The 57,350-nt window shown below is 66.8% G+C and carries 55 protein-coding genes and 3 tRNA genes (2 of these 58 cut by a window edge); 15 read left to right on the forward strand and 43 right to left on the reverse strand.

Features of this window, described 5'->3' with window-relative positions:
- The 6 genes from fusA to AU188_RS19790 form a co-directional block, all read right to left on the reverse strand.
- Positions 1 to 643, reverse strand: the 5' end (the start) of a protein-coding gene (gene fusA / locus AU188_RS19765) for an elongation factor G (protein WP_082686709.1). Its footprint begins 1,463 nt before the window's first position; only the first 643 of its 2,106 coding nucleotides appear in the window; it begins with the start codon at positions 641 to 643; its stop codon lies beyond the left edge, outside the window.
- A 99-nt stretch (positions 644 to 742) separates the two neighbouring features.
- Positions 743 to 1,213 (reverse strand): 30S ribosomal protein S7, encoded by a 471-nt coding sequence (rpsG, locus tag AU188_RS19770; protein WP_059165182.1) that lies wholly within the window; start codon positions 1,211 to 1,213, stop codon positions 743 to 745.
- Positions 1,213 to 1,587, reverse strand: coding sequence for a 30S ribosomal protein S12 (gene rpsL, locus AU188_RS19775; RefSeq protein ID WP_014209181.1), 375 nt, complete (start codon positions 1,585 to 1,587; stop codon positions 1,213 to 1,215). The genes rpsG and rpsL overlap by 1 nt, the downstream gene beginning before the upstream one ends.
- Positions 1,588 to 1,918: 331 nt before the next feature.
- Complete coding sequence (locus tag AU188_RS19780) at positions 1,919 to 2,506, reverse strand: TetR/AcrR family transcriptional regulator (RefSeq protein WP_059101329.1); 588 nt, start codon at positions 2,504 to 2,506, stop codon at positions 1,919 to 1,921.
- Between the two features lie 78 nt (positions 2,507 to 2,584).
- Positions 2,585 to 3,106 carry a DUF3558 domain-containing protein gene (locus AU188_RS19785; RefSeq protein WP_059165183.1) on the reverse strand — a complete coding sequence of 174 codons (522 nt, stop codon included), beginning with the start codon at positions 3,104 to 3,106 and terminating at the stop codon, positions 2,585 to 2,587.
- A gap of 2 nt (positions 3,107 to 3,108) precedes the next feature.
- A complete protein-coding gene (locus AU188_RS19790) occupies positions 3,109 to 3,642 on the reverse strand; it encodes a DUF3558 domain-containing protein (protein ID WP_059165184.1) in 534 nt (177 codons plus the stop codon).
- An 87-nt stretch (positions 3,643 to 3,729) separates the two neighbouring features.
- On the opposite strand from AU188_RS19790, the gene AU188_RS19795 reads away from it, so the two are divergent.
- Together AU188_RS19795 and AU188_RS19800 are read left to right on the forward strand one after the other, a co-directional pair.
- The gene (locus tag AU188_RS19795; protein ID WP_059165185.1) at positions 3,730 to 4,164 is read left to right on the forward strand and encodes a DUF3060 domain-containing protein; all 435 of its coding nucleotides are present in this window, start codon (positions 3,730 to 3,732) and stop codon (positions 4,162 to 4,164) included.
- A 2-nt stretch (positions 4,165 to 4,166) separates the two neighbouring features.
- A complete protein-coding gene (locus AU188_RS19800; RefSeq protein WP_059165186.1) occupies positions 4,167 to 4,589 on the forward strand; it encodes a DUF3060 domain-containing protein in 423 nt (140 codons plus the stop codon).
- A gap of 3 nt (positions 4,590 to 4,592) precedes the next feature.
- Here AU188_RS19800 and AU188_RS19805 read toward each other — a convergent pair whose 3' ends face one another.
- From AU188_RS19805 to AU188_RS19830, 6 genes are all read right to left on the reverse strand, one after another.
- Entirely contained in the window at positions 4,593 to 5,357 is a 765-nt protein-coding gene (locus AU188_RS19805) for a crotonase/enoyl-CoA hydratase family protein (protein WP_172799546.1), read from the reverse strand.
- The gene (locus AU188_RS19810) at positions 5,354 to 6,067 is read right to left on the reverse strand and encodes a PaaX family transcriptional regulator C-terminal domain-containing protein (RefSeq protein ID WP_286137570.1); all 714 of its coding nucleotides are present in this window, start codon (positions 6,065 to 6,067) and stop codon (positions 5,354 to 5,356) included. Before AU188_RS19810 ends, AU188_RS19805 begins: the two co-directional genes overlap by 4 nt.
- Positions 6,068 to 6,087: 20 nt before the next feature.
- Positions 6,088 to 7,026 carry a crotonase/enoyl-CoA hydratase family protein gene (locus AU188_RS19815; RefSeq protein ID WP_059165189.1) on the reverse strand — a complete coding sequence of 313 codons (939 nt, stop codon included), beginning with the start codon at positions 7,024 to 7,026 and terminating at the stop codon, positions 6,088 to 6,090.
- Positions 7,027 to 7,114: 88 nt separating this feature from the next.
- Complete coding sequence (locus AU188_RS19820) at positions 7,115 to 8,743, reverse strand: acyl-CoA dehydrogenase family protein (protein ID WP_059165190.1); 1,629 nt, start codon at positions 8,741 to 8,743, stop codon at positions 7,115 to 7,117.
- Positions 8,744 to 8,790: 47 nt separating this feature from the next.
- Positions 8,791 to 9,957, reverse strand: a complete 1,167-nt coding sequence (locus tag AU188_RS19825) for a phosphatase PAP2 family protein (RefSeq protein ID WP_082686710.1) — start codon at positions 9,955 to 9,957, stop codon at positions 8,791 to 8,793.
- Positions 9,958 to 10,105: 148 nt separating this feature from the next.
- Positions 10,106 to 10,858 (reverse strand): deoxyribonuclease IV, encoded by a 753-nt coding sequence (locus tag AU188_RS19830; protein WP_059165192.1) that lies wholly within the window; start codon positions 10,856 to 10,858, stop codon positions 10,106 to 10,108.
- A 65-nt stretch (positions 10,859 to 10,923) separates the two neighbouring features.
- On the opposite strand from AU188_RS19830, the gene AU188_RS19835 reads away from it, so the two are divergent.
- Complete coding sequence (locus AU188_RS19835) at positions 10,924 to 11,523, forward strand: maleylpyruvate isomerase family mycothiol-dependent enzyme (RefSeq protein ID WP_059165279.1); 600 nt, start codon at positions 10,924 to 10,926, stop codon at positions 11,521 to 11,523.
- Positions 11,524 to 11,574: 51 nt separating this feature from the next.
- Here the strand turns inward: AU188_RS19835 and AU188_RS19840 are convergent, their stop codons facing one another.
- The 10 genes from AU188_RS19840 to AU188_RS19885 form a co-directional block, all read right to left on the reverse strand.
- On the reverse strand, positions 11,575 to 11,982 hold the full coding sequence (locus AU188_RS19840) for a cupredoxin domain-containing protein (RefSeq protein WP_059165193.1): 408 nt from the start codon (positions 11,980 to 11,982) through the stop codon (positions 11,575 to 11,577).
- An 85-nt stretch (positions 11,983 to 12,067) separates the two neighbouring features.
- Positions 12,068 to 12,712, reverse strand: coding sequence for a dihydrofolate reductase family protein (locus AU188_RS19845; protein ID WP_059165194.1), 645 nt, complete (start codon positions 12,710 to 12,712; stop codon positions 12,068 to 12,070).
- A 162-nt stretch (positions 12,713 to 12,874) separates the two neighbouring features.
- Positions 12,875 to 16,819 (reverse strand): DNA-directed RNA polymerase subunit beta', encoded by a 3,945-nt coding sequence (locus tag AU188_RS19850; RefSeq protein WP_059165195.1) that lies wholly within the window; start codon positions 16,817 to 16,819, stop codon positions 12,875 to 12,877.
- Positions 16,820 to 16,853: 34 nt separating this feature from the next.
- A complete protein-coding gene (gene rpoB, locus AU188_RS19855; protein WP_059165280.1) occupies positions 16,854 to 20,339 on the reverse strand; it encodes a DNA-directed RNA polymerase subunit beta in 3,486 nt (1,161 codons plus the stop codon).
- Between the two features lie 418 nt (positions 20,340 to 20,757).
- Positions 20,758 to 22,629, reverse strand: a complete 1,872-nt coding sequence (locus AU188_RS19860; protein WP_059165196.1) for an alpha/beta hydrolase family protein — start codon at positions 22,627 to 22,629, stop codon at positions 20,758 to 20,760.
- A gap of 81 nt (positions 22,630 to 22,710) precedes the next feature.
- A complete protein-coding gene (locus AU188_RS19865) occupies positions 22,711 to 24,900 on the reverse strand; it encodes a molybdopterin-containing oxidoreductase family protein (protein WP_059165197.1) in 2,190 nt (729 codons plus the stop codon).
- Positions 24,901 to 24,909: 9 nt separating this feature from the next.
- Complete coding sequence (locus tag AU188_RS19870; protein ID WP_059165198.1) at positions 24,910 to 25,995, reverse strand: ABC transporter ATP-binding protein; 1,086 nt, start codon at positions 25,993 to 25,995, stop codon at positions 24,910 to 24,912.
- Positions 25,996 to 26,202: 207 nt separating this feature from the next.
- A complete protein-coding gene (rplL, locus tag AU188_RS19875) occupies positions 26,203 to 26,598 on the reverse strand; it encodes a 50S ribosomal protein L7/L12 (RefSeq protein ID WP_059101314.1) in 396 nt (131 codons plus the stop codon).
- A 95-nt stretch (positions 26,599 to 26,693) separates the two neighbouring features.
- Positions 26,694 to 27,224 carry a 50S ribosomal protein L10 gene (rplJ, locus tag AU188_RS19880; RefSeq protein ID WP_059165281.1) on the reverse strand — a complete coding sequence of 177 codons (531 nt, stop codon included), beginning with the start codon at positions 27,222 to 27,224 and terminating at the stop codon, positions 26,694 to 26,696.
- A gap of 266 nt (positions 27,225 to 27,490) precedes the next feature.
- The gene (locus tag AU188_RS19885) at positions 27,491 to 27,919 is read right to left on the reverse strand and encodes an anthrone oxygenase family protein (RefSeq protein WP_059165199.1); all 429 of its coding nucleotides are present in this window, start codon (positions 27,917 to 27,919) and stop codon (positions 27,491 to 27,493) included.
- 68 nt (positions 27,920 to 27,987) lie between these two features.
- Between AU188_RS19885 and AU188_RS19890 the strand changes: the two genes are divergently transcribed.
- Positions 27,988 to 28,314, forward strand: coding sequence for a winged helix-turn-helix transcriptional regulator (locus AU188_RS19890; RefSeq protein ID WP_059165200.1), 327 nt, complete (start codon positions 27,988 to 27,990; stop codon positions 28,312 to 28,314).
- Between the two features lie 8 nt (positions 28,315 to 28,322).
- Here the strand turns inward: AU188_RS19890 and AU188_RS19895 are convergent, their stop codons facing one another.
- The 4 genes from AU188_RS19895 to AU188_RS19910 all read right to left on the reverse strand — a co-directional run bounded on the left by AU188_RS19895 (position 28,323) and on the right by AU188_RS19910 (position 34,838).
- A complete protein-coding gene (locus tag AU188_RS19895; protein ID WP_059165201.1) occupies positions 28,323 to 29,234 on the reverse strand; it encodes an ROK family protein in 912 nt (303 codons plus the stop codon).
- Positions 29,234 to 29,803 (reverse strand): DUF7158 domain-containing protein, encoded by a 570-nt coding sequence (locus AU188_RS19900; RefSeq protein ID WP_059165202.1) that lies wholly within the window; start codon positions 29,801 to 29,803, stop codon positions 29,234 to 29,236. The genes AU188_RS19895 and AU188_RS19900 overlap by 1 nt, the downstream gene beginning before the upstream one ends.
- A complete protein-coding gene (locus tag AU188_RS19905; RefSeq protein WP_059165203.1) occupies positions 29,800 to 33,963 on the reverse strand; it encodes a glycoside hydrolase family 38 N-terminal domain-containing protein in 4,164 nt (1,387 codons plus the stop codon). Before AU188_RS19905 ends, AU188_RS19900 begins: the two co-directional genes overlap by 4 nt.
- 107 nt (positions 33,964 to 34,070) lie before the next feature.
- Positions 34,071 to 34,838, reverse strand: coding sequence for an endonuclease/exonuclease/phosphatase family protein (locus tag AU188_RS19910; RefSeq protein ID WP_059165282.1), 768 nt, complete (start codon positions 34,836 to 34,838; stop codon positions 34,071 to 34,073).
- A gap of 60 nt (positions 34,839 to 34,898) precedes the next feature.
- On the opposite strand from AU188_RS19910, the gene AU188_RS19915 reads away from it, so the two are divergent.
- Positions 34,899 to 35,450, forward strand: a complete 552-nt coding sequence (locus tag AU188_RS19915) for a nucleotidyltransferase family protein (RefSeq protein WP_156426752.1) — start codon at positions 34,899 to 34,901, stop codon at positions 35,448 to 35,450.
- Here AU188_RS19915 and AU188_RS19920 read toward each other — a convergent pair.
- Entirely contained in the window at positions 35,440 to 36,396 is a 957-nt protein-coding gene (locus tag AU188_RS19920) for a helix-turn-helix transcriptional regulator (protein WP_059165205.1), read from the reverse strand. The genes AU188_RS19915 and AU188_RS19920 overlap by 11 nt on opposite strands.
- A gap of 61 nt (positions 36,397 to 36,457) precedes the next feature.
- On the opposite strand from AU188_RS19920, the gene AU188_RS19925 reads away from it, so the two are divergent.
- Positions 36,458 to 36,985, forward strand: coding sequence for a DinB family protein (locus AU188_RS19925; RefSeq protein ID WP_059165206.1), 528 nt, complete (start codon positions 36,458 to 36,460; stop codon positions 36,983 to 36,985).
- Positions 36,986 to 36,987: 2 nt separating this feature from the next.
- Positions 36,988 to 37,578, forward strand: coding sequence for a DinB family protein (locus AU188_RS19930; RefSeq protein ID WP_059165207.1), 591 nt, complete (start codon positions 36,988 to 36,990; stop codon positions 37,576 to 37,578).
- 84 nt (positions 37,579 to 37,662) lie between these two features.
- On the opposite strand, the gene AU188_RS19935 is transcribed toward AU188_RS19930, so the two are convergent.
- Positions 37,663 to 38,259 (reverse strand): TetR/AcrR family transcriptional regulator, encoded by a 597-nt coding sequence (locus AU188_RS19935; protein WP_059165283.1) that lies wholly within the window; start codon positions 38,257 to 38,259, stop codon positions 37,663 to 37,665.
- Positions 38,260 to 38,362: 103 nt separating this feature from the next.
- Between AU188_RS19935 and AU188_RS19940 the strand changes: the two genes are divergently transcribed.
- From AU188_RS19940 to AU188_RS19970, 7 genes are all read left to right on the forward strand, one after another.
- Positions 38,363 to 39,358, forward strand: a complete 996-nt coding sequence (locus AU188_RS19940) for an oxygenase MpaB family protein (protein ID WP_059165284.1) — start codon at positions 38,363 to 38,365, stop codon at positions 39,356 to 39,358.
- A gap of 78 nt (positions 39,359 to 39,436) precedes the next feature.
- On the forward strand, positions 39,437 to 40,804 hold the full coding sequence (locus AU188_RS19945) for an ABC1 kinase family protein (RefSeq protein WP_059165208.1): 1,368 nt from the start codon (positions 39,437 to 39,439) through the stop codon (positions 40,802 to 40,804).
- Complete coding sequence (locus AU188_RS19950; protein ID WP_059165209.1) at positions 40,805 to 41,707, forward strand: alpha/beta fold hydrolase; 903 nt, start codon at positions 40,805 to 40,807, stop codon at positions 41,705 to 41,707.
- Between the two features lie 125 nt (positions 41,708 to 41,832).
- A complete protein-coding gene (locus tag AU188_RS19955) occupies positions 41,833 to 42,702 on the forward strand; it encodes a cyclopropane mycolic acid synthase family methyltransferase (protein WP_059165210.1) in 870 nt (289 codons plus the stop codon).
- Positions 42,703 to 42,829: 127 nt separating this feature from the next.
- The gene (locus tag AU188_RS19960; protein ID WP_059165211.1) at positions 42,830 to 43,741 is read left to right on the forward strand and encodes a cyclopropane mycolic acid synthase family methyltransferase; all 912 of its coding nucleotides are present in this window, start codon (positions 42,830 to 42,832) and stop codon (positions 43,739 to 43,741) included.
- A gap of 47 nt (positions 43,742 to 43,788) precedes the next feature.
- Positions 43,789 to 44,082, forward strand: a complete 294-nt coding sequence (locus AU188_RS19965; protein ID WP_059165212.1) for a hypothetical protein — start codon at positions 43,789 to 43,791, stop codon at positions 44,080 to 44,082.
- A gap of 138 nt (positions 44,083 to 44,220) precedes the next feature.
- Positions 44,221 to 46,971: a helix-turn-helix transcriptional regulator gene (locus AU188_RS19970; protein WP_059165213.1), complete on the forward strand. Its 2,751-nt coding sequence runs from the start codon at positions 44,221 to 44,223 to the stop codon at positions 46,969 to 46,971.
- A gap of 8 nt (positions 46,972 to 46,979) precedes the next feature.
- On the opposite strand, the gene AU188_RS19975 is transcribed toward AU188_RS19970, so the two are convergent.
- The 15 genes from AU188_RS19975 to AU188_RS20045 all read right to left on the reverse strand — a co-directional run bounded on the left by AU188_RS19975 (position 46,980) and on the right by AU188_RS20045 (position 57,215).
- Positions 46,980 to 48,401 (reverse strand): sugar nucleotide-binding protein, encoded by a 1,422-nt coding sequence (locus tag AU188_RS19975; RefSeq protein ID WP_059165214.1) that lies wholly within the window; start codon positions 48,399 to 48,401, stop codon positions 46,980 to 46,982.
- A gap of 15 nt (positions 48,402 to 48,416) precedes the next feature.
- Positions 48,417 to 49,415 carry a dTDP-glucose 4,6-dehydratase gene (gene rfbB, locus AU188_RS19980; RefSeq protein WP_059165215.1) on the reverse strand — a complete coding sequence of 333 codons (999 nt, stop codon included), beginning with the start codon at positions 49,413 to 49,415 and terminating at the stop codon, positions 48,417 to 48,419.
- A complete protein-coding gene (rfbA, locus tag AU188_RS19985; protein ID WP_059165216.1) occupies positions 49,415 to 50,284 on the reverse strand; it encodes a glucose-1-phosphate thymidylyltransferase RfbA in 870 nt (289 codons plus the stop codon). Before rfbA ends, rfbB begins: the two co-directional genes overlap by 1 nt.
- A gap of 70 nt (positions 50,285 to 50,354) precedes the next feature.
- Entirely contained in the window at positions 50,355 to 52,178 is a 1,824-nt protein-coding gene (locus AU188_RS19990) for a PE-PPE domain-containing protein (RefSeq protein ID WP_059165217.1), read from the reverse strand.
- Positions 52,179 to 52,358: 180 nt separating this feature from the next.
- Positions 52,359 to 53,066, reverse strand: coding sequence for a 50S ribosomal protein L1 (rplA, locus tag AU188_RS19995; RefSeq protein WP_059101295.1), 708 nt, complete (start codon positions 53,064 to 53,066; stop codon positions 52,359 to 52,361).
- A 101-nt stretch (positions 53,067 to 53,167) separates the two neighbouring features.
- Positions 53,168 to 53,596 (reverse strand): 50S ribosomal protein L11, encoded by a 429-nt coding sequence (gene rplK, locus AU188_RS20000; RefSeq protein ID WP_059101294.1) that lies wholly within the window; start codon positions 53,594 to 53,596, stop codon positions 53,168 to 53,170.
- 70 nt (positions 53,597 to 53,666) lie between these two features.
- A complete protein-coding gene (nusG, locus tag AU188_RS20005; RefSeq protein WP_059165218.1) occupies positions 53,667 to 54,494 on the reverse strand; it encodes a transcription termination/antitermination protein NusG in 828 nt (275 codons plus the stop codon).
- 42 nt (positions 54,495 to 54,536) lie between these two features.
- A complete protein-coding gene (gene secE / locus AU188_RS20010; protein ID WP_059165219.1) occupies positions 54,537 to 54,977 on the reverse strand; it encodes a preprotein translocase subunit SecE in 441 nt (146 codons plus the stop codon).
- A gap of 79 nt (positions 54,978 to 55,056) precedes the next feature.
- Positions 55,057 to 55,129 (reverse strand) — tRNA-Trp (locus tag AU188_RS20015).
- Positions 55,130 to 55,271: 142 nt separating this feature from the next.
- On the reverse strand, positions 55,272 to 55,859 hold the full coding sequence (gene hadC, locus AU188_RS20020) for a (3R)-hydroxyacyl-ACP dehydratase subunit HadC (protein ID WP_059165220.1): 588 nt from the start codon (positions 55,857 to 55,859) through the stop codon (positions 55,272 to 55,274).
- A gap of 2 nt (positions 55,860 to 55,861) precedes the next feature.
- Complete coding sequence (gene hadB / locus AU188_RS20025; protein WP_059165221.1) at positions 55,862 to 56,290, reverse strand: (3R)-hydroxyacyl-ACP dehydratase subunit HadB; 429 nt, start codon at positions 56,288 to 56,290, stop codon at positions 55,862 to 55,864.
- Positions 56,277 to 56,753 (reverse strand): (3R)-hydroxyacyl-ACP dehydratase subunit HadA, encoded by a 477-nt coding sequence (hadA, locus tag AU188_RS20030; protein ID WP_059165222.1) that lies wholly within the window; start codon positions 56,751 to 56,753, stop codon positions 56,277 to 56,279. The genes hadB and hadA overlap by 14 nt, the downstream gene beginning before the upstream one ends.
- A gap of 52 nt (positions 56,754 to 56,805) precedes the next feature.
- Positions 56,806 to 56,973, reverse strand: a complete 168-nt coding sequence (gene rpmG, locus AU188_RS20035) for a 50S ribosomal protein L33 (RefSeq protein ID WP_059101288.1) — start codon at positions 56,971 to 56,973, stop codon at positions 56,806 to 56,808.
- A 36-nt stretch (positions 56,974 to 57,009) separates the two neighbouring features.
- Positions 57,010 to 57,083, reverse strand: a tRNA-Met gene (locus AU188_RS20040).
- Between the two features lie 59 nt (positions 57,084 to 57,142).
- A tRNA-Thr gene (locus tag AU188_RS20045) sits at positions 57,143 to 57,215 on the reverse strand.
- A gap of 132 nt (positions 57,216 to 57,347) precedes the next feature.
- Here AU188_RS20045 and AU188_RS20050 point away from each other — a divergent pair.
- Positions 57,348 to 57,350, forward strand: the 5' portion of a protein-coding gene (locus tag AU188_RS20050; protein WP_059165223.1) for an NYN domain-containing protein. The gene runs 867 nt beyond the window's last position; only the first 3 of its 870 coding nucleotides appear in the window; it begins with the start codon at positions 57,348 to 57,350; its stop codon lies beyond the right edge, outside the window.

Below are 57,350 nucleotides of genomic sequence, written 5' to 3' on the forward strand. Positions count from 1 at the left end.
ACTCCTCGGCCTTCTCGGCGAGCTCGGCCGGGATGTCCTCGACCTCGTACTTCTCGCCGAGCGCGGTCTCGCCGCGCCACACCTTGGCCTTCATCTCGACCAAGTCGACGACGCCGATGAAGTCATTCTCGGCACCGATGGGCAGCTGGATGACCAGCGGGGTGGCACCGAGCCGCTCCTCGATGGTGCGCACGGTGAAGTAGAAGTCGGCGCCCAGCTTGTCCATCTTGTTGACGAAGCAGATGCGCGGAACGTCGTACTTGTCGGCCTGCCGCCAGACCTGCTCGGACTGTGGCTCCACGCCTTCCTTGCCGTCGAACACCGCGACGGCGCCGTCGAGCACGCGCAGGCTGCGCTCCACCTCGACGGTGAAGTCGACGTGGCCCGGGGTGTCGATGATGTTGATCTGGTTGTCGTTCCAGAAGCAGGTGACGGCCGCGGAGGTGATCGTGATGCCCCGCTCCTGCTCCTGCTCCATCCAGTCGGTGGTCGAAGCGCCGTCGTGGGTCTCACCGATCTTGTAGTTGACGCCGGTGTAGTACAGGATGCGCTCGGTCGTCGTGGTCTTGCCGGCATCGATGTGCGCCATGATGCCGATGTTGCGGACCTTGTTCAGGTCGGTAAGCACGTCCTTCTGTGCCACAGAAGTCTTCTCTTTCGCTTGGTAGTTGCTTCGGGTCTGTCGACCGCGGCGCCGCGCCTTATGTCGTCGCTTCGCGACTCCGGCACGCCGGCGGTGAAATCACCAGCGGTAGTGCGCGAACGCGCGGTTTGCCTCGGCCATCTTGTGGGTGTCCTCACGCCGCTTGACGGCGGCACCCAGGCCGTTGCTGGCGTCGAGAATCTCGTTCGCCAGGCGCTCGATCATGGTCTTCTCGCGGCGCTGCTTGGAGAAGCTGACCAGCCAGCGCAACGCGAGCGTCACCGAACGGTCCGGCCGCACCTCGACGGGAACCTGGTAGGTGGCGCCGCCGACGCGGCGGCTGCGAACCTCGAGCGCCGGCTTGACGTTGTCCATGGCCCGCTTGAGGGTGACCACCGGATCGGTGCCGGTCTTGTCGCGGGCCTGTTCGAGCGCACCATAGACAATGCGCTCGGCCAGCGATTTCTTCCCGTCCAGAAGAACCTTGTTGACCAGTTGGCTGACCAGCTGCGACCCGTACACCGGATCGTTGACCAACGGACGCTTGGGCGCGGGTCCCTTGCGCGGCATCAGCTCTTCTCCTTCTTCGCGCCGTAGCGGCTACGAGCCTGCTTGCGGTTCTTCACGCCCTGGGTGTCCAGCGAGCCGCGGATGATCTTGTAGCGCACACCCGGCAGGTCCTTCACACGACCGCCGCGCACCAGCACCATCGAATGCTCCTGCAGGTTGTGGCCCTCGCCCGGGATGTAGGCGGTGACCTCGACCGCGCTGGTCAGCTTGACGCGCGCAACCTTGCGAAGTGCCGAGTTCGGCTTCTTCGGCGTGGTGGTGTACACGCGGGTGCACACTCCGCGACGCTGCGGGCTGCCCTTGAGGGCCGCGGTCTTCACCTTGGCGATCTTGTCGCGGCGACCCTTGCGGACCAGCTGCTGGATGGTTGGCATCTACCGGCTTTCTGTGTTGCTGCTCTGAAGTTCTGGTCAAGTCTGGAGTACTGCACTTTTATCCCGGTCACGTACCCCGCGATCGGGTGTGTCGCACACGCCCGCCCGACACAATCGAAGGCATTGCCTCAATTCTCAGGGCATGGCGACATGCGAATTGGCCCGGCGTGCAGGCACGCTTCGCAGGTCCTGTTGACGACCGCACCTGCAATGCGCCTTATCTGCCAGGCACGATCGTCCACAATACCAGCACGGGGGCAGCGCTCCAAACCCGTTGGCCGCGCACTAACCGCAGGTCAGGTTACCTTCATGCCGACGGCTGCTTGTGCGTCTACCGACGCTCCATGCCGGACGCCAACCGCATCACCATGTCGCTGTACACCGCGTCGGTGTCGATGCCGTCCATCGCTCCGGTCATCTCCAGCAGCACGAACCCGTGCATGGCCGACCAGAACTCCAGCGCCGCATAGAACGCGTTCTCGCCTTCGAGCCCATAGGACGCCAGCACCGCGATGACCGGTGCGGCCGCCGCCCTGGTGGCCTCGGTGAACTCGGGGTCGTCGCCACCCAACGGCATCCGGGTGAAGGCTGAATAGCGACCCGGGTGGTGATGGGCGTAGCTGCGATAGGCGCTGGCCATCGCCGTCACCGCGTCGTCGCGGGTGCGGCCCTCGCCCACGTTGGTGAGCATGCCGATGATGTCGCCGACGACGCGCATCCGCACCGTTCTGCGCAGGTCCTCGAGGCTGTCCACGTGGTTGTACAGCGACGGGCCCTTGGTTCCGAGCTGGGTGGCGAGCGCGTTGATGGTCAACGCGTCCCAGCCTTCGCGGTCCAGGAACGTGAGCGCGGCGTTGACGATCGAGTCGCGACTGAGTCGAGGCGATCGCCTGGTCGGCGTGCCCGAGGGCTGTGCCATGCGCGCGTCGCCCCCTGCCGTTTCGTCGGTTCCCGGTTGTCCCGGAGAAGAAAACTAACACCTCTAGTTTCCTCCAACTCAGTTGACGCGCTCCTGACTGAGCTCGGCGAGTTGCTCGGTGATCGAGCACAGATCGGGCAGCGTCGCCGGATTCATCGTCTGGATCGACCAGGTGATGACGTCGCCGCCCTTGGCCACGTAGAAGCTGCACGCGTTCCCGTCGAACGCCTTGAACCCCTTGTTGCCGTCGACCGACAGTTCGGTGAGCGTGCGGCCGGCGTGTTGTTCCAGCGACCGCTCGGTGTCCATGTCGCTGCCGCGGTACCACCAGGTCGAGATGCCCATGCCGGCGCCGACCGTGCCGAACACCGTGTTCTCCTGCCAGAAACAGCCCGCGTCGCTGACGACGGCCCTGGTGAACTGCGCGGAGCCGGCGGCCGTGGCGATGTCGACGTCGGTGATGCCGTTGCAGTCGACGCTTCGGAAACCGCTGTCGACGGCGGTCGGCGACGCGGTCGGGGGCGCCTCGTCGGATGAGCCGCAGGCCGTGAGCAGCGCCGCCGAGGCGGCCAGCGCGGCGATTCCGCGGTGGACGGCCACTGTCACATCTCCGACTTCAGGGTGGCCGAGAGGAGTCTTTCCGCGTCTGCGCACGGGTCGCCGACGGACTGGTCGCGCCGCTGCACCCACCAACTCAACACCCCGCTGCCGGCCGCGGCAGTGGCCGAGCAGGCGGCGCCGGTGATGTCCCGCCGCGCCATGAACGCCTGATGACGTTCCACCACGGTCTCGGCGACCTTTGCGCCCCGCTTGGTGGCCAGCTCGCGTTCGCGGTCGAGGCTGCCGGTCTGGAACCAGGAGAATGTGGCGTCGATCGTCGCGTCGCCACTGAACAACACGTACTGGCAGACCGCGCCGCTGTAAGGCCGCATGACACGATCGGCGCCCAGGATGTCGCGAACGGTGTCGTCGTCGAGCAGAGCGCATCGGTCGTTGGCGTAGCCGTAGTCGCGCTCGGCATCGGGTCCGTCGGGATGAGCCCGCTGCGCGCGTCCGTCGACGGTCTCAGCACATCCTGCCACCGTCACCACCGCTACGATCGCCGCGACAGCAATCGAACCGACCCGCCAACGCATCGCCGCTCACGCTACCCAGCGCCGGCGTTCATGGCGACTCGGGCGAACCATGCCAAGACCGGCACCGGGCAACGTACGCTCTCCCCCATGATGTGGACTGTTGTCGCCCGGGCACTTACGGCATCCGCCATCGTGTTTCCGCTGATCCTCACCGCTCCCGGCGCGTATGCGCAACCGGTGGTCTGCAACCCGTTGGCGCGTAACTGCGCCGACACCGGTGTCGTGGGCGCCCACCGGGGGACTGACACCCACATCACGGGTATCGGCCTCGTCGAGACGATCGACTGCAACAACTCCACGCTGCTCGTCAACGGCACGGGTAATCAGATCACCGCGCTGGGCACCTGCTGGGGGGTGACGGTGCAGGGCAGCGGCCACGTCGTCGTAGCCGACAACGTCATCAACGACGTGACGGTCTACGGCTGGGACCAGACCGTGCTGTACAAGAACGGTGCGCCGGTGGTCTTGGACCGCGGACGCGAACTGGGCATGACCAACCACATCAATCGGGTACCCGCATGAGCATGCGCTCGCATTCCCCGTCCCGTTCCATCGCCGCAACGGTTGCCGCGGGCGCCGCGGCGGCCGCGCTGCTGTTCGCCGGCTGCGGATCCGAGAGCAGCGACACCAACAGGCCGACCGCGACGGCGGGGTCGTCGGGCGCCCAGGTCGAGATCGGCAACACCATCAACTACGGCTCCTTCGGCACGACGGCCGACATCGACTGCGCCGACGGCAAATCCCTCAACATCGGCGGGTCCAACAACACGTTGACCGTCAAGGGCACCTGTTCCAACGTGAACATCGGCGGTGCGGACAACAAGGTCAACTTCGAAAAGGTCGACAAGGAGATCAGCGTCGTCGGCCTGAACAACACCGTGACGTATCAGGACGGTGATCCGAAGATCAACGACACCGGCACCAACAACAAGATCACCAAAGCCTGACTGTCAGGCGCTGGCGCCGTGCCGACCTGCACCGGCCGCGAAACGTGCTGCCCCTTCCAATGATTCGGCGGCCACGCGCGACATGCTGCCGAACTCGAAATCCATCGCCTCGGCCTCCGAGCGTCCCCACTGGTTGAGCATCGACAGTCGATCAGCGCGCATGCACTGCTGTGGCAGCTTGGCGAGTTCGGCGGCGAGTTCCTCCGCCCGTTGGCGCGCTTCGCCTTTGGCCACCACCCGGTTGGCCATACCCATCGACAGGGCTTCGGCCGCGTCGACGGCGCGGCCTGTGAGGATGAGATCCATTGCGCGGCTGTGCCCGATCAGACGCGGCAACCGCACGGTGCCGCCGTCGATCAGCGGCACCCCCCAGCGGCGGCAGAACACACCCATGACCGCGTCCTCCTCGACGACGCGCATGTCGCACCACAGCGCCAGTTCCAGACCGCCGGCGACCGCGTAGCCACTGACCGCGGCGATCACCGGCTTGGACAACGCCATTCGGCTCGGTCCCATCGGACCGGGGCCGGTGCGGTGCACGGGGTTGGCGTCGGGCGTGCCGAACGCCTTGAGATCGGCCCCGGCGCAGAAGGTTCCGTTGTCCCCCCACAGCACCGCGACAGCCGCCGAGTCGTCCTTGTCGAACTCGTCGAAGGCCGCGTACAGCCCCGCGGCGGCCGGACCGTTGACGGCGTTGCGAGCCTCGGGCCGGTTCATGATCACCGTCGTGACGGCACCGTTCTTCTCGACCCGCACCCCACCTGTCATGTCGCCTCCATCAGTCGGTCACTGTCGCGCCGCGCGGACAACTCCGCGGCGAAGTCGGTGTACGCCTGGCGCAGCGCGGCGCCGGGCCAGTCGTCGGGCAGCAGTTCTTCCGGCAGTACCGGATCGGTGAGCAGGTGGCGGACGATCGCGGCTGCGGCGACGAAGCGCCCGGGTACCTCAGCGGCCGAACCCATTTCGTCGAGCAGCGCCCGGCCGATCCGCGCCCAGCCCGGCAGGTCCCACAGCCGGGCCGCCAGCTCTGCGGGCTCGGCGTCACGGGCCTGCAATACCCGCGCCCGCCGCAGCACTTGCGGCGGCAATTCGGTGCCGAGGTTGTCGGGCCGCAGCCACACCCCTTCCCGCAACTCGGCGAACCGGCCCTCGTGCAAGGCGTTACGCAATCCGGCGCGGGTGCGGGCGTCCGTTCCGACGCTGGTGATCACCACCGTTGTCCAGTCGCCGTCCCACGTGCGCAGCCGCGGATTGATCGCGTCGTCCTGGCGACGCTGCCGCGCCAACAGCCGGTCCGACAAGCGATAGCCATCCGCTGAACGCACCAAGTCGCCGGCGCTGACCATTCGTGTCAGCGCGACCCGGACGGTTGGCTCGCGGATATCGAAATCGGCTGTGAGGCGGAGCAGCTCGCTGACCGTGGCCCATGCCGGGTGTGCGCCGAGCAGCACGCTCAACACGACCGAGCGGGCCGTCATCCGCGAAAGCGACTTCGCCATTACACGCCGGATGTCTTGCGGCCGTGGTCGCCGAAAGGTTCGTCGCGCTGCCGCACCGCCTCGCGGAAGCCGTGTTCCCGTGACTGCGCGACGAACGCATGCCCCTCGGGTGTGTGTCGCGCGATGCCGTCGAACACGGTGGAGATCATCGCGCTGTTCGCGGTGCCCTGGTTGTACAGCGCCGAGTTCATCGCCAGTTTGACCATGATCAGCTGGTTGATCGGCACGCGCGCGATCCGCTCGACCAGTCGCTCGGTGCGCTCGTCGAGGTCCTCCGGTGTCGGCGCCTCCACGGCCAGCCCCCACTCGGCGGCCTGCGCGCCGGTGATCGAATCACCGGTCAGCAGAAGGCGTTTGGCCCGCTGATCGCCGAGCCGATGTGCCCACATCCCCGCCGCGGGCACACCCCACACGCGGGTGGGCGGATAGCCGATCTTGGCGTCGGCCGCCGCGATCACCTGGTCGGCGTGCAGCGCGATGTCGGTGCCGCCCGCGACGCAGTAGCCGTGGATCTTGACGACCGTCGGCTTGTCGCAGCGCATCAGGCTGGAGAAGCCGCGGACGAACCGGCTCATCATCTGATAGTCGATCATCGGATCCCACGGCTGATCCGGCAGATGGTTGACGGCCTGCGTCTTGCCCGACAACACGGTGTCGCGGTACGGGCTGCCGCCACCGGCCGACGATGAGCCCTCGGCGTACGCCGACAGGTCGAAACCCGCGCAGAACCCTTCGCCCCGCCCGGAAACCAGGATCACGTGCACGTGCGGGTCGAGGTCGGCCCGTTCGACGAGCGCCGACAGTTCCAGTGGCGTGTCCGCGACGATCGCGTTGCCCTTCTCCGGCCGGTTGAACGTGATGCGGGCGACCCGATCGGTGACCTCGTAGGTCATCGTCTTGAGGTTGTCGAAGTCGACGGGCCTGATCGCGTGCGTCATCGCCGGGTCGCCTTTCCTCGCGAACAGACGCAAAATGCCCCGAAATGACGCGGAAATAGGGCAATTCGCGTCTGCTCGGCGAGGGGCGTCATCCCTTCACCAGGGCGCGTTCGATGATCGGCGCGAGATCGAGGCCTGTGGGCATAGTTCCGAATGCACCGCCCCACGCTCCGCCCATCCGGGTGGCCAGGAACGCCTCGGCGACCGCGGGATGTCCGTGGCGCACCAGCAGCGACCCCTGAAGCGCGAGGCTGATGTCCTCGGCGACCTTGCGGGCGCGGTACTGAATGGTCTCCAGGTCGCCCAGTGCCGGCCGCAACGCGTCGACGTGGGCGTCCAGGCGCGGATCGGACCCCGCCGTGACGGCAAGCTCGTCGAACAGCACGTCGACGCACTCCGGCCGAGTCGCCATGGCGCGCAACGTATCCAGCGCACTGACGTTGCCCGAGCCTTCCCAGATGCCCATCAGCGGCGCTTCCCGGTACAGTCGCGCCATTCCGAAGTCCTCGACGTAGCCGTTACCGCCGAGGCATTCCATCGCTTCGGCGGCGTGCGGGGTCGCGCGCTTGCACACCCAGTACTTGCTGGCCGCCAAGCCGATTCGGCGCAGCAGCGTCTCGCGGGCATCGCCGCGCACCGCGGCGTCGGTCGCGCCGGCCATGCGCATAGCGACGATCGTCGCCGCTTCGGCCTCAACAGCGAGGTCGGCCAACACGTTGCGCATCAGCGGCTGATCGATCAGATACTCGCCGAACGCTTTTCGATGTTGTGCGTGATGGATCGCACGGGCCAGGCCGTTGCGCATGCTGGTTGCGCTGCCCAACGTGCAGTCCAGCCGGGTGAGATTGACCATCTCGATGATGGTTGGCACGCCGCGGCCCTCTTCGCCGACGAGCCACGCGATCGCACCGTCGTACTCCACTTCAGACGATGCGTTGGCGTGGTTGCCCAGCTTGTCTTTCAGCCGCTGCAAGAACATCCGGTTGCGGCTGCCGTCGGGCAGCACCCGCGGCAGCAGGAAGCACGAGAGCCCGCCCGGCGCTTGCGCCAGCACGAGGAAGATGTCGGACATCGGCGCCGAGGTGAACCACTTGTGGCCGCGCAGCGAGTAACTGCCGTCAGCGTTCGGGGTCGCCTCGGTCGTTCCGGCGCGCACGTCGGAGCCGCCCTGCTTCTCGGTCATCGACATGCCCGCGGTGATGCCGGCCTTGGTGGTGGGCACCTTCAGTTCGGGGTCGTATTCGCGGCTCACCAGCAGCGGTTCGTACACCGCCGCCAACTCGGGGTTGTGCCGCAGCGCGGGTACGACGGCGTAGGTCATCGAGATCGGGCACATGTGTCCCGGCTCGGGCGTCCACACCGACGTCTTGGCGGCACGCACGACGTGGGCGCCGGGCCGGTCATCGGCCCACGGTGCGGCGTGCAGCCCGTTGCCGATGGCGACGGTCATCAGCGAGTGATAAGCGGGGTCGTACTCGACCTCGTCGACGCGGTGCCCGTAGCGGTCGTGGGTGCGCAGGATCGGCTGGTTGCGGTCGGCCAGCTCGCCCCAGCGCTGCGCCTGCCGTGACCCCGACAGCGCGCCCAGCTCGGTGACCTCGTCGAGGCCCCACTCGCCGCCCTCGCGGATCAGCGCCTCGGTGAGTACCGGCGACGTCGCCGGGTTGTAATCCTCCAGCGGGGAGACTTGGTTGGTGACGACGTGCGTGTCTGGCATGACGTCGATATTACACTTTTCCTACAGTCGCACAATACTCGTAACAGTCACTCGCCGACGCGCACGCTGGGGACGACCGTTTCCTCACGCGGCTCGTCGAGGGAATCCGCACCGTCGCCGGTCCCCTGCTCTTGCGTGAGCTCACTGGCATGGGTCTTGTTGGCCTTTCGGGCCCGCCACGCCTGGTACCGGTTGAGCGCGACGATCATCGCCACGGCCAACGCCCAGCCCAGCAGAATGTCGATGACGTAGTGCTCGGCGGTGTACACCAACGTGAAAGCCATGACCAGCGGGTAGATCACCAATAGTGGTCGCCAACCTCGGTGCACCCGGCTCCACAGGAACATCGCGACGGCGGCGGTCATGGCGGCATGCAGCGACGGAATGGCGGCGACGAGGTTGACACTGGCCTGACCCTGATCGAGCAGTGCAGTGGCGGAGTGGAGGTTCAGCTTGCCCCAGCCCCGTCCGACGATCCGCTCGATCCAGTCGTTGGCGCCGTCCCGCGTGGTATCCATGGCGCCGAGCAGACCCCCGTCGGGCACGCCGCGGGCCGACCGAAACATGCACCGGGGATTGGCCGGGCCGTCAGCGATGTCGCCCGGGGTGCAGCGCGCGGCGGCCCATGGCGGCGCGGCAGGAATCAGTGCGTAGATCGCCAATCCGGCGAACGACAGCCCGACGAACAACCGGACGAAGGCTTTCCATTCCTCGCGGTCGCGCAGCCACAGCACGCCCGCCACCACGTAGGGCAGGATGAAGAACGACATGTAGACGCAGCTGATGACGACTTCCCACCAGGGTGGATGCGGAAGCTTCAGCTCCTCCTGCAGCCACACGGTCGGCACCGTCCCGAAGAACAGCCACCGGTCCACGTCAACGGGCCACTCCCATAACGTCGGCCGGCCGATCATGTCCGCCGCGCCCCTGCTGAGGTCGTAGGCGATGAGCACCACCGCGAACGGCAGCCAGTCGCGAATGATGTACAACATGCGGCGACCTTGACCGATGCTCGCGGCGGCCAACCCCGTACAGACGTAGAGCAGTACCAACTCGCGGTTGAAGGCGAAGCCGTCGGTTGCCGTGCGATAGATGATGATGGCGGCCCAGATCCCAATCGCGACCCAGCGCAAGATCCGGAGCCACCGACGGCGCTTGGGAACGGGGGCCGTCGCTTCTGTCAGCACAAGTGACTGCTGGTCAGTGGCGGACACAAGAGCCTCTCGATGCCGGTCGGCGATCAGTACCGCCTGTTCCCGCCGAAGATCCTAGTTAACCGCCACGCCACCGAAAATTTGAAGGCCGTTTTTGTTACGGCACTGTGCTCAAGCGACGGTCGGGCCGCTTCGTCAGCCAGCCCGGTCAGCCACAGTGTTCGCGCAGGAACGCGATGTCGTCCTTGCGGCCCTCGTCGGAGGTTTCGCAGATCACCGGCGCGTCGGCCGCCTTGACCACCGCTACCAGTAGTTGCGGGTCGATCTGACCGGTACCGAAGTTGGCGTGCCGGTCGGCGCCGGAACCGGCGGCGTCGCGCGAGTCATTGCAATGCACCAGGTCGATGCGCCCGGTCAGCGCCTTGATGCGGTCGACGGCGTCGATCAGCCCTTCGCCGGCGGCCCAGGCGTGGCAGGTGTCCAGGCAGAACCCGATGCCCTTGTCGCCGATGTGGTCCCACAGCCGGCCGATGACGTCGAAGTGGCGGGCCATCGCGTGGTCGCCGCCCGCGGTGTTCTCCAGATATACGGGCACGTCGGTCTCGAGGTAGTCGAGCGCTTTGACCCAGCGCTCGAAGCCGGCTTCGTAGTCGTTGTCGTCGGCGTGGCCACCGTGCACGATGACCGCCGTCGCGCCGACGTCGGCCGCCGCGTCGCAGGTGTCCTGCAGGATCTTGCGCGACGGGATACGCACCCGGTTGTTGGCCGATGCGACGTTGATCAGGTACGGCGCGTGCACGTAGAGCGGCATGTTCGACGCCTTGAGTACATGGGCGTCCTCGCGCGGCTTGGGCTTCTTCCAGCTCTGCGGGTTGCCAAGGAAGAACTGCACCACGTCGGCGCCGTCCGCCGCGGCGTCGGCCAGGGGGTCGTCTCCGTGAACATGCGAACCGATAAGCACGATGCCGAGTCTAGGCGGGCCGGCCGACAGCGATGAGTCTCGCCAGCGCGGCGGGTCCCTCTTTCATGCCCAACGATGTGTGGCCGCTGGTTCATGCGGAGCGGCGAGCGCTGATCGCCGACCTCGAACGCCTCGACGACGCCCAGTGGGCGCAGCCCTCCTTGTGCGACGGGTGGAGCGTGCACGACGTGGCCGCTCACATGGTCGACGTGGCGACGACGACGCGGTTGGGCTTCATCGTGGCGATGGCGAAGGCGCGCTTCGACTTCGACAGGCAGAACGAGGACGGTATCGAACGTGCGCGCGGCGCCTCACCGCAGCAGACGTTGCAGCGAATGCGCGAGGCGGCATCGCGGACCTCGACTCCGCCCGTGCCGCGCGACACCCGCATCGTCGAGGAGGTCCTCCACGGCGAGGACATCCGCCGGCCGCTGGGACTCACCCGCGACTATCCGCAGGAGGCGGTGGCCAGATCGTTGCGCTGCCTTGCCGGCATGTCCGTGAAATTCGGCGGGGCGAAGGAACTCGTCGCCCGGGTACGCCTCAGCGCAACGGATTTCGACCTTTCTGTCGGCGACGGCCGCGAGGTGCGCGCGCCCGCACTCGACCTGCTCCTCGCCGCATCGGGACGACACAGTCCGCGTGTGAATCTGACGACGTTCTGAGCCAGAAAGCGTCGGCCAGTTTCGTAGACGGCACGACAGCAACCGCCGCGTTCACTGGACCGTCAGTGTCGCCGCCATGTTGGCGTGGTACTTGCAGTGAAATGCGTAGCTCCCCGGCTGGGCCGGCGCCACCAACGACGAAACGCCGCCCCCGCCGGACACCCGGACGTCGAACAAACTGCCCTGATCGGCTGTAACAGAGTGGGCTCCGTCGGCCTTGTTGACAACGGTGATCCGCTCACCCGGCTTCACCGACGGCGGTACGGCGAAGGCGTAATCGGTGATCACGATCTCCGGGCCCGCCGGCGCAACTGGGGTTGGACTCGGCGAGTACGCCGTTCCGGCTGTCGGAGCCTGGCCACCTGTCGTCACCGGCGCCGACGAATCGTCGCCACCGCATGCAGCCACACCCCCGACGAGCGCTATCGACATGAGCATCATCGCGACGTATCGCATCATGTTGGCCCCCTCGTAACGACGAAGCGCGCACGTAAAGCATCGCACCGACACCGAACGTCCGTCTACTGCGAAGACCCCGCGGAGCTCATCGCCGCCAGAACAGGTGATGGGTGACGCCGCTGGGGCTGGGGACGACCTCGTGGTGAAACCGGTCGTCGAGTTCGTCCGGCGAACCCCAGAGACGGGACCCGGAACCGAGTTCCACTCGTGAGACGGCCACGTGCAGCGTGTCGACGAGCCCCGCGTCGAGGAACTCCCGGATGGTGGCGGCCCCGCCACCCAGGCGGACGTCCTTGCCGTCGGCGGCCGCCTTCGCCCGCTCGAGGACCGTGGCAGGGTCGGCATTGACGAAGTGGAATGTGGTGTCCGACAGCGTGAACGACGGCCGTTCGTGATGCGTCATGACGAATACCGGGGTGTGGAACGGCGGCTCGTCGCCCCACCAGCCAAGCCATTCGTGATCTCGCCATGGGCCACGCTGCGGGCCGAACTTGTTGCGGCCCATGATCTCTGCCCCGATGTTGTGGTGGAAGTCGCGCGTCAAGTAGTCGTCGAGCCCGCGGCTGCCGCCCGGGTCCGTGCGGTTGGGCCAGCTTGCCGTCGCGCCTGCCCACGCGAACATGTCACCGGGATCGGCGTGGCCGAACGGTCGCTCAAAGCTTTGGTTCTCCCCCGCGCCGAATCCGTCGCGCGAGACGTTGAAGTTCTGAACCTTGAGAAGTTGGGTCATGCCCAGTTAGACCACCCGGGACGGTGGACCTCATCGCGGATCACGATCACAATGTCGGCCTGACAGCGTTTCCGTGCATATATATCCTCGACGGCGCCCCCAGCACGACATTGTGTAAGCGACACGAAAAAGCCCCGGGGCGAACCCGGGGCTTTCTCGTGACTAGCGGTAGTCGCTGTAGCCGTAGTCGTCCAGCGGCACCGCGGCGCCGGTGGCCTGGCCGAAGTCCGGGCTGTAGTACTGATCCTCGTACGACGGGATCGTGTACGCGGCTGCCCGTGCCTCTTCGGTCGGCTGTACCTGGATGTTGCGGTAGCGGTTGATACCCGTACCGGCCGGGATCAGCTTGCCGATGATCACGTTCTCCTTCAGACCCTGCAGCTTGTCGCTGCGGCAGTTGATCGCCGCATCGGTCAGCACGCGGGTGGTCTCCTGGAACGACGCCGCCGACAGCCACGAGTCGGTGGCCAACGACGCCTTCGTGATGCCCATGAGCACCGGACGACCGGCCGCCGGCTCGCCGCCCTCGGCGACCACCCGACGGTTCTCGGTCTCGAACTCGCCACGCTCGGTCAGCGAGCCGGGCAGGAACTCCGTCGAACCCGAGTCGATGATCGTGACGCGGCGCAGCATCTGCCGGACGATGACCTCGATGTGCTTGTCGTGGATCGACACGCCCTGAGCGCGGTAGACCTCCTGGACCTCCTTGACGAGGTGGATCTGCACCTCGCGGGGACCCTGGACACGCAGCACCTCGTGCGGGTCGGCGGCGCCTTCCATCAGCTGCTGACCGACCTCGACGTGGTCGCCGTCGGTGAGCAGGCGCTCGGTGCCGTCGTCGTGCTTGAACACCTTCAGGCGCTGACGACGGGAGAGCTTGTCGTACACCACTTCTTCGCCACCATCGTCGGGAATGATGGTGATCTTGTAGAAGCGCTCGCCCTCCTCGAGTCGCACCCGTCCGGTGACGTCGGCGATCGGCGCCTTGTTGCGCGGGATACGGGCCTCGAACAGTTCCTGCACGCGGGGCAGACCGCCGGTGATGTCCTCACCCACGCCGCCCTGGTGGAACGTGCGCATGGTCAGCTGCGTGCCGGGCTCGCCGATGGACTGCGCGGCGACGATGCCGACCGCTTCGCCGATGTCGACGAGCTTGCCGGTCGCCATCGAGCGGCCGTAGCACATCGCACACACGCCGGTCCCCGTCGCGCAGGTCAGCACGGAGCGGACCTTCACCTCGGTGATGCCCGCGGCCAACAGCGCCTCGATCGCCGGGTCGCCCAGGTCGTGGCCGCGCTCGACGACCACGTTGCCCTTGGCGTCGACGGCGTCGGTGGCCAGCGTCCGCGCGTAGGCCGACGTCTCGATGTGCTGATCGCGCACCAATGCGTCACCCTGCAACTCGGCGAGCGTGACCGTGATGCCGCGCTCGGTCTCGCAGTCGGTCTCGCGCACGATGACGTCCTGGCTCACGTCGACCAGACGACGGGTCAGGTAGCCCGAGTCTGCGGTACGAAGTGCGGTGTCCGCCAGACCCTTTCGGGCACCGTGGGTGTTGATGAAGTACTCCAGCACCGTCAGGCCCTCGCGGAACGAGGACTTGATCGGACGCGGAATGAACTCACCCTTCGGGTTGGTCACCAGACCCTTCATGCCGGCCAGTGTCCTGGTCTGCGTGAAGTTACCCGTGGCACCCGAATCGACGATCGTGATGATCGGGTTGTCCGTCGGGTAGTGCGCCCGCAGGGCCTCGCCGACCTCTTCGGTGGCGTCCTGCCAGATCTTGACCAGTGCGTCGTTGCGCTCGTCGTGGTTGAGCGCACCGCGCTGGTACTTCTTCTCGATCTGGTCCGCTTCCTTCTCGTAGCGGTCCAGGATCTCCTGCTTCTGCGGCGGCACCAGCACGTCGGCCATCGAGACGGTGACACCCGAACGGGTGGCCCAGTAGAAGCCGGCGTCCTTGAGCTTGTCCACGGTCTGCGCGACCACGATCATCGGGTAGCGCTCGGCGAGATCGTTGACGATCCGCGCCTGGACCTTCTTGTGCATCTGCTCGTTGACGAACGGATACCCCTGCGGCAGAAGCTCGTTGAAGAGCACCCGGCCCAGCGTGGTCTCCGCGGTCCAGGCGTCGCCCGGCTTCCAACCGTCCGGGAACGTCGAGGCCTCGATGTCGGCGGGCGGACGCAGTTGCGTCAGCCGCACCCGGATCTTGGCCCGCACCGACAGCGCGCCGCGGTCCATCGCCATGATCGCCTCGGCCGGCGAGCTGTACACGCCGGTCTCCGGTTGATCCTTGGCCGCAGGCGTGAATTCGCCGGGGTCCCCGTCGATCATCGTCGTCAGGTAGTACAGGCCGGTCACCATGTCCAGACGCGGCATGGCCAGCGGTCGGCCCGACGCCGGCGACAGGATGTTGTTCGACGACAGCATCAGGATGCGAGCCTCGGCCTGCGCCTCCGCCGACAGCGGCAGGTGCACGGCCATCTGGTCGCCGTCGAAGTCCGCGTTGAACGCCTCGCAGACCAGCGGGTGCAGCTGAATGGCCTTGCCCTCCACCAGCTGCGGCTCGAAGGCCTGGATACCGAGGCGGTGCAGAGTCGGTGCACGGTTCAGCAGCACCGGATGCCCGGCGATGACCTCTTCGAGGACGTCCCACACCTGCGGACGCTGACGCTCGACCATCCGCTTGGCGCTCTTGATGTTCTGCGCGTGGTTGAGATCCACCAGACGCTTCATCACGAACGGCTTGAACAGCTCGAGCGCCATCAGCTTCGGCAGACCGCACTGGTGCAGCTTGAGCTGCGGGCCGACCACGATGACCGAACGGCCCGAGTAGTCGACACGCTTACCGAGCAGGTTCTGACGGAACCGGCCCTGCTTGCCCTTCAACAGGTCCGACAGCGACTTCAGCGGACGGTTACCCGGCCCGGTGACCGGGCGGCCGCGGCGGCCGTTGTCGAACAGCGCGTCCACCGACTCCTGAAGCATGCGCTTCTCGTTGTTGACGATGATCTCGGGCGCGCCGAGATCGATCAGCCTCTTGAGCCGGTTGTTGCGGTTGATCACGCGGCGGTACAGGTCGTTGAGGTCCGACGTGGCGAACCGGCCACCGTCGAGCTGCACCATCGGCCGCAGCTCCGGCGGGATCACCGGAACCGCGTCGAGCACCATGCCCATCGGCGAGTTGGACGACTGCTGGAACGCCGCGACCACCTTGAGCCGCTTCAGCGCCCGGAGCTTCTTCTGCCCCTTGCCGCTTCGGATGACCTCGCGCAGCTCTTCAGCCTCGGCCTCGATGTCGAAGTTCTCGATGAGCTTCTTGATCGCCTCGGCACCCATCGCGCCGATGAAGTACTCGCCGTAGCGGTCCTGCAGTTCGCGGTAGAGCACCTCGTCGACGATGAGCTGCTTGGGCGCCAGCTTGGTGAAGGCGTTCCAGATCTCCTCGAGCCGGTCCAGCTCACGCTGGGCCCGGTCGCGGATCTGACGCATCTCGCGCTCGCCGCCGTCGCGCACCTTGCGGCGCACGTCGCTCTTGGCGCCTTCCTTCTCCAGCTCGGCCAGGTCGGCCTCGAGCTTCTGCGACCGCTCGGCCAGGTCGAGATCTCGCTGATCCTCGACGGCCTTGCGCTCGACGGCCATCTCCGCCTCGAGCGTGGACAGCTCGTTGTGGCGCATCTCGTCGTCGACGGCGGTGATGACGTAGGCGGCGAAGTAGATGATCTTCTCGAGATCCTTCGGCGCCAGGTCGAGCAGATAGCCCAGCCGCGACGGCACACCCTTGAAGTACCAGATGTGCGTGACGGGCGCGGCCAGCTCGATGTGGCCCATCCGCTCGCGGCGCACCTTGGCGCGAGTCACCTCGACGCCGCAGCGCTCACAGATGATGCCCTTGAAGCGGACGCGCTTGTACTTGCCGCAGTAGCACTCCCAGTCGCGAGTCGGTCCGAAGATCTTCTCGCAGAACAGGCCGTCCTTCTCCGGCTTCAGCGTGCGGTAGTTGATGGTCTCCGGCTTCTTGACCTCGCCGTAGGACCACTGACGGATGTCGTCGGCGGTGGCGAGACCGATCCGGAGCTCATCGAAGAAGTTGACGTCTAGCACGTAACTCCCTTTCCCCTTTCGGGATTAGAAACTATTAGGCCAAATCCTCAACAGAGGCAGATTCGTTGCGCGACAAGTTGATTCCCAGGTTCGCCGCGGCGCGCTCCAGGTCCTCGTCGTCGCCGTCGCGCATCTCGATCGCAGCGCCGTCGGAAGACAGCACCTCGACGTTGAGGCACAGCGACTGCAGCTCCTTGAGCAGCACCTTGAACGACTCGGGGATGCCCGGCTCGGGGATGTTCTCGCCCTTGACGATCGCCTCGTACACCTTGACCCGGCCGACGGTGTCGTCGGACTTGATGGTCAACAGCTCCTGCAGCGTGTACGCCGCGCCGTAGGCCTGCATGGCCCAGCACTCCATCTCGCCGAACCGCTGGCCACCGAACTGCGCCTTACCGCCCAGCGGCTGCTGGGTGATCATCGAGTACGGGCCGGTGGAGCGGGCGTGGATCTTGTCGTCCACCAGGTGGTGCAGCTTGAGGATGTACATGTAGCCGACCGTCACCGGGTACGGGAACGGTTCGCCACTGCGTCCGTCGAACAGCATCGCCTTGCCGTCCTCGTCGACGAGCGTCTCGCCGTCGCGGTTGGGCAGCGTGGCCGACAGCAGACCCTGCAGCTCCGCCTCGCGGGCACCGTCGAACACCGGTGTGGAGACGATGCTTCCCGGCTCCGACTCCAGCAGCTCCTTCGGCAACGCGCTCGCCCAATCCGGTGAGCCGTTGATCTTCCAGCCGCTCTTGGCCACCCACCCGAGGTGGGTCTCCAGGATCTGGCCGATGTTCATCCGTCGCGGCACACCGTGCGTGTTCAGGATGATGTCGACCGGTGTGCCGTCCGGCAGGAACGGCATGTCCTCGACCGGCAGGATCTTGCCGATGACGCCCTTGTTGCCGTGACGCCCGGCCAGCTTGTCGCCGTCGGAGATCTTGCGCTTCTGCGCGACGTAGACGCGGACCAACTCGTTGACACCGGCCGGCAGCTCGTCGTCATCCTCGCGGGAGAACACCCGGATGCCGATGACCTTGCCGGACTCACCGTGCGGCACCTTCAGCGACGTGTCGCGAACCTCGCGGGCCTTCTCGCCGAAGATGGCGCGCAGCAGGCGCTCCTCCGGGGTCAGCTCGGTCTCGCCCTTCGGGGTGACCTTGCCGACCAGGATGTCGCCGTCGCGGACCTCGGCGCCGATGCGGACGATGCCGCGCTCGTCGAGGTCGGCCAGCACCTCATCGGAGACGTTCGGGATGTCCCGGGTGATCTCCTCGGCGCCCAGCTTGGTGTCGCGGGCGTCGATCTCGTGCTCCTCGATGTGAATCGAGGTGAGCACGTCCTCCTCCACCAGGCGGTTGGAGAGGATGATCGCGTCCTCGTAGTTGTGGCCCTCCCACGGCATGATCGCCACGAGCAGGTTCTTGCCCAGCGCCATCTCACCGTTCTCGGTGCACGGCCCGTCGGCGATGACCTGACCCGCCTCGACACGCTGGCCGGCGTCGACGATCGGACGCTGGTTGGCGCAAGTGCCGTGGTTGGAGCGGGCGAACTTGCGCATCCGGTAGGTGTGCCGGCTGCCGTCGTCGGCCATCACGGTGACGTAGTCGGCCGAGACCTCCTCGATCACGCCCGACTTGTCGGCGACGACGACGTCACCGGCGTCGATCGCGGCGCGCAACTCCATGCCGGTGCCGACCAGCGGCGCCTCGCTGCGCACCAGCGGAACCGCCTGACGCTGCATGTTGGCGCCCATCAGCGCGCGGTTGGCGTCGTCGTGCTCGAGGAACGGGATCATGGCCGTCGCGACCGACACCATCTGGCGCGGCGAGACGTCCATGTAGTCGACCTCGGCCGACGACACGTACTCGACCTCGCCGCCCTTCCGGCGGACCAGGACGCGCTCTTCGGCGAAGCGACCCTTGTCGTCCAGCGGCGAGTTGGCCTGCGCCACGACGTGGCGGTCCTCCTCGTCGGCGGTCAGGTACTCGATGTCGTCGGTGACCACACCGTCCTTGACCTTGCGGTACGGCGTCTCGATGAAGCCGAACGGGTTGACCCGCGCGTACACCGACAGCGAGCCGATGAGGCCGATGTTCGGGCCTTCCGGGGTCTCGATCGGGCACATCCGGCCGTAGTGGCTGGAGTGCACGTCGCGGACCTCGAGGCCGGCGCGCTCACGGGACAGGCCGCCCGGGCCCAGCGCCGAGAGACGACGCTTGTGGGTCAGGCCCGACAGCGGGTTGTTCTGGTCCATGAACTGCGACAGCTGGCTGGTGCCGAAGAACTCCTTGATCGCCGCCACGACCGGGCGGATGTTGATCAGGGTCTGCGGCGTGATCGCCTCGACGTCCTGGGTCGTCATGCGCTCGCGCACGACGCGCTCCATGCGCGACAGGCCGACCCGGATCTGGTTCTGGATCAGCTCACCGACCGTGCGCAGACGACGGTTGCCGAAGTGGTCGATGTCATCCACTTCAACAGGGACCTCGACACCACCGGGGACGGTCATGGTCTTCTGACCGTCATGCAGCCGCACCAGGTACTCGATGGTCGCGACGACGTCCTCTTCGGTCAGCGTGGTCGACGTGGTTTCGGCCGGCTTTGCGGTGATGCCGAGCTTCTTGTTCACCTTGTAGCGGCCCACGCGGGCCAGGTCGTAGCGCTTCTCCTTGAAGAACAGGTTCTCCAGCAGGGTTTGCGCGGACTCCTTGGTGGGCGGCTCGCCCGGGCGTAGCTTGCGGTAGATGTCCAGCAGCGCCTCGTCGGTGCCGGCGGTGTTGTCCTTCTCGAGCGTCGACATCATGATCTCGGAGAAGCCGAAGCGCTCGGTGATCTGCTCGTTGGTCCAACCCAGCGCCTTGAGCAGCACGGTGACCGGCTGACGACGCTTGCGGTCGATGCGCACACCGACGGTGTCGCGCTTGTCGACGTCGAACTCCAGCCACGCGCCGCGGCCCGGGATCACCTTGACGCTGTGCAGCGTCTTCTCGGTGGACTTGTCGATGCTCTCGTCGAAGTAGACGCCCGGCGAGCGGACCAGCTGGCTCACCACGACACGCTCGGTGCCGTTGATGATGAACGTGCCCTTCTCGGTCATCATCGGGAAGTCGCCCATGAAGACCGTCTGGCTCTTGATCTCGCCGGTGTTGTTGTTGATGAACTCGGCCGTGACGAACAGCGGGGCCGCGTACGTCATGTCCTTGTCTTTGCACTCGTCGACCGGCGCCTTGACCTCGTCGAAGCGCGGATCGGAGAAGGACAGCGACATCGAGCCCGAGAAGTCCTCGATCGGGCTCAGCTCGGAGAGCACCTCTTCGAGGCCGCCAACGGGCGATTCCTCGCCGCGCTGCTTGGCCTTCTCACGCCAGGCCTCGGAGCCGATCAGCCATTCGAAGGACTCGGTTTGAACATCAAGAAGCCCGGGAACCTCGAGGGGCTCACGCAGCTTTGCAAAGGAAATTCGGTTTGGTGCTCCTGGGACGGAGTTTTTAGTAGCTTCTGCTGTCTTGCTTGGGCGGGACCCTGCCAAGATGCATCCTTCCAGCACCTCATGCGACTCTGAAGGGGCCGGTACCACCGGATCCTCATGTGCCGCGATATCTGCGTCGGTTCGGCCGGCCACTCACGACCACGAACTTCCCGAACGCACGGCACGCAACTAGATCACTGAGCGGGGCTCAGGCTAGGACATCGGTGTCAGGTGCGGGTTTTAGGTGGGCAGGATGCAGCCAGCGCAACGTCCAACAGTACCGCAGGACGGCGTATTCCTCAACCACCGCGCGCCGGGGTCTAGCGGGCGCTGGCTGGCGTCCTTGACCCGTGCACACATGCTGACCAACAGATTGGCCCCTCAACGGCCGTCCGTCAAGAGATAACACGGTGTTTGGTGTGGAGTTTTACGGTCCGGGGGAGGTCGCTGCACCGGTCCGGCAGAGCCCGCGGTTCCCTCACGCGGCGATCGTGTCGCTGCAGTTTCCGACGCCGGAAGTGCCGACGGATGCGCCAACGCATACCGGGTCGAAGGTGAAGAACCCGTTGGCCAGCGACATGAACGGCTGCAGGAAGTTCAACCAGAACGGTTTGGTCAGCGTGTTGGGCAGCGCGACCACGGAGGCCTCGCCGGCCGGGGTGTCGAAGCTGAACTGCTCGCCGAGCTCGAGGTAGATGCCCGTTTTCTTGTTTCCGGCGAACATGTCGTTGACCCAACCGACCATCAGCATCTGCGCCGCGGCGGCGTTCTCGGGCTGCGTGAACCCGGCGACCAACTCCTGGGCGAACTGGATCAGCGGGTTGCCACCCCGCATGGTGTCGACGTGCGACCCGTTGACCAGCGTCACGCCCACGAACTCGCCCGGCCGCGCCGCGACCAGCGCGTCGAGCCCCGCGCCGAAGTTGTTCCACATGTAGACCGGCGCGGCGAGCTGGTAGATCGGGATGTCGAGCGGAACCTTCTTCAGCGATGCCGTCATCCGGGCCGGGTCGCCCAGCGCGACGCCGTCGAGCAGTACGACCCCGGCGAGCCTGTCGACGGTTCCGTCGTCCACCATGTGGCCCGCCATGCCCGATACCGCGCCGCCGCCCAGCGAGTGACCCATCAGCACGACGCGATCGGGGATCGGGCCGTTGTAGCCCGCCGCCCGCGCGCTCTCGAGCAAAGCCGTGTTGTCCTCGTCGAGCAGCCCAGCCATCGCCTCGTGCATCGGTGCGCCTCCGAGCCAGCAGGCATCGGCGGCGAAGAAGTTCGAGGTGATCGACGGCGCGACGACGATGCTGTTCGTCTGCTCGGCCAGCGCCGCGGCGGTGTGGCTGTACCACGGGCCGCTCGCCAAGAAGCCGTGCTGCAGGTAGATCAGCCGGTCCGGCGGTGGCTTACCCTCCTCGGTCTTCGGGATGTACCAGTCCGCGGGCACCTCTTGGCCTTCGCCCTCCTCGCACGCGCAGTCGATCCGCAGCGACGAGGAGCGCACGGTGACGGTGCTGTTCGGCGGGAGGATCGGTGGGCCGCCGAAGATGCGGGTGGCGATCGCGTACAGGTCGAACACGATCGTGCCGATCACCCTGATGATGCCGGGTAGCTGTGGCGCGGTCGCGGTGGCAGTCGCCGCGAGAGGGGCCGACGCGAACGCCACCGCCTGCACTTCGGGTTCTTCGATGTGCTCGACGACCTTGTCGAGTGCGATCGTCGTGGTCTGCTCGACGGGGGGCTGGACGGTCGCGGTCTCGAGGTCCGTCTCGATGACGGCCTTCTTCTCGGACTCGGGTGTGACGGTGGTGTCCTCGTCCGAAGTGGGGGCCGTGACGTCCGCCGTGGCCGCAGCGCTCGTCCGATTGGTCGTGTGGTCGCTGTTCGAGCGGGCCTTCGTGACGACGTCATCTTCGGCGGTGACGACGTCGTCGTCGGTGGAGGTCGCCGTGTCGTCGGTCGCCGTGTCGTCGGTGGCTTCCTCCTCGGTGGCCTCCTCCTCGGTGGTCTCCTCGTCGTCCTTCGGGTCCTTCACATCGGCGTTGTCGGGATCCGTCGCGTCGTCCGTCGCGTCGTCCTTCGCGTCCTTCGCGTCCTTCGCGTCGTCCTTCGGGTCGGCCTTCGGGTCGGCGGAGTCCGCCCCGTCGGCGGAGCGCGCGGCACCGGAGCGCCCGGCACCGGTCGGTGAATCCTTCTTGCCGTCAGTCGAATTCGATGTCTGAGAGCTCTTCGAAGCACCGGCGTCGGACGGGGAACCGTCGTCGGCGATCGCCACGCCCGTACCCGCGAGCATCGCGGCCGTCATACCGGCGGTGACCACCCCGGCGCTCAACCACACCCACAACCGGTCGACCATGACCTCTCCCTGTTCGACGACGCGAGAAAGATAACGTCCGTTGTCGCTACCCGGAGTGCGTTTCGGTCGTTGGGACTGAACTCATGCAGGAGTATCGGCGCGTTCGACACGCACCGGCACACCGGTCAACCGGGCCATGCCGGCCAAGCTCTCGATGTCCGCCGGATCGCTCGACATGAGCCGATTGACGTTGGCCCCGCCGGCGTCATTGGCCACCCGCCAGCCGGCGGTGCCCCTGTGCCCCCAGCCGTGCGGAACCGCGACCACGCCGGCGACGATGTCCTTCGTGACGACGACCGGCAGCTCGATCTCGCCGTGCGGCGATGCGATCCGCACCGTGTCGCCGTCGACGATGTGCGCCGCGGCCGCGTCGTCGACGTGGATGCGCGCCTGATGCGTGCGCTCGCCGCGCATCAGCAGCGGCGAGTTGTGCAGCCACGAGTTCTCCGACCTCGCCTCGCGCATGCCGATCAGGCGCATCGGGTAGCCGTCGGGAACGCTGCGCCGCGACAGCTTGTCCACCTCGGCGGCGATCTCGTCGTGCCGCAACCGGATCCGGCGGCCGCGGTACACGACGGTGTCGCGCAGCACGCCGTCGCGCAGATTGTCGGCCAGCACGGTGCCGTGCGGGTGGCGGCCGGTGAGCTTGGTGAAGCTCAACCCGCGGCGCAGGCCGAACCGGTCACCACCCTCACCCAGCCGGATCACCGCATCGACGAGCAGGCGGGGAGTGAGCCGAACACCGGACACGGACAACGCTTTCCGCATGCCGGCGAGTGCCGCCAGCCCGGGCGTCGACCGCCACATCCTGGCGGCGAGGTCGTCGATGATCTCCCATTCCGCACGCGCCTGCCCCACCGGCGCGATGACGGCCTCGGTGGCCTGGCGGAACGGGGTGGGTTGCAGGGTCTGGAACGGCAGCGGGAAGTCGTCCCGCTCATACATCGACGTCGCGGGCAGCACATAGTCGCAGTGCGCCAGCGTCTCGTTGACGTAGAGGTCGATACCGACCATCAGGTCCAAGGACTCCAGCGCCGTCTCCAACTCGTCGCCGTTGGGCACCGACAGCACCGGATTGCCCGCCCCGACGAACAGCGCCCTGACCTGGCCGCGGCCCGGTGTGGTGATCTCCTTGGCCATCACGCCGGCGGGTTCCGAACCCAATACGGACGGGAAGCCGCCGATGCGTGATCGCCTGCGGGTATAGACGGCGCGCAACAGCGCACCGCCCGCCTTGTTCAGCCACCGCTCCCCCGGCAACCCGAACCGGCCGAACATGCTGCCGCCGGGCACATCGAGGTTGCCGGCCACCAGGTTCACGGCGTCGAGCAGATACGTCGTCAGCGTTCCGTTCTCCCCGGTGCTGGTGCCGACGCGGCCGTACACCGCGGCCCGTTCGGTGCGGGCGAGGTCGTGGGCCAGTGAGCGGACGGTCTCGGGTTCGATGCCGGTGTGCGGTTCGGTCGCCTCGGGGCTGAACGGCCGGGCCAGCCGCTCCAGCCAGGCGACACCGTCGGCTTGCGATGCGAGTCGGTGCCGGTCGACCAGGTTCTCGGCGAACATCACGTGCAGCAGCGACAGCAGCAGATAAGCGTCGCCGTCGGGGACGATGCCCAGCCACTCGAACTGGGCGGCGGTTTCGGTCTTGCGGGGGTCGACCACCAGCACGCGTCCGCCGCGCTTCACGATGTCGTGCATGCGGTCCCTGATCCGCGGCACGGTCAGCACGCTGCCGTGCGAGATGACCGGATTCGCGCCGATGACCACCAGCAGATCCGTGCGCAGCACGTCGGGCACCGGAAGCGCCAGCGGTGACCCGTATAGCAGCTGGCTGGCGACGAAGCGGTTGTTGACGTCCTGGGATCCGGCGGTGAAGACATGCAGTCGCGGGCCGAACCCGAGCATCAGCGTCGTCAGGCTCAGCGTGTACGAGTAGCTGAACGCGCCCGGGTTACCGAAGTACCAGCCGATCGCACCCGCCCCGTGGGTTCGGTGGATGGCGCCGAGCCGTGCGGCGATGTCGGCCATCGCCTCGTCCCAGCTGACGGTTTCGAAGCCGCCGTCGGGGCGCCGCCGCAGCGGGGTGGTGACGCGGTCGGGGTCGTTGACGACCTCGCTGAACGCGATGCCCTTCTGGCAGGCGAACCCCGCCGAGAGTGGATGGTCCCTGTCGGGGCGCAGTGAGGTGAGGCGGCCGTCCTCGACGGTCGCGATCATGCCGCACAGCGGCTCGCAGATCCGGCAGAACGTCGGTTTGTTCTCGACGCCCACCAGCGTGGCTTACTGTTGCGCGCGCGGGATGGCGCCGGTCGGCGCCTCTTCGTCGACCGTGCGGTGCCGGGCCGTCGGGTCGTCGACGTCGGGGATCGAATGCGCCTGGTACCGGTGCGTGCCCTCGAGGTCGTCGCGGATGGCTTCCTGCGCCTTGGGCGGCAGCGTGTGCATGATCTCGCGCACCCGAGCCTGGCGGCGGTAGACCGCCTGGCGCTCGGGCATACCCGGCGTCGCCTGGATCTGCGGCGGCACACCCTCGATCTCCTCGACACCACCGTCGTGGTGGCCGGCGTCGATCATGGCCTGCTCTTCGGCCATCGTCGACTCGTCCTTCTCCTCGGACATGCCGATCGGGCCGATACGGCGACCGTTGAGGAACTGACGCACGACGGGCTCGTCGCTGGTCAGCAGCACCTCGCGCGGACCGAACATCACCAGGTGCTTGCGGAACAGCATGCCCATGTTGTCCGGCACCGTGCGCGCGATGTTGATGTTGTGCGTCACGATCAGGATCGTGCAGTCGATCTGCGCGTTGATGTCGATCAGCAACTGGCTCAGGTACGCGGTACGCACCGGGTCCAGACCCGAGTCAGGCTCGTCGCAGAGGATGATCTGCGGGTCGAGCACCAGCGAACGGGCCAGGCCCGCGCGCTTGCGCATACCGCCGGAGATCTCGCCGGGGAACTTGTTCTCGTCGCCGGCCAGACCGACCAGCTCGAGCTTCTCCATGACGATCTGGCGGATCTCGCTTTCCTTCTTTTTGGTGTGCTCACGCAAGGGGAAAGCGGTGTTGTCGTAGAGGCTCATCGAGCCGAACAGGGCACCGTCCTGGAACATCACGCCGAACAGCGTGCGGATCTCATAGAGCTCCTTGGCGGTGCACTGGATGACATCGGTGCCGTCGACGATGATCTTTCCGCGCTCCGGGCGCAGCAGCCCGATCAACGACTTCAAGAACACGGATTTGCCGGTACCGGACGGGCCGAGCAGAACGCTCACCTCACCCGGCGGCAGGTCGAATGTGACGTCCTCCCAGATTCGCTGGGGGCCGAAGGACTTGGTCAGTCCTTCAATTTGAATTCCAATGCCCACGCTCGCGATCCTTCCGCCAGTCATCGTCACACCACATCGCTTGCCCGCTTGTGGCTTGAGTCACTGTAGCCTACGCCCCCTGGCCACAACACTCCTCCGCGGTCAGATTGTGACTCATCCGCGAGACGACTGTGGGGCCGACCCATTTGCTGGATCGACCCCACAGTTGTGGTATTACCGGCTCGCCGGCATGCGGTGACGCAGGTGCTACTTGACGGTGACCGTCGCGCCCGCGGCCTCGAGCTTGGCCTTGGCGTCGTCGGCGGCCGCCTTGTCGACCTTCTCGAGCAGCGGCTTGGGAGCGCCGTCGACGAGGTCCTTGGCCTCCTTGAGGCCCAGGCCGGAGACGATCTCGCGGACGACCTTGATGACGCCGATCTTCTTGTCACCGGCACCCTCGAGGATGACGTCGAACTCGGACTGCTCCTCAGCGGCCTCGGCGGGGGCACCACCGGCAGCGGCACCCGGAGCCGCGGCGACGGCGACCGGAGCAGCGGCGGTGACCTCGAAGGTCTCCTCGAACTTCTTGACGAACTCGGAGAGCTCCAGCAGCGTCAGTTCCTTGAACGCGTCGAGCAACTCGTCGGTGGACAGCTTGGCCATGGTTGGTCCTTTCTGATTTCTTTTGATGTGCGATTTGTGGAGTATTGGCGGCGGTCAGCGCCGGTGCGGCTCCACAAGTCGCGGGTCTTAGGCGGCTACGCAGCCTCTTCGGAGCCGGCCTTCTTCTCTTGCAGAGCTGCGGCCAGCCGGGCGACCTGGGACGCCGGAGCGTTGAACAGACCGGCAGCCTTGGACAGGTTCGCCTTCATCGCGCCGGCCATCTTGGCCAGCAGCACCTCGCGCGACTCCAGGTCGGCGATGCGCTCGACCTCGGACACGCTCAGCGGGCGGCCGTCCATGTAGCCGCCCTTGATGACGAGGGCCTTGTTGTCCTTGGCGAACTTCTTGATCGCCTTGGCGGTGTCGACAGCCTCGCCCTTGACGAACGCGATCGCGGTGGGACCGACGAACAACTCGTCGAGCCCCTCGATGCCCGCCTCCGCCGCGGCACGCTTGACCAGCGTGTTCTTGGCGACCGTATAGGTGGCGGAATCACCGAGCGAGCGGCGCAGGTCTTTGAGGTTGGCCACCGTCAGCCCGCGGTACTCGGTGACGAGCGTCGCCGAAGCCTCCTTGAACTGCTCGGCGATGTCGGCAACCGCGGTGGCCTTGTCAGCCTTGGCCATGCATGCCTCCTCGTGGATGGGAACCATCGGCCGAGAAGGGATGAGGGACCGGAAACGACGAACGCCCCGACGCAGACAGGTCGGGGCGCACACATGACGTACTAGCCTCGTCCTCCTGCGTGGGCCGCCCGGGAATCCGGGACCTTCAACCGATTGCTCGGTGACCGACGGTCTTCGGTGGAACGTCGGCAAGTTTAGCCTGCCGCCCACTCATCAGCCAAAACGCGGGCGATTTCGGTGTACTTCCTCGCGCTCGGCGCAACCAGCTACACCGAAATCACCAGCAACGCGTACAGCACAATCAACAGGCCGACCCGCAGCCCGTGCAGCCGATCCCACCGACGGGCCAGGTCGCGGTCGACATCGTCGGCATCAGACCAGCGGCCGATGCGATTGTTGATCGGCACCATCAGCGTCACGGTCATGAGTACGACGACGGCCATCAGCGCAGCAGCCGCCGTCACGAGCCAGGCCGGTCGCAAGATCACGGCCGCCACCACTAGCACCGCCAGCGTCGCGATGTACCAGAACGGCATGACCCGTCCCAACACGCGGCTCCCATCGGCGCGAGCCTGCCGGAACGCGCCGTCGGGAAGTCGGTTGAAGACCGGATTGGTGAACGCGGCCACGGCGATCTCGACCCCGACCATCGGACCGGCGATCAGCAGGGCAGCGATCTCGATGATTTCCCTCATGTCTCGACCGTGCCCGCTATGCTGACACAAAACAAGGTACTGACAAATTTGTCAGCTCAGGAGGGCTTATGGCGGTGTCGAAGAAGGGGATCAACGAGTGCCCGATCGACACCGCGCTGACGGTCATCGACGGGCGTTGGAAGGGCACCATCCTGTGGCGGCTGCAGGACGGTCCGATGCGCACCGCCGAGCTACGCCGCAGCATCCCCGACATCACCGAGCGGATGCTCATCCGCCACCTGCATGAACTCGTCGACGACGGCATCATCGAGCGACACGACGCCCGGACCGTGCCACCGTGCGTGCACTACTCGATATCGGAGTACGGAATGACGCTCGCGCCGGTGCTGCAAAGTCTGTGCGACTGGGGGCGAAAGCACATGGCGCGCAGCTGATTTCGCGGTCAGTGGGCCAGCAGCGCCGCCGCGCCGACGAGGCCCGCTTCACCGCCGAGCTCGGCGGGCACCACCCGCAGCCGGCGAATGAAATCCAGCCCGGCGTAGGACGTCAACGCCTCACGGACGGGGTCGAACAGCAGCGCCCCTGACTTCGCCACGCCGCCGCCGATGACGACCCGGTCCAGATCGCACACCGCGCCGACGGACGCGATCATCGCGGCCACGGCGACCGCACCGCGGCGAAACGCCCGCAGCGCGACGGCGTCGCCGGCAATGGCGGCATCGGCCAACTCCTTGGCGTCGGCGTGCACGGGCGCATCCCAGCCCTGCTCGCGTGCCCACTGCGCCATCCGCGGCCCGGCGGCGATGGTCTCGACGCAACCGTGTCCACCGCAGGTGCACGGCCCGCCGTCCGGATCGACGACGACGTGGCCGACGTGCCCGGCGTTGCCGGTACGGCCGTCGTAGGGTGTGCCGTCGAGCACCAACCCGCCGCCGACGCCGGTCGACACCACCATGCCGAGCAGGAAATCGGCGCCGCGGCCCGCGCCGCGCCACCGCTCCCCCAGCGCCATGCACAACCCGTCGCCGGCCAGTCTCGCCGGGGCGCCGACGGCCCCCGACACCCGCTCGACAATCGGAAAGCGTTGCCACGCGGTGATGTTGATCGGGCTGACGGTGCCCGTCGCCAGGTCGATCGGTCCGGCCGAGGCGATTCCGGCGCCGCGAACCCGGCCTCCCGCAGTGGCCAGCGCCTCCGTGATCAGCGAATCCACCACTGTCCAAATCATTTCCGCGTCACCGTCAGGCGTCGGCAATTTTCCTTGATGCACCAGCGTCCCCGCATCGTCGACCAGACCGACCGCGATCTTGGTGCCGCCGACGTCGATTGCGAGCGTCAGACTGGACTCGGCCATCAGTGCCGGTGGGTGTTGTCGGGCTGTCGCGGGTCACCGGGATGCTCGTACCCGGGGGCCAGCTGCACGACGGCCGCGCATCTGGCGTCCAGCCACAGCCGGAATGCGCGACGGCGGGCGGCGGCACGTAGATGCGCCGCTACCTCTTCGATCCCCCCGAAACGCAAAGGGTTCCGCGCCTGGTACGACGTGACTTCGTCGTCGGTGACGTCGATCTCGGAGGTCACCTCCGCGAACACCGCGCGAGCCAACGGGTCGGCCAGCACCGACGCCGCCACGCTGCCGATCTCCATCCGCACCGTCACGTCGGGCAGCAGTGCGGCTTCGGTGGGTGCCCCGGCCGCGGTCAACCCGCGCGCCTGCGCCTCGGCCGCCACGACGCGTTCGGCCACCAGGAGCTGCGTCAGCCAACGTCGTAGCTGCCGGCCCTCGCTGGTCCCGGGCCGCGGCAGCGACGACGCGATCCGCGACGCTCGCAGCGAAGTCTCGCGTGCGTCGACCTCCTCGACCGACACGGGCGCACCGTGCACCGTCGCTGCGACGCCCGCCCACTCAGTCGCGTTGCTCATCGCACCGTCACCTTCACCGCAGGCGTGTAGACGAGCTGCCCGGCCGCCGCCAGGCGCACCAACGCCCACCATTCGCCGGGCGCTACCCAGTCCGGAGGTGCGACGTCGAAGCCGATTTCGGCGGTGCCGCGGGCGGACAGCTCGAGGCCGGATGCGGCCGGACCCAGCCATTCCCATGTGCCCCACGGGCTGATCAGGTGTGCCTCGACGGCGATGTCGGCGTACGCGTCGGTGCCGACGGTGACCACCAGGCGTGCCGATCCGCCGGCGTTGACGTCGACGGGCTCGGGTCCAGCGACCAGTCGCAGCAGGGTGTCGTCGGGTGGTGCGTCGACCGCGATGACGCACACGTCCTCCACCATCTGACGCCACGCGGGAGGGATCGAGACGTGCGCGCCCGTCAACGCGAGTTCTGCACGCACGGGGTACAACCCGGGCGACACCTTCTCCGGTGCGGACAGGCTCACGCTGGTGTCCAGATACTCCCCCGGCGGCAGCATGAACGACAGCACGGCGGGCTCAGCCGTCCAGCCGTCCGGGCACAGCAGGTGCACCCGTCCGTGCAGTACCTCGTCGCTGCAGTCGCTGGCGGCGGTGAGACGAAGCTGCACCGACCGACCAGACGCGACGACGTGCTGCGGATGCAGGTGCGCGACCGCGGGCAGGCCGCCGAGCGCCGCAGGCCCCCGGTTGTGCAGCCAATAGCGGGCGTAGAGCGGCTGCGCTTCCTCCGCGTCGGGCGCCAGCACCGCATGATCGGCCTGTAGCACCTGCGGCATGTTGAACCGCGCCAGCACGGTGGCGATCTCGAAGCCGTGCAACGACAAACCGTCCGGCGTCACCTCCTGCACTCGGGGCCGCTCGAGGAGATCCACCCGAACCGCTGCGGATACTCGACGTAGCCCAGAGGTGACCGTGACTTCTGCGGTGGCTCCGGTGGTTTCGACGAGCCGCATCGCGACGCCGTCCGACGGGTGAACCGCCCGGGCGCTACCGCCGGCCAACGGGTTGCCGGCGGCCTTCAACGCACCGAGGTGCACCGAGCCCGCCGGCTCGATCTCCAACAGCGATCCCGACGACGGCAGCCCACCCGCGGCACCGGACCTCTCCGTCACCGCGAGAAGTGGATGCGAGTACTCGGCGCTGCGGGCCGGAACGCCCGCTCGCCGCCAGTCGCCGTCACCGGAGATCAATGCGTATTCGAAAGTGTGTGTCCAGTGCTGCAATTGGAAGTTCGACCCGTCGGGCGCAGTTCGGCGCGGCGGGTCGATCCAGGTGCCCGACGGCCACCCGGTGCACGACCGCATCAGCGAAAGATGCATCGTCCCATCGGGTTCGACGGCGAATCCCGGCAGTCCGCGATTGAGCACCGCCACCGTCCGGTCCTCGAATGAGGCCATCCGCGCGGGTGAGTCCTGCTCGACGGCGATCTCCCAGTCGGCCAGGTCCTCGACGACTTCCGTCACTGCGTCGTCCAGTACCGACCCTGCGACGATGAGCACCGGCAGCGCCCGCACGTCGCGCAGATCCGCGCCCGGCACCCACACCTCGGCCAGCGGCACGGCCGCCGGCACCCACACCCTGGCGGTGCCGGTCGCATGCAGTTGCCGTTTCAGCTCCTCGGTGTACGAAGAATCCGCCTCCGCCAGAACCGCTGCGGTGAAGACGTTTTCGTCAGGTCCACCGATCGCGAGCCGCGTATCGGGGAGGTTCGAGTCGACGGCAAGATCGCCGTAGCGCGGCTTGTCGGCACCGCTGCAGGTCGCCGTGACTCCGGCGCGCGCCAGCGCCACCATCAGCGGACGGGCCACCGCGGACGCGGTCTCGGTCGGCGTCACCACCTCGGCAACGGACACCGCGTGACACCCGTCGCCGACGCGCACCCGCACCGTCGACGACAGCGCGAACCAGCCATACGCCGGGTTGTCCAGCGTCCACGGATGCGTCGCGGCATCGATCGCCGTTTCCTGTCCACGTTCGTGCAGCAGCCCGAACCCTCGCCCGATGACCGCGTCGCCGACCTCGCTGACCGGCAGCGCCCCGGGTACCGGGCACGGCCAGCGCAGCCGCAATAGCCGGTCGGCGCCGGTGAACTCGTCGATCGTGGTCTGGCAGTCGACGCGCGCGACGCCGCGCCACAGCGTGAGGACCTGTTCGTACCGCAACACCTCACCGATGCGGCCGCGGATCTTCAGCCGCTCGCCGAGCGGTCCGCGGTAGGCCTGCACGTCGGCCGCCGAGGAGGACGAACACATCACCGGCCCCTTGGGTAGCAGATGCCACGGACCCTCGCCGGCCTCCGGGTGTGCGGAGTATTCGTCGTAGACCGCCAGCTCGTTTCCGACCTTGCCGTCGGCGAGCAGCGAGCGACCCGAGCCGTCGATCAACCAGTCCACCGCTCCGCCACGCGTCGGGTCGACCCGTAGCCGGTAGTGCTCATTGTTTATCTCGTTGCCGCGCAGCCGTTCCCAGTTCGTCGAGGCACCCGAGTCCTCGAGCCGGTAGGCCTGCCAGCCCAGCGACGGCACGTCGCGGGCCAGCCAGCTGACCGACCGTGCACCGCACTGGGCGGGCACCTCCTCACCGGCACAGTCGACCACCCGCACCGGTCCGCTCGCTTCCGGAAGCCGGGCAGTCACCACGTCGGTGCGCTTGTGCGTCAACGTATTCCACACGACGACCGATCCCTCGACCGCGCCCGACAGCACCGCCAGCGCGTTGTCGCGGGCCGCCGACCCCAACTCCCAGGCATCGCGCCAGCCGGTCAGCAGGTCGAGGTACACCTGGTCCGATTCCGAACCCGTGATCGCGTCATGATGTGCGCCGTAGGCCAATTGGACCCAGGCCTTGGCCAGCGCCGCCTGCGGGTAGGTCGCACCGCCGAGAAGCCCGGCGAACACTGCGAACTTCTCCGCGTCGAGCACGGCGTCCTCGGCCGCCCGGTTGGCCTGCTTGGTGTCGATGTAGGAGACGTCTTTGCCGGTGTAGATCGGGTTCATGTCACGCGTCTGCGGCGACGGCTCGACACCGCGCTCGGCAAGTTCGTCGCGCACCGCTGCGAAGAACTCCTTGGGCAACGCGCAGACGAAGCGCGGCCACGTGTATCGCGAGTTCCACGACCGGTGAATCGCGGTGACCCACTTGTTCGGCGGCGTGTAGTCGGTGCCGACGGGCAGGAGCACGTTGCGGGTCAGTGCCACCTTCTTCAACGAGATGAACAGTTGATAGGTCTCGGCTTCGGCCTGTTCCAGTGTGGGCGCCGAATCCATCCACCAGCCCGCCGAGTAGTGCGCGGGCATGTAGTGGGTGAGCAGCCCGCGCCCGGACGGGGAGATCCAGTCGAACTCGCTGCTGAACTGCATCCGCTCCGGATCGCCGTCGCCGGCCATCGGGCCCCACTGGTGATGCGGGCCGCGGGCCCACGAACTCGACGTCAGCCCCGCATCCGCCGCCATTCCGGGGAACTGCGGGTCGTGGCCGAACGCGTCGAGCTGCCAGGCGGTCGCCGGGTCGGCGCCGAGCACGTCGCGTTGAAACCCGATGCCGTGCACGAAGTTTCGGATCGTCGTTTCGGGGCTGGTGAGGTTGGTGTTCGGCTCGTTGTACGTGCCGCCCATGATCTCGACGCGGTCGTCGGCGATGAAGCGGCGGAGATCGTCGCGGTCTTCGGGGTGGGTGTCCCAGAACGGCTTGAGGTAGTCGACTTCGGCCAGCAGGAACTTGTATTCCGGTTCGCGTCGGGCCATTTCGAGGTGAGCGCTGACCAGATCGAACCCGTTGGTCTGCCTGCACCGGCCCGGCGGGTCCTCGCTCCACGCCGTGGTGTAGGCCGCCTGCGTGTTCCACCACACCGGGTCGTAGTGGAAGTGGCTGATCATGTACATGGTCCAGCCGGGTTCGGCGACGGTGAAGACGAACGGCGTGATGCCCTCACTGGTGACCACGCGGGCCTGGCGCTGCTCGCCGACGACCGCGTTGGTCACCGCGACCGGCACCTCCACGCTGGCGTCCCCCGCGTCCGCCCTCGCGTGACCCGTCACGCCGTCACCGTCGACGCGCACCTCGCCCGCGCCGCCGGTGTAGCCGACCCGCACGATCTGCTGCGGCGCATCGGCGGGCCCGACGAACAAGTCCGTCGACTCCGCCGAAATGACCCGCACACTCAAACCCTACGGCGTGTGAGGTCGCGGTGATCGAGACTGCGGGCAGATCGCGAAAACACGTGTGCGCGCGATCTCTGTGCAGTTTCGGTGGACGGTCGGCACCATCAGGCCCGGGAGAGGTCGACCACCAGAGCGCGGTGATCCGAGATCGTCAACGACGGCGCGCAGCACCGCTCCACCCGCAACCCGGGATCGTCGGTGACGATGTGGTCGAGCTGACGGTCGGGGTCGTGGGCGGGAAACGTGAGGGCCGTGGCCAGCGGCCGCAGCCGGGCCCACCGCCTGACGGTGGGCGGCGCCATGTTCAGATCGCCCATCAACACCCGCGGCGACGGGAAGCCACGCATATCGCGCAGCAGCCGCCACAACTGCACCCGGTTCCAGCGCGGGACAAACGACAGATGCGTATTGGCAACGGTCAGCGGTCCGAGCGGGGTGTTGAGCTGCCCCACCATCGCCGCGCGCGGCTCCTCGTTGACGATCTGCACCCGATTGGGACCGGGCAGGTACATCGGAAACGGCACGGGAATCCGCGGCAGCCGCAACACCTGCCACGACTCCGCCGGAAACCGTGACAGCAGCGCGATCCCATAGGCCGCGGTGCCGGGTTGCTCGTCACCGGTCGCGGCCATCCAGGTGGCCCCCGGCGTCCCGGAGATCGCCGCGACGAACCGGTGGCTCACCGCGCCCATCGCTTCGGCGGCGACCGCGGTGAGATCGGCCATGCCCGAACGTGGCTGATCCACGTCGACTTCCTGCAGCGCCAGGATGTCGGCGTCGAGTTCCCGAACGGATTCCACCAGCCGGTCCCGGTGAACTACGCCGTCATGCACGCTGCGCCCGTGCAAGATGTTGAAGGTGGCCAGACGCATCCGCATGGGTACTAGCTACCCACAATGGCCGCTAGGCGATCAGTCGGCCCCAGGAGAGTAGTGCCCCAGAGAAACGATGATCTGCGCGACGCGCTCAAACGCGCGGCGTCGGCGCTGCGTGCCCAGGGCCCGGATTTCGCCCTGGCCGGCAGTTACGCGCTGTGGGTGTTCGGCGGCCCCGAACCCGTGCACGACGTGGATTTCGTGGTCGCGGAGCCCGACACGGAGAAGGCGGCGGCGACGCTGGAGGAGGCCGGTTTCCGGATCGAACGCACACCGGAGGACTGGTTGTTCAAGGCATGCGTCGGGCAGGACTTCGTCATCGACGTGCTGCACCGGCTCAACGGCGTGCCCGTCGAGAAGGAGAGCATCGTGGCGGCCGAGGAGCACGACGTGCTCGCGATCCGGATGCGCGTCCTGGCGCCCACCGAGGTGATGCGAGAGAAGTTGAACTCGCTCAACGAACACCATTGCGACTTCGCCGCGTTGCTGCCCGCCGTGCGAGCGGTGCGCGAACAGCTGGATTGGGAGCAGATCCGCGCCGACACCGCCGACAACCCGTTCGCCGCGGCGTTTCTCATGCTGGCCGACCGGCTGGAACTCACGTCCTGAGGCTGCGCTGCAACCGCTCGGACACGGCCCGGACCGCGCCCACCACCTCCGGCGGCTCCAGCACCTCGAAGTCGCACCCGACCGTCGCGAAGTACAACACCATGCGCTCGGGGTCGTCGGCGCCCGCGGTGACGATGCACGCGTCCGGACCGTCGGCCTCGACCGTCGCGGAGGCCGCCGAGAAATGCTGCGCCAGAATGCGTTCCGGCGCATGAAAGCGCACACGGGCGACGTACCGGTACGGCGAGCTGCTGATTGAGCGCCGCACATAGGTCGCGGCGTCGGGCGCCTCGCGCGGCGTGAACGTGCTGCCCTGCGCCCGCACGTCGGCCATCCGGTCCAGCCGCAGGCTGCGCCAGTCCTGCTTGTCGCGGTCGTAGGTCAGCAGATACCAGCGCCGTCCGGTGGTGACCAGTTGGTAGGGCTCGAGCCGCCGCTGGGTGGCGTTTCCGCGGATGTCGACGTAACCCGCCCGGACGTGCTCGCGGTCGCGGCAGGCCCGGGCCAGCGTCATCAACACGTCGGGTTCGACCGGCGCGTCCGAGGTAGGCGACGTCAGCGTGACGGTCGAATCGTGCACCGCCGCCACCTGCGAGCGCAGTCGCGCCGGCATCACCTGGTCGAGCTTGCTCAGCGCCCGCAGCGCGGACTCGCCGACACCGGCGACCGTCCCGCCCGCGGCCAGCCGCAGGCATACGGCCACCGCGACCGCCTCGTCGGGGTCGAGCAGCAGCGGCGGCAGTGCCGCGCCGGCGCCGAGCTGGTATCCGCCGCCGTGGCCCTTGCTGGCGTGCACGGGATAACCGAGGTCGCGCAGGCGTTCCACGTCGCGGCGCACGCTGCGGGTGGTCACCCCGAGCCGCTCCGCGAGGTCTTCACCGGTCCACACGCGGCGGGACTGCAGCAGGCCGAGCAACTGCAGCACCCTGCTCGTCGTTTCCGCCACGCGTCAATCCTGTCGCAGTTATAGGACTGAAACCGTCCTATATTCCTGTCAGAGTAGTCGTATGACGACGACAGACCAGCTTGCGGAGCAGTTGGACTTCCACTGGACGCAGTTCCTGCGACCGCGCTTCGATGGGCTCACCGACGACGAGTACTTCTGGCAGCCGGTCCCCGACTGCTGGACCGTGCACCCGGACGGGTCGATCGACTTCAGCTATCCCGAGCCGGAGCCGGCACCGTTCACGACGATCGCCTGGCGGCTCGCGCACGTCATCGTCGGCGTGCTGGCGATGCGCAACCACAGCCACTTCGGCGCGCCACCGGCCGACTACCAGACGTGGTCGTACGCTACTGACGCCGCGACCGCGCTCAGCCAACTCGACGAGCAGTACGGCACCTGGATCGACGGCGTCCGCGCGTTGACCGACGACGACCTGAACCGGCCGTGCGGCCCTGCCGAAGGCCCGTACGCCGACTATCCGTTCATCGCGCTGGTGCTGCACATCAACCGCGAGGTGATTCACCATGGCGCCGAAATAGCCTGCATCCGAGACCTTTACGCCCACACCCCCGATGAGAAGAGGAATTAGCCATGCCCGGAATGCCGCCTCCAGCCGCCGACGAACGCCAGAGTCTGTTGGAATTCCTTGCGTTTCAGCAGAACGCGTTCTTCGCGGTGGCGTACGGGTTGACCGACGAACAGGCGCGGTCCACGCCGTCGGTCAGCGCGCTGTCGGTCGGCGGGCTGGTCAAACATGCCGCCGGCGTGCAGGCCGGTTGGGTGCAGCGGGCGGCCTGCGCGCCCGCCTTTCCCCCGAGAGACGACCGCCCGATGGAGGAGCTCATCGCCGAGTACGGCGACCAGTACGTGATGCGCGAGGACGAGACACTCGACGGACTACTCGACGCGCTCAAGCGGCAGAACGCCGAGACGCTTCGAGTCCTGGGCGAATGCGACCTCGACACACCGGTTCCCGTGCCGCACGATGTGCCGTGGTTCCCGCAGGACATCGATCACTGGAACGTGCGCTGGGTGATTCTGCACCTCATCGAGGAGCTGAGCCGCCACGCCGGTCATGCCGACATCATCCGCGAATCCATCGACCGCGCAACGATGTACGAGCTGATGGCCGCCAACGAGGAATGGCCGGAGACCGACTGGATCAAGCGCTGGCGGCCCTGAGTCCCCCATCCGCCGAGTGCACGGCTGGTGTACACATTTTCGGGTTCGCGTACACCGACCGTGCACTCGGCGCATAGGAAGCGGCTAGCGCAGCACCTGGCTGACGGCGTGCTCGACGACCGCGTCGAGGTCGGTCCCGAGCCGGCCCGCCAGCCACTGCTGGGCCAGCTCGGCCATCGCGCCGGTGTACATCGCCGCGCCAACCTGGGCGGCGACCGAGTCGGTGTCCGGCTGCAACCGCCAACCCTCGGTGAGCACGCCCTCACGCAGCAGGTCCTGCGTCGCCGCCCGCCGCGTCGACAGCACGGGATTCGATCGCGCGTCGGTGAACAACACCCGCCCGCGGCGGGGATCCTCGGAGCTGAACCCGAGCACCGCGGCGATCCCCGCGCGCGTCCTGGCCCGCAACGAGTCGCCGGCCTGGGCCATCGCGGCCTCGACCGCTTCGGCCAACTGGGCGCTCACCTGGTCGTAGACCGCACCGAGCAGATCGTCGGTGTCGGCGAAGCTCTCGTAGAAGTACCGGGTGTTCAACCCGCACTCCCGGCAGACCGAGCGCACCGACACCGCGGCCTCACCGCCCTCGCCGAACAGCCGGAAAGCGGCATCGATCAGCTGCGCACGGCGTTCGGCGCGGCGATCCGTCAGGGGCACGCCCGCCCAGCGGGTGGGAGTCGACACCACCTCAGCGTAGGCCTGCCGTCGCCAACTCTGGTCACATACGTGACCAAAATGTATTCTGGTTACAGCCGTGACCAAGGTTTGTGAGCAAGGAGCCGACGTGATTCTGCTGCCGCACCAGTTCATCGGAGAGTTCCTCAACCAGCGCTTCGACAAGGACGTGCGGCGCAATTACTTCCGCGGCATCGAATTCGCCGCGCCCGTCGGCGACCCGGGCTGGTTCGGGCCGGGCAGCGCGGTCTGGCACGTGCACTCGCACATGCAGGCGTTGATCTTCGGGCTGCAGTGTGCGGCGTTCATGGAGCGGCTCGACCCGTCGATCTACTGGATGGGCATGCACCATTCACGGCTGGTCAAGCGCGACGAAAACGGCGTCGGTCGACCGGAGATCGATCCCAAGGGTGCCGCGGTGCGCCTCGGTCATTCGATCGCGTTCTTCATCGGCACGGCATACGGATCGACCGAGACCGCCGAGCGGCTGGCGCAGACGGTGCGGTCGATGCATCACACCATCAAGGGCACCCGTCCGGACGGCGCCCGCTATGACGCCGACGACCCGGATTGGCTGCGGTGGAATTACGCCACCGTGGCGTGGGGCCTGGCCACCGCACACGAGCTGTATCATCCGAACCCGTTGCGCGGCAAGGAGATCGATCGCTACTACCGCGAGTTCGTGCGCGTCGGCCACGCGCTGGGCGGCACCGACCTGCCGGAGACCAAGGCCGAGGTCGCCGAGTGCCTGGAGTCCTACCTGCCGCGGCTGGCCGTCACGCATGGGACGGCGGTGGCCACCGGCCCGGGTCTGCCGCTGGCGCAGAGCGCCATCAACTGGGCCATCCGCGACACCATGCCGCGCTGGGCCAAGCAGCTGATCCAGCACAAGGACCCCAACATCATCGAGCGCACCACCCGTCGGGCGACCGTGTGGTCGGTGATCAACGCGCTGCACCTGGCGCAGGGGCCTATTCCGGAGTTCCAGCAGGCGCAAGCCAGGGTGGCGTCGGGCACCGACGTGCCGCACACGCTGCCGACCTACCAGCCGGGCGACGACCCGGTGCGCAGCCGCGAGGAAGTGGAGCGCGCTTTCGCGCAGGCCTGACGCCACCGCAAACCGGGCGCACTGTGAGCCGGTCCACAGCTTTTCGCGGCCCACCGCCGATTTTGAGACACTGCAGGGATGAGTACCACGCCGAAGACCAAGCACCGCGAGGTTGCCAGGCTGGACCGGGTCCCGCTGCCCATCGAGGCTGCTCGCGTCGGCGCGACGGGCTGGCAGATAACTCGCACCGGCGTGCGCGTCGTCTCGAACATCGCCGGGCGCGGCTCGTGGCAGCAGAAGATCATCAAGCAGATCCCGCAGACGTTCGCCGACCTGGGCCCCACCTACGTCAAGTTCGGCCAGATCATCGCGTCGAGCCCCGGCGCGTTCGGGGAGCCGCTGTCCAAGGAGTTCCGCAGCCTGCTCGACCGGGTGCCGCCCGCGGACGCCAAAGAGGTGCACAAGCTGTTCGTCGAGGACCTCGGCGACGAGCCGGCGAACCTGTTCAAGAGCTTCGACGAGAAGCCGTTCGCCTCCGCGTCCATCGCGCAGGTGCACTACGCGACGCTGCACAGCGGTGAAGAGGTCGTCGTCAAGATCCAGCGACCCGGAATCCGCCGACGCGTCGCGGCCGACCTGCAGATCCTCAAGCGGGGCGCACGCCTGGTGGAGTTCGCCAAGCTGGGCCAGCGCTTGAGCGCCCAGGACGTCGTCGCCGACTTCGCCGACAACCTGGCCGAGGAACTGGACTTCCGGCTCGAGGCCCAGTCGATGGACGCCTGGGTGTCGCACATGCACGCCTCGCCGCTGGGCCGCAACATCCGTGTGCCGCAAGTTTATTGGGACCTCACCAGTGAACGGGTGCTGACGATGGAGCGCATCCAGGGCACCCGCATCGACGATGTGAAGGCCATCCGCCAGAAGGGCTTCGACGGCACCGAGCTCGTCAAGGCCCTGCTGTTCAGCGTCTTCGAAGGCGGCCTGCGCCACGGCCTGTTCCACGGTGACCTGCACGCGGGCAACCTCTACGTCGACGACGACGGCAAGATCGTGTTCTTCGACTTCGGCATCATGGGCCGCATCGACCCGCGCACCCGCTGGCTGCTGCGCGAACTGGTGTACGCACTGCTGGTGAAGAAAGACCACGCCGCGGCGGGCAAGATCGTCGTGCTGATGGGTGCCGTCGGCACCATGAAGCCCGAAGCGCAGGCGGCCAAGGACCTGGAGAAGTTCGCGACCCCGCTGACGATGTCGACGCTGGGCGACATGAGCTACGCCGAGATCGGCAAGCAGCTCTCAGCGCTGGCCGAGGCCTACGACGTCAAGCTGCCGCGCGAACTCGTGCTGATCGGCAAGCAGTTCCTCTATGTGGAGCGCTACATGAAGCTGCTCGCGCCGAAGTGGCAGATGATGTCCGATCCGCAGCTGACGGGATACTTCGCCAACTTCATGGTCGAGGTCAGTAGGGAGCACTCCGAAGAACTCGACAGCGAGGTCCAGGCCTAAGTGCAGATACGAAGCGGCGCCGCCAAATCAGGCGAGCTCGACATCCACTATGAGGACATGGGCGACCCGAACGACCCGGCGGTGCTCCTCATCATGGGTTTGGGCGCCCAACTCCTGTTGTGGCGCAAGGACTTCTGCGAGAAGCTCGTCAACCAGGGGCTGCGGGTCATCCGCTACGACAACCGCGATGTCGGCTTGTCGTCGAAACTTCCCGGGCGCCACAGCGGCGCCCCGCTGCTGCCGCGGATGCTGCGTTCGCTGGTCGGGATGCGCAGCCCGGCGGGCTACACGCTCGAAGACATGGCCGACGACGCCGCCGCGCTGCTCGACCACCTGAACATCGACCGGGCCCACATCGTCGGGGCGTCGATGGGCGGCATGATCGCCCAGGTCTTCGCCGCCCGCCACGCGCCGCGCACCAGGACGCTGGCGATCATCTTCTCGAGCAACAACCAGGCGTTGTTGCCGCCGCCAGGCCCGCGGCACCTGCTCGCGATCCTGACGCGGCCCAAGGACTCCTCCCGCGAGGCCGTCATCGAGAACGCCGTCAGGGTCAGCAAGATCATCGGCAGCCCCGGCTACCCCGCTACCGAGGAGCGGCTTCGCGCCGACGCGATCGAGGGTTACGACCGCTCCTACTACCCCGCCGGCATCGCGCGCCATTTCGCCGCGATCCTCGGCAGCGGCAGCCTGCGCGCCTACGACCGCCAGATCACCGCGCCGACGGTGGTCCTGCACGGCAAGGCCGACAAACTGATGCGGCCGTACGGCGGGCGGGCGATCGCCAAATCGATCAGCAACGCCCGGCTGGTTCTGTTCGACGGCATGGGCCACGAGCTGCCCGAGCCGCTGTGGGACGACATCATCGGCGAGCTGAAGACGAACTTCGCCGCCACCACCTAGACCTGCGCAAAGTTTGCACGATTCGTGAGCCGACGCGATCAGCGGTACATTCAGCACGGAATGCTTCGGGCTCGTATGCCACCACCGGCGTCGCCCAGCTTCCGACCGCCCCGGAAAGGCACCACATGGCTGCAACGCGCAAATTGACGCCCCATTTCGCCGATGTGCAGGCCCACTACGACCTGTCCGACGAGTTCTTCCGCCTCTGGCTCGATCCGTCGCAGACCTACAGCTGTGCCTATTTCGAACGCGATGACATGACCCTCGAGCAGGCCCAGCAGGCGAAGGTCGATCTTGCGCTGGGCAAGCTGGGCCTCGAGCCGGGTATGACGCTGCTCGACGTCGGCTGCGGCTGGGGTTCGACGATGCTGCGGGCGATCGAGAAGTACGACGTGAACGTCGTGGGCCTCACCTTGAGCGAGAACCAGCACGCCCACGTCGAAAAGGTGTTCGCGGCATCGGAGAGCCCACGCACCAAGAGGGTGCTGCTGAAGGGTTGGGAGCAGTTCGACGAGCCCGTGGACCGGATCGTGTCGATCGGCGCATTCGAGCACTTCGGCAAGGACCGCTGGGACGACTTCTTCGCGATGGCTCACCGGGTGTTGCCCGACGACGGGGTGATGCTGCTGCACACGATCACCGCGCTCACCCTCCCTCAGATGGCCGAACGCGGTATGCCGCTGACGTTTTCGGTGGCTCGCTTCGTCAAATTCATCCTCACCGAGATCTTTCCGGGCGGTTACCTGCCGACGATCGAACTGGTCGGCGAGCATGCGGAAAAGGCCGGTTTCGAGTTGACCCGCCGCCAGAGCCTGCAGCCGCATTACGCGCGCACGCTCGACTGCTGGGCGCAGGCGCTCCAGGAGCACAAGGACGAAGCGATCGCGGTTCAGTCCGAGGAGGTCTACGACCGCTACATGCACTACCTGACCGGATGTGCGCACGGCTTCCGCGTCGGCTACATCGACGTCAACCAGTTCACGCTGGCCAAATAGCTCCCGGAGTGGCGCCCGGCGAAATTAGGGTCTGACTCTGGCCGAACGCTAGGGTGTACGACCAGATCATCATGGGACGATGCGCAGGTGAGCGTGTCGTCATCGGGAAAGGCCAAGCAGGGGAAATATGTCTGACAACTCAACCGGCACGAAGGACATGACTCCTCATTTCGAGGACATCCAGGCGCATTACGACCTGTCGGACGACTTCTTCGGCGTATTTCAAGATCCGACGCGCAAGTACAGCTGCGCGTACTTCACCGGCCCCAACGTGACGTTGTCCGAGGCCCAGATCGCCAACGTCGATCAGCACCTGGACAAGCTCGACCTCAAGCCGGGGATGACGCTGCTCGAGGTCGGCTGCGGCTGGGGCCTGACGTTGCAGCGCGCGCTGGAGAAGTACGACGTCAACGTCATCGGCCTCACGCTGAGCAAGAACCAGAAGGCGTACTGCGAGCAGCTGCTGAGCAAGATCGACACCGAGCGCACCTTCGACGTGCGGCTGGAGGGCTGGGAGCAGTTCGGATCGCCCGTCGATCGCATCGTGTCCATTGAGGCGTTCGAGCACTTCGGCTTCGAGCGCTACGACGACTTCTTCAAGATGTGCTTCGACGTGCTGCCCGACGACGGCCGCATGACCATCCAGAGCAGCGTCGGCTACCACCCGTACGACCTGGCCGCCCGCGGCAAGAAGCTGACGTTCGAAATGGCGCGCTTCATCAAGTTCATGATCACCGAGATCTTCCCGGGCGGCCGCCTGCCGACCACCCAGATGATGATCGAGCACGGCGAGAAGGCCGGCTTCCAGGTGCCCGAGGCGCTCTCCCTGCGCAACCACTACATCAACACCCTGGCCATCTGGGCGCACCGGCTCGAGCAGAACAAGGAGACCGCGATCGCGGCCGCGGGCGAAGAGAACTACCACCGCTACATGCGGTATCTCAAGGGCGCCCAGTACTACTTCATCGACGAGGGCATCGACGTCAGCCTGGTCACCTACCTGAAGCCGGGCGCCGCGACGCAGGCCGACAAGACATAGGGAAAACCCCGATTCGCTCGGCCTGACGACCCGCTACCGTTTCGCCCATGAGCGGAAGCGGCGAAGCCGCGTGCTACCTGGCGGAGTGGTATCTGCCTGAGCTCACCGAGCAGAGCGTCGACGATCTGGTCGCGCGCCTCGACGCGGCCGCGGCCGTCGCCACCGGTGAGGGCACTCCCGTCCAATTGCTGCTCACCGTGTCGGTCCCCAGCGACGAGGTGCTCTACGGCGTCTTCGACGCCGGCTCACAAGAGATCGTCTCCCGGACCTGCCACGCCGCCGGCGCACCGCATCAACGGCTCTCGTCGCACGTCGGCGCACGAATCCGGCAGTGTCCGTGACGTTGCCGCGGGTAACCGGCCCGATCGACGCCCGCCACGCCAAGCGCTTCCCTTAGCAGCACAACCTCGGGGCGACAGCTGCGTAGCCCTGGAATCGGCGGGGTACCCTCGATTTGCTGTCTCTCGGGGGTAGGGCCATTGGTTTCCGGCGTAGTCGAACGTCCAGCCGAATTCCGGGCGGTGACAGATCTCCTGCGATCCGCTGCGGACGCGCCCTGCGGGCTGGTCATCGAGGGGGAAGCCGGAGCGGGCAAGACCACGCTGTGGCTGGCAGGTGTCTCCGCGGCCGGTGAGCGCGGCTTCGAGGTATTGACGGCCCGAGCGGGGCAGGCGGAGACCGCCCTCGCGTATGCCGCCGTCGCCGATCTGCTCGGCGGCGTCTCCCTCGAGGTTCTCGCCGGCCTGCCAGAGGTTCAGCGCCTCGCCGTCGACCGGGTGCTGCTACGCGCAGACGGTGAGGGCCCACCGACCGATCAGGGCGCCGTCGCGGCGGCGGTCACCGCGGTCATCGAGCGACTGAGCGCCGATAGGCCGCTGCTGGTGGCCGTCGACGACGTGCAGTGGCTCGACCCGTCCAGCCAGGCTGTGCTGGCGTTCGCCGCGAGGCGGCTCAGCGGACCTGTGGGCTTGCTGCTCACCGAGCGAACCGAACACGAAGGTGCCGGCGCCGCGAGTTGGCTGCAGTTGGGCGGCGCGGCGGAGGTGCGGCGGGTGCACGTCGGCCCACTGAGCGTCGGCGGACTGCACGCGCTGATCTCGACGCGGCTCGGTCGCTCATTCCCCCGCCCGACGATGGTCCGGATCGCCGAGATCTCCGGTGGCAACCCGTTCTACGCCCTCGAACTGGCGCGGGCGGTCGAGGCGGGCGGTTCCCAATCCGTGCTGCCCGCGTCGCTGGCCGAGTTGATGCGCCGGCGCATCGGTCGGCTGGACCGCGAAACCCAGGTGCTGTTGTTGGCCGCCGCGTGCGAGGCCGCACCGAGTGTCGGCCTGCTCGCGCGCGTCACCGGCAGCGGCGTCGAGCGCACACTCGAACTGCTCGAAGAGGCGAAAGCCAAGGGGATCGTGACGATCGACGGGGACAACGTGGCGTTCGCCCACCCGTTGTTGGCGCGCAGCGTCTACACCGATGCGAAGCCGGGTGAGCGCCGGACCATGCACCGCGCGCTGGCCGAGGCCGTGGTGCTTCCGGAATCCAGAGCCCGGCACATGGCACTGGCGGCCTCCAGCGCCGACCCGACGACGCTGGAGGCGCTCGATGTCGCCGCCGGTGCGGCCCGTGAACGCGGTGCACCCGCCGCGGCGGCCGAGCTCCTCGAACTCGCGATCGGTCTCGGCGGGGACACCCCGGCACGGCGGATTCGCGCCGCCGACCACCATCTGCACGCCGGGGACCTCCAACGCGCGCAGTCGCTGCTGTACCGGCTGACCGACCGGGTACCGCTCGGCGTGCACCGGGCGATGGCGCTGAACCTGTTGGCCAGCATGCGGATTCACGACAACAGCTTCACCGATGCGATCCGTCTGCTCGAGCACGCGCTCGACAACGACGAGGGCGACCGCGAGGTCCGCGTCCGCACGCTGCTGCTGCTGTCCTATGCGCGGTTGAACGCAGGGGAATTCGGACCGGCCCTGCGGAACGCCGAGCGGGCCGCGGCCTACGCCGACGACGTCGGAATCGGCGACCTCACGAGTCAGGTGCTGGCGGTGCGGGCGACCATCGCATGTATGTGCGGTCGCGGCGTCGACTGGGTCAGCATGCGCCGGGCGGTGGCATTGCACGACCCGAACAGTGAGGCGCCGATCGCGTTCCGCGCCAAGGCCAACAACGCGCTGCTGCTGGCGTGGGTCGGGCGATTGGAGGAGGCCGCCGAGCAGATGGCCGCCGAGCGGCGGCGCTGCGTCGAGCGGGGCGCCGAGACCGACCTGATCTTCGTCGCCGTCTTCACCGCGCTGATCGAGATCTGGCGAGGCCGCTACGACGACGCGACACGCGTGGCCGAGGAGACCGCCGAGCGGGCGCAACAACTCGGCGGTGAACACATGCGCATCATCGCCATGACCATCCGGTCCGCGGTGGCGGCGTATGTCGGCAGGGAGGACGAAACGCGCGAAGCCGCGACGGCGGCGCTCGATCTCGCCCAACGCTGCGGCTCCCCGCGGCTCGCCGACTGGGCCTCGATCAGCCTGGGATTCCTGGAGGTATCGCTCGGAAAGTACGAGCAGGCGCTGCAGGTACTTGCGCCCCTGATCGCCCGGTTTCCGTTCATCCCCGGCACCGAGATCATCACGGTCGGATACGCCCCCGACGCGGTGGAGGCGATGATCGCTCTCGGCCGGGCGGCCGAGACCGAGCCGATGATCGAGGCGCTGGAGACCAACGGCCGCTTGGTGGATCGGCCGTGGATGCTGGCGATGGGTGCGCGGTGCCGCAGTCTGTGGCTGGCAGCACGAGGCGAAATCGATGCGGCCGCCGAGATGGCGAGCCAGGCGTTGCTACATCACGAGCGTCTGCCGATGCCGTTCGAGCGGGCGAGGACGCTGCTGCTACTCGGCCAGTTGCAACGCCGTCAACGCCGAAAGGAGTTGTCGCGCACGACGTTGACCGAAGCCTTGCATGCATTTGAGACGTTGGGCACACCGCTGTGGGCCGAGCGGGCGCGCGCCGAGATCGCGCGCGCGAAGGTTTCCGGTGGCGGAAGCACGGGGTTGACGCCGTCGGAGTATCGCGTGGCCGAACTCGCCGCGTCGGGACTCACCACCAAGGACGTGGCCGCCGCCCTGTTCATCAGCCCGAAGACGGTCGAGACCAACCTGTCGGGCATCTACCGCAAGCTGGGGATCAAGTCGCGGGCCGAACTCGGTCGGGTGTTCGGTGACGACCGCTGACAGCAACTCTATTGAGCCGCAAACGATTCCTGCCGGACGTAATTCGCCAGGGCTTCGTCGGCGTCGACTGGTACGAAACCGGCCGACTGGATTTTCGTGAGGTCGAGAACACTGTTGAACGGCCGGGGCGCGACGGGTTGAGTCGCATCCGCGTAATACTCGGCCGTGGACACCTCGGTGACGCGGTTCGGATCATGACCGGCCAGTTCGAAGGTCCGCCGCGCGACCGCCGCCCATGATGTCGCCGACCCGGACCCCGTCACGTTGTAGGTGCCGTACGGCGCGCGCGTCTCGATCAGGTGCCGGATCGCCTTCGCGAGTTCCGATGTGAAGGTCAGCCGGCCGTGCTGGTCGTTCACGACTGCCGGGTCGACGCCGCGGTCGGCGAGAGACAGCATGGTGCGCACGAAGTTTCGGCCGTCACCGATCACCCACGACGCCCGGACGATGTAGTGCCGGTGCACGGTGGCGACCAGTGCGTCGCCGGCGGCTTTGGTCTGCCCGTACACGCCGAGCGGCGACACCGGGTCGTCCTCACGGTACGGCCTGCTCGCGTTGCCGTCGAAGACGTAGTCGCTGGAGACGTGTACCAGCGTGATGTCGTGGGCGGCGGCGATCCGCGCCAGCGCGGCGACGCCGGCGACGTTTGTGGCCCACGCCGCCGCGCGCCCTTCGGGAGTCTCGGCCGAATCCACCGCCGTATAGGCGGCGGCGTTGATGATGGTGTCGTAATCACGCCAACGCCGGGCGGTTTCGACAGCGGCGAGGTCGACGTCGGCGCGTTCGGCGAACTCGACGTTCGGTGCGCCGGCATACGCGTCGCGCAGTGCCCTGCCCAGTTGCCCACCGGCACCGAGCACCAGGACTTTGCGCGGTGACACCGGTCGTATCTGTGCCAACCGCGGATGCTCGCGATCCTTCGCTGACAGCGCGGCACGTTCGAGCGGGATCGGCCAGTCAATGGCGGCGGTCTCGTCAGCGAGATTCAGCGATGTGTATTCGCCGTCCGGCGAGTAGTGGTCGTTCACGAGGTAGATGTAGGCGGTGTTCGGTTCCAGGGTCTGAAACGCATTGCCCACCCCGCGCGGCACGAATACCGCTCGGGACGGGTCGATTTCGGCGGTGAAGGTGGTGCCGAAGGTGGGGCCGGCGCGAAGGTCCACCCACGCCCCGAAGATCCTCCCGGTCGCGACGGAGACGAACTTGTCCCATGGCTCGGCGTGGATTCCGCGCGTCGTGCCCGCAACCTCGTTGAGGGACACGTTGTTCTGCACGGGTTTGAAGTCCGGCAAGCCGAGCGAGACCATCTTCTCGCGCTGCCAGTTCTCCTTGAACCACCCGCGATTGTCTCCGTGCACGGACAGCTCCCACACCACCAATCCGGGTATGGGAGACGCGGTGGCGCGCAGCGGTTTACCGAACTCAGTCATCCTCGAGGGCTTCCTTCACTGACCCAGCCGCGCGTAGAAACGCTCGGTGGCATCCTTGGCGGGCGCCCACCAGTCCTCGTGGTCGCGGTACCACTGGATCGTCGCGGCCAGGCCCTTCTCGAAGTCCTGGTATCGCGGCCGCCAACCGAGTTCCTCGCGCAGCTTGGTCGAATCGATGGCGTACCGCAGGTCGTGCCCTGCTCGATCCGGGACGTGGTCATAGGCGTCGGCCGGCTGGCCCATCAGGGTGAGAATCAGTTCGACGACGGTCTTGTTGTCCTTCTCGCCGTCGGCGCCGATCAAATATGTTTCGCCGAGACGGCCGGCCTCGAGGATCGTCAGCACCGCCGAGGAGTGGTCGTCGGCGTGGATCCAGTCCCGCACATTGCGGCCCTCGCCGTACAGCTTGGGACGGTTGCCCCGCAGGACGTTCGTGATCTGGCGCGGGATGAACTTCTCGACGTGCTGATACGGACCGTAGTTGTTCGAGCAGTTCGAGATCGTCACGGCCAGGCCGAAGGACCGAAACCACGCCCGCACCAACAGATCACTGCCCGCCTTCGTCGACGAGTACGGTGAAGACGGGTTGTACGGCGTCTCCTCGCTGAACCTGCTCGGGTCGTCGAGCGCCAGGTCCCCGTACACCTCGTCGGTGGAGATGTGATGAAAGCGGGTGCCGTGCTTGCGCGCCGCCTCGAGCAACGTGAAGGTGCCGGTGAGATTGGTGTGCAGGAACGGCTGCGGATCGTCGAGCGAGTTGTCGTTGTGCGTCTCGGCCGCGTAGTGGACGACCGCGTCGACCGAGGCGAACAACTCGTCGACAAGTGGCGCGTCGGCGATATCGCCCTGGACGAACGTCATTCGATGCTCGGGCAGTCCGGCCAGGGAGGCGCGGTTGCCGGCGTATGTCATCTTGTCCAGCACGGTGACGTGATGGTCGGTGTGCTCGATGACGTACCGCACGAAGTTGGATCCGATGAAACCGGCTCCCCCGGTGACGAGAAGTCGCGACATCAGCGTCCCCTGTCCAGGATGTCGAGGAGATAGGTGCCGTATCCCGACTTCACCAACGGCTCAGCACGTTCCCGTAACTCGTCGTCGCTGAGATATCCCTGCCGCCAAGCGATTTCCTCCGGGACACCGATTTTCAGGCCGGTGCGCCGCTCCATCGTGCGCACATACTCAGCGGCATCGGTCATCTGGTCGAACGTGCCGGTGTCCAACCAGGCGGTTCCCCGGGGTAGCACATGCACCTGTAACCGGCCCTGCTCGAGGTAGTTGCGGTTGACGTCGGTGATCTCGTACTCCCCGCGGTCGCTCTTCTGGAGGCCATGCGCGATCTCGACGACGTCGTTGTCGTAGAAGTACAGACCCGGTATGACGTAGTTGCTCTTCGGCCGTTTCGGTTTCTCTTCCAGAGAGATCGCCCGCCCGCTCTCGTCGAACTCGATCACGCCGTATGCCGAGGGCTCCGCCACCCAGTAGGCGAAGATCGCACCGCCGTCAATGGTGGTGAAGCGCTTGAGCTGACTGCCCAGCCCCGGTCCGTACAACAGGTTGTCGCCGAGGACCAGCGCCACGTTGTCGTTACCGATGAAATCCTCGCCGATCGTGAACGCCTGGGCGAGACCGTCCGGCGACGGCTGCTTGGCGTAGGTGATCGATACTCCGAACCGCGACCCGTCGCCGAGCAGCCGCTCGAATTGCTCCGCATCGTGCGGAGTTGTGATCACCAGAACGTCGCGCACGCCGGCCAGCATCAGCGTGGAGAGCGGGTAGTAGACCATCGGCTTGTCGTAGACCGGGACCAGTTGCTTCGACACACCCAGGGTGATCGGGTGCAGACGCGACCCGGTGCCGCCCGCCAGGATGATTCCCCTCACGCGCCAATCGTGACATACCACCGAATTCCGCCACGCGGAGCCCGAGGGGCCTCCGGTACCGGGCCCGGTGTCAGGCTGCGGGTTTTTCCGAACCCGCTTGGCTTTCCGAGGCTCCCGGGTCGTCGGCGCCTTCCGGCCCCTCGGCTTCCTCATCCGGTTTCGGGCTCGCCGTGGGATCTGGTTGGTCGGCGCCCTTGACGTCGCCGGTCGGACTGTCGTCCGGATTGTTCGGCGAGAAGTTCAACGACACGCTGCCACCGTTCGCGTTGATGGTGTTCCCGCCGGGACCCTTGTCGTCTTCAGGGTCCTTGCCGACCACGATGTCGTTGCCCTCACCGGCATTCGTGTTGTTCTCGACGACACCGTCGACGTTGCCCGTCGGGGATTGCTCGAGCCCGGACCCCTGTGGCTCCTCGGATTCGAGCGTGCCCTCGGATTCGATCGTGCCCTCGGTGCCGAGCGTCTCGGTTCCTTCGGCCAGCGTGAGGTCGTTTTCCGTCTCGGTGTTCGCGACGAACGTCTTCTGGTCGTCGGCCCCGGCGGGCTGTTGCTGCTCGACGTCGTCCGTCATTGCCTGGGAACCTTGGACGAGTTTCAGCTTGACGCCGGGCACCTCGTCCGGATTCTCGCCCGACTTCGCCAGCACCAGCACGTCCTCTTGCTCTTGCTGATCCTCCTGCGCCGGCGGTGCAACCGGCGATGGAGACAGCGGAATCTCCGTTGCCAACCCGAAGTTGGCGAGGAAGTTGTTGATGCCCTGGAAGATTGCCGGGATCAGCTTGACGGCCAGAGTGATCGGATTGAACAACGGGAACAGCCCGATCTCCGTCGGTTGGCCGAACGGAATGTTGCGGTTGTATCCGGTCTCTTCGATGATCACGCGCAGGGCGGGCTCGATGAGGTCCGCGATCGGCTTGCCGAGGAACGGGAGCGAGTGCAGCGGGCGCACGAGCGGCAGCACCTTCGGGGTGATGGTGTAGTACGTGGTGTCGCCGTATGTCTGAATGTCGACGAGGTCGGGATATAGCTCGGGGTTCGAGGTGATCAGCTCCCACTCTTCCACGGTGTATCCGGCGGGAAGTTCACCGGGATCGCTGTCCTCGTTGATCGCCAGATAAGTGCCGTGGTCGTAGTAGAAGCCGAGCAGCGAGTTGGCCACCGCCAGCGGGTTCAGCAGATACTGCGGGAAGTCCGCGATGCCCTCCCACCGGATCGCCCAGTCTTCGGTCTTGAAGCCAGGCAGCGGACCGGTCGGCGTGGGCTGGCCGGTCGTCACGTCGAGAATCGGGATGGTGCCGAGGATGCCGAACCGCGACAGGATGCCACCGTTGGGGCGGTTCGGGTTGCCGATGAGGACGAACTGCACCTCGTCGACGTTTTCGAGCAATTCGTCCCAGTCGCCATTGATGATTTTCGTCTTCGCGATGGTGACGACGCGTGCACCCTGCGAGTAGCCGGCGATCACGATGTCGCCTTCGTAGGCGGGGTCGAGTTCCGCTATGTTCTGCAACGCGGTGCGTAGATTGTCCACACCGTCTTCGACAGACACGTCGAACTTCTCGCACCGCCCGGGGTCACACCAGCCTGGCAAGGGGATCGGCCAGAACGAGGCGAAATAATCGACGCCCAACAGGCCTCCCTCTCGAGGCTCTTCAGGGTCGTATGGACCGCATCCGTTGGCCAAAGTGCAGTTGGTGTCCTGCATGTAGTAGTCGCGGAAGTTCTCCATGTAGTCATCGACGATGTTCGCGTTCGGCGTTCCCGTGCCCGGCACGATCAGCGCGGTGGTGGCGGCCAGACTGACGGCCGCCATGAACGCCGTCACGGCGCCGAGCACGGCGGTGCTCAGCAGGCCCAGCAAAGAAAGAACGACGACCCGAATGCACTGACGCATGGGTCAACTTTCACACAGGCGTGACGGCTGTCACCGTGGAACAGCGAAGTTCGCCGACAGGAATTTTGTTCGGCATTCGCGATGCCGGTGCACTACCTCAGTGGCTGAAAAGGACCCCGCCACACGGATGCGCCCGTGCGGTCCGAGACGTCGGCCGCAAAGTCGCAGCGGCCACCGCAATCAGGCGTCGGTGAAGTTGCGCGTCACCGACGGATCGACCGGGATGCCCGGGCCGGTGGTCGTCGAGACGACGATCTTCTTGAGGTAGCGGCCCTTGGACGACGACGGCTTGGCCCGCAGGACCTCGTCGATCGCGGCGCCGTAGTTCTCCGCGAGCGCCTTCTCGTCGAACGACGCCTTGCCGATCACGAAGTGCAGGTTGGCCTGCTTGTCGACGCGGAAGTTGATCTTGCCGCCCTTGATGTCCTGTACCGCCTTGGCGACGTCCGGCGTCACGGTGCCGGTCTTCGGGTTCGGCATCAGGCCACGCGGGCCCAGGATGCGCGCGATCCGGCCGACCTTGGCCATCTGATCGGGCGTCGCGATTGCGGCGTCGAAGTCCAGCCAGCCGCCCTGGATCCGCTCGATCAGGTCGTCGCTGCCCACGGCGTCGGCGCCTGCGGCTTCGGCGGCCTCGGCCTTGTCACCGACCGCGAACACGACGACGCGGGCGGTCTTGCCGGTGCCGTTCGGCAGGTTCACGGTGCCGCGCACCATCTGGTCGGCCTTGCGCGGGTCGACGCCCAGCCGGATCGCCACCTCGACGGTCGCGTCCTGCTTCTTCGATCCCGTCTCCTTGGCCAGTTTCGCCGCCTCCAGCGGCGTGTACAGCCGGGAGCGGTCCACCTTCTCGGCGGCTTCGCGATATGCCTTGCTGGTCTTGCTCATTGATGTCTCCTAGTTGCTGAGTTGTGGTTGGCGGGCCGAAGCTGGCCCTCCCACTGTTCGGGCCGATCCGCCTGCGCTTCTCGGCCACGGGAACCCGGGTCTTACTCGACGGTGATCCCCATCGACCGGGCGGTGCCGGCGATGATCTTGGCGGCCTGATCGATGTCGTTGGCGTTCAGGTCCTCTTTCTTGGTCTCGGCGATCTCACGCACCTGATCCCAGGACACCTTCGCGACCTTGGTCTTGTGCGGCTCGCCCGAGCCCTTCTGCACACCGGCGGCCTTGAGCAGCAGCTTGGCCGCGGGCGGTGTCTTGAGGTTGAAGGTGAAGCTGCGGTCCTCGTAGACGGTGATCTCCACGGGGATGACGTTGCCGCGCTGGTTCTCCGTCGCGGCGTTGTACGCCTTGCAGAACTCCATGATGTTGACGCCGTGCTGGCCGAGCGCCGGACCGACCGGCGGGGCGGGGTTGGCCTGCCCGGCCTGGATCTGCAGCTTGATCAGCCCGACGACTTTCTTCTTCGGGGCCATACTCTTCCTTTCTCGGTGATTTCGGTGTAGTTCGTCGCGCTCACCGCAACCAACTACACCGAAATCGCAATTAGATCTTGGCGACCTGGTTGAAGGTCAGTTCGACAGGTGTTTCGCGGCCGAAGATGGACACCAGCACCTTGAGCTTCTGCTGTTCGGCGTTGACCTCGCTGATCGACGCGGGAAGCGTCGCGAACGGCCCGTCCATGACGGTGACCGACTCGCCGACCTCGAAGTCGACCTCGATCGGCGCGCGCTCGATTCCACCGGTCTCCGCGGCGGCAGCACCGGCCGCCGCGGCGGCCTTGCCGGGCTTCTTGGCGGCGGCTGGGGGCAGCAGGAACTTCACCACGTCATCCAGCGACAGCGGCGACGGCCGCGACGTCGCACCGACGAACCCCGTCACCCCGGGCGTGTTGCGAACCGCGCCCCACGACTCGTCGTTGAGCTCCATGCGCACCAGGATGTAGCCGGGCAGCACCTTGCGGTTGACCTGCTTGCGCTGGCCGTTCTTGATCTCGGTGACCTCTTCGGTCGGCACCTCGACCTGGAAGATGTAGTCGCCGACGTCGAGGTTCTGCACGCGGGTCTCGAGGTTGGCCTTCACCTTGTTCTCGTAACCGGCATAGGAGTGGATGACATACCAGTCGCCCGGCTTGAGCCGCAGCTCCTTCTTCAGCGCGACCGCAGGATCCTCGTCCTCGTCCTCGGCCTCACCGGCCGCGTCAGCCTCACCGGCGGTGTCGTCGGCGACCGGCGCCGCGTCCTCGACGGCGTCGGCGGCCGTACTGGACTCCAGACGCTCAGCAGCCTCATCTGCGATCACGGTCGCCGGGTCCGCCGCCTCGGCGATCGACTCGGAAACGGCCGAAGGCGTATCGCCCTCGAAGCTAGTCACGTGTCAGTCCTCTCAAATTCTCATTGGTCGCGCACATGCCCGTCAGCCGAAGATCATCGCCACGAGCTTGGCCAGACCCAGGTCTACGAAGCCGATCAACGCCACCATGAACACCAGGAACATCAGCACCACGGCGGTGTAGCTGACCATCTGCTTGCGGTTCGGCCAGATCACCTTGCGCAGTTCGGCGACGACCTGCTGCAGGTACGTCCAGACGAAGACGAACGGGTTGCGCCCACCCTTACCGGGCCGGTCGGCACGTTTCCTGGCGGTCTTCTTCGCGGTGCCGGACCCGTTCTTGGTGGGCGAAGCCTTGGTGCCCGTCGACAGGTCGACCGCCTCGCCGGCGTCCTCGCCAACCGCGGCTCGCCGCGACCGCTTCCCCGTGGGCCGGGTCGGCCGGGTCACGACCGCGCTGCGGCCGGTCTCGGAGTCGGTCCCGGTGTCGCCTGCGGAGCCGGCACCATCGCGCTCGTCGCTCACCGCATGCTCCCCTTGTCTGGTCATCTAGTCTTCTGTGGGTCACTGTCCAGTGTCCACACTTGTCGAGTATTCAGTTGAGCAGGGGCGACAGGACTTGAACCTGCAACCTGCGGTTTTGGAGACCGCTGCTCTGCCAGTTGAGCTACGCCCCTTCAGGGTGACACGGCGAACGCCACCCGCTCCGGGGCTCACACAATTCGCGCGCTCCCCGATCGGTCGATTGAAACCCGACGGAAGCGCGCTGGACTGGGAAAACCCCGAGGCCCGAGTGTAGCGCGCCACCGGTCTGTGTTACTAATCCGCCGCCCGGACGCTCTCGGGTTCGTCGACCTGGGCGCCGGCCTCACCGTTGTTGGCGCCGTTCGCGCTCTCGTCGTGCACGACGGGCTTACGCGTCACCTGCCCGGTCTTGGGGTCCCATCCGGCGGAGATCGAGTTGTCGCCCTCGTGACCCATCAGCGTGGTGAAGGACTCCATGACCAGCTCGTCGTGCTGGTCGACCAGCGTGTTGCGGGTGGTCACGATGTCGGCGCCGAAGCGCTCGTCGACCGTCAGCACGTACAGCGTCCCGGTGAGAGCATCGCCGGCCTTGATCGGGCGGTGGAACTTGAACTTCTGGTCGACCTGCACGATCTGCATGGTTTCGAAGCCGACGTCGTTGTGCTGAAAGAAGTGCCGCTGGATCATCACCGCGAAGATGGACATGAACGTCGGCGGGGCGATCAGCGCATCGTGGCCCGCGGCCTTGGCGGCCTCCAGGCTGTGGCTCGTCGGGTCGTAGGCCTTGACGGCGTTGGCGTACTGGCGGATCTGTTCGTGACCCACGATGTAGGGCTCGGGGTAGCGCCAGACCATTCCCTGGATATCGATCTTGAGCGCCATGACTACGCCAGCTTCGCAATCGCCACGGCGCGGCCGAAGATCTTCTTGCCCCCGGTGGTGGCCGCCAGCGCGATGGTCACCGTCTTCGTCTCGGGCTCAACGGATTTCACCCGTCCACTGAAGACGATCTCGGCGCCGATGCCGTCGTTCGGCACCGGCACCACCGCGGTGAACCGGACGTTGTACTCGGTGACCGCCGCCGGGTCGCCGACCCACTCGGTCACGTAGCCGCCGCCCAGGCCCATGGTCAGCATGCCGTGCGCGATCGCGGTGTCCAGGCCGACCTGCTTGGCGATCTCGTCGTCCCAGTGGATCGGGTTCAGGTCGCCGGACACGCCGGCATAGTTGACAAGGTCCTGCCGGGTCAGCGGAATCACCTTCTCGGGAAGCTCATCGCCCTTCTTCACCGAGGCGAACTCACGCAGTGGCATCTGTAAAACCCTCTTCTCCATCACCCGTCCGACCCGCCAGGGTCGTGAATGTCTCCTGTAGGACGTCACCGGCTTCGTTGGTGACGACGTTCTTGAGTACGACGATGTCGGTGCCGTGGGCTTGTCGCACAGAGTCCACGTACACGTCGCAGTACAGCTTGTCGCCGGCGAAAATCGGCCTGACGTACTTGAGTACCTGATCGACCTGCACGATCTTCGCGTCCTTGATCGCGACGTTGGCGTGCTCGAAAAACGACGTCTGCGCCATGTAGCCGAAGACACTGGTGAACGTCAGCGGCGCCGGCAAAGCCTTGTGGCCGAGTTCGGCGGCGACGTCCTCGTCGAAGAACACGCGATCGTCGTTCTTGACCGCGACCGCGTACTCACGAATCTTCTCGCGGCCCACGACGTAGTGGTCGGGATAGCGGTAGTGCATCCCGACGATCCGCTCGGACAACGACACAGTTAGTGAACCTACCTAGTCACCCTGGGTGGCCGCCCAGGATTGTCGCGCTCTAGCGCGATTCCTTGTGGGGCTGGTGTTTGCCGCAGTTCGGGCAGAACTTCTTGATCTCGAGCCGGTCCGGGTCGTTGCGGCGGTTCTTCTTGGTGATGTAGTTGCGGTGCTTGCACACCTCGCACGCCAAAGTGATCTTCGGCCGTACGTCGGTACTGGAGGCCACGTCTCACGTCCTTCGTCTACGCGTTCTTGTTGTCTGTAGCGGTGGGGGGGCTCGATCCCCCGACCTCACGATTATGAGTCGTGCGCTCTAACCAGCTGAGCTACACCGCCCCGATGGCTACGGGCCGGCATGCCAGCCGTTCCAGGCGACCAAGCCGATCCGTCCACCGAGCCCCCTAACGGAATCGAACCGTTGACCTTTTCCTTACCATGGAAACGCTCTGCCGACTGAGCTAAGGGGGCCTGCTTGCTTCGAGGCCCGCGCAACGTGGCGCGAGCCTTAAAGAGGGTACAGTCTCGCCGATTGCCGCGCCAAACCACTGATCACCACAACCGTCAGCACCGACTGTAGCCGCGGAGGGATGGACTCCAACAGTG

This window comes from Mycobacterium sp. IS-3022 (genome assembly GCF_001500065.1).
In the GTDB taxonomy this organism is placed as follows: domain Bacteria; phylum Actinomycetota; class Actinomycetes; order Mycobacteriales; family Mycobacteriaceae; genus Mycobacterium.

Bases quoted from the DNA above. Each gene is read 5' to 3' on its own strand.
- rpsG (WP_059165182.1), bottom strand. From the start codon at position 1,213: ATGCCGCGCAAGGGACCCGCGCCCAAGCGTCCGTTGGTCAACGATCCG.
- rpsL (WP_014209181.1), bottom strand. From the start codon at position 1,587: ATGCCAACCATCCAGCAGCTGGTCCGCAAGGGTCGCCGCGACAAGATC.
- AU188_RS19780 (WP_059101329.1), bottom strand. From the start codon at position 2,506: ATGGCACAGCCCTCGGGCACGCCGACCAGGCGATCGCCTCGACTCAGT.
- AU188_RS19790 (WP_059165184.1), bottom strand. From the start codon at position 3,642: ATGCGTTGGCGGGTCGGTTCGATTGCTGTCGCGGCGATCGTAGCGGTG.
- AU188_RS19795 (WP_059165185.1), top strand. From the start codon at position 3,730: ATGATGTGGACTGTTGTCGCCCGGGCACTTACGGCATCCGCCATCGTG.
- AU188_RS19800 (WP_059165186.1), top strand. From the start codon at position 4,167: ATGCGCTCGCATTCCCCGTCCCGTTCCATCGCCGCAACGGTTGCCGCG.
- AU188_RS19805 (WP_172799546.1), bottom strand. From the start codon at position 5,357: ATGACAGGTGGGGTGCGGGTCGAGAAGAACGGTGCCGTCACGACGGTG.
- AU188_RS19810 (WP_286137570.1), bottom strand. From the start codon at position 6,067: ATGACGGCCCGCTCGGTCGTGTTGAGCGTGCTGCTCGGCGCACACCCG.
- AU188_RS19815 (WP_059165189.1), bottom strand. From the start codon at position 7,026: ATGACGCACGCGATCAGGCCCGTCGACTTCGACAACCTCAAGACGATG.
- AU188_RS19820 (WP_059165190.1), bottom strand. From the start codon at position 8,743: ATGCCAGACACGCACGTCGTCACCAACCAAGTCTCCCCGCTGGAGGAT.
- AU188_RS19835 (WP_059165279.1), top strand. From the start codon at position 10,924: ATGCCCAACGATGTGTGGCCGCTGGTTCATGCGGAGCGGCGAGCGCTG.
- AU188_RS19840 (WP_059165193.1), bottom strand. From the start codon at position 11,982: ATGATGCGATACGTCGCGATGATGCTCATGTCGATAGCGCTCGTCGGG.
- AU188_RS19845 (WP_059165194.1), bottom strand. From the start codon at position 12,712: ATGACCCAACTTCTCAAGGTTCAGAACTTCAACGTCTCGCGCGACGGA.
- AU188_RS19860 (WP_059165196.1), bottom strand. From the start codon at position 22,629: ATGGTCGACCGGTTGTGGGTGTGGTTGAGCGCCGGGGTGGTCACCGCC.
- rplL (WP_059101314.1), bottom strand. From the start codon at position 26,598: ATGGCCAAGCTGTCCACCGACGAGTTGCTCGACGCGTTCAAGGAACTG.
- rplJ (WP_059165281.1), bottom strand. From the start codon at position 27,224: ATGGCCAAGGCTGACAAGGCCACCGCGGTTGCCGACATCGCCGAGCAG.
- AU188_RS19885 (WP_059165199.1), bottom strand. From the start codon at position 27,919: ATGAGGGAAATCATCGAGATCGCTGCCCTGCTGATCGCCGGTCCGATG.
- AU188_RS19890 (WP_059165200.1), top strand. From the start codon at position 27,988: ATGGCGGTGTCGAAGAAGGGGATCAACGAGTGCCCGATCGACACCGCG.
- AU188_RS19895 (WP_059165201.1), bottom strand. From the start codon at position 29,234: ATGGCCGAGTCCAGTCTGACGCTCGCAATCGACGTCGGCGGCACCAAG.
- AU188_RS19900 (WP_059165202.1), bottom strand. From the start codon at position 29,803: ATGAGCAACGCGACTGAGTGGGCGGGCGTCGCAGCGACGGTGCACGGT.
- AU188_RS19910 (WP_059165282.1), bottom strand. From the start codon at position 34,838: ATGCGTCTGGCCACCTTCAACATCTTGCACGGGCGCAGCGTGCATGAC.
- AU188_RS19925 (WP_059165206.1), top strand. From the start codon at position 36,458: ATGACGACGACAGACCAGCTTGCGGAGCAGTTGGACTTCCACTGGACG.
- AU188_RS19930 (WP_059165207.1), top strand. From the start codon at position 36,988: ATGCCCGGAATGCCGCCTCCAGCCGCCGACGAACGCCAGAGTCTGTTG.
- AU188_RS19945 (WP_059165208.1), top strand. From the start codon at position 39,437: ATGAGTACCACGCCGAAGACCAAGCACCGCGAGGTTGCCAGGCTGGAC.
- AU188_RS19955 (WP_059165210.1), top strand. From the start codon at position 41,833: ATGGCTGCAACGCGCAAATTGACGCCCCATTTCGCCGATGTGCAGGCC.
- AU188_RS19960 (WP_059165211.1), top strand. From the start codon at position 42,830: ATGTCTGACAACTCAACCGGCACGAAGGACATGACTCCTCATTTCGAG.
- AU188_RS19965 (WP_059165212.1), top strand. From the start codon at position 43,789: ATGAGCGGAAGCGGCGAAGCCGCGTGCTACCTGGCGGAGTGGTATCTG.
- AU188_RS19975 (WP_059165214.1), bottom strand. From the start codon at position 48,401: ATGACTGAGTTCGGTAAACCGCTGCGCGCCACCGCGTCTCCCATACCC.
- rfbB (WP_059165215.1), bottom strand. From the start codon at position 49,415: ATGTCGCGACTTCTCGTCACCGGGGGAGCCGGTTTCATCGGATCCAAC.
- AU188_RS19990 (WP_059165217.1), bottom strand. From the start codon at position 52,178: ATGCGTCAGTGCATTCGGGTCGTCGTTCTTTCTTTGCTGGGCCTGCTG.
- rplA (WP_059101295.1), bottom strand. From the start codon at position 53,066: ATGAGCAAGACCAGCAAGGCATATCGCGAAGCCGCCGAGAAGGTGGAC.
- rplK (WP_059101294.1), bottom strand. From the start codon at position 53,596: ATGGCCCCGAAGAAGAAAGTCGTCGGGCTGATCAAGCTGCAGATCCAG.
- hadC (WP_059165220.1), bottom strand. From the start codon at position 55,859: ATGGCGCTCAAGATCGATATCCAGGGAATGGTCTGGCGCTACCCCGAG.
- hadB (WP_059165221.1), bottom strand. From the start codon at position 56,290: ATGCCACTGCGTGAGTTCGCCTCGGTGAAGAAGGGCGATGAGCTTCCC.